The following is a 47,462-nucleotide window of genomic DNA, read 5'->3' as shown; positions in this document are numbered from 1 at the left end:
GGAGCGGCGGGCAGCGGCGGCGGAGCGGCGGGCAGCGGCGGCGGAGCGGCGGGCGGCGGCGGTGGAGCGGCGGCGGGTCAGAGGCGGCGGTTGGCGAGGCTCGGCAGTTCCTGCCGGATCGCGGCCAGCCGGTCGAGGTCGAGGTCGGCGAAGGTCACCCCGACGACGTCGGGCGCCTGGGCGACCACGGTTCCCCACGGGTCCACCACCATGCTGCGCCCGTAGCAGGTGCGCCCGGGATCGTGGTCGCCGATCTGCCCGGCGGCCACGACGTAGCACTGGTTCTCGATGGCGCGTGCCCGCAGCAGCACTTCCCAGTGGTCGCGGCCGGTGTGCGCCATGAACGCCGCCGGGACCAGCAGCACCTGAGCTTCGCCGTCGGCGGCCAGCCGCCGGTACAGCTCGGGGAAGCGCAGGTCGTAGCAGATGGACAGGCCGACGCGTACGCCCTCGACCGGGACGACGACCGTCTGGCCGCCGGCCGCCACCGCTGCTGATTCCTGATAGGACACTCGACCGGGGATCTCCACGTCGTAGAGGTGGATCTTCCGGTACGCCGCCGCGAGCGCGCCGGACCGGTCGAAGAGTAGCGACGTGTTGTACGTGTGCTCGGGGTCCGGGCCGGTCTCGTGGAACGATCCGGCCAGCACCCACAGGTTGAGGCGCTGCGCGAGATCGGCGAAGTGCTGGGCGTACTCCCCGTCGACGGGTTCCGGCTGCGGCAGTCCGGCGGCCGGGCCGAGGTAGTCGGTGTACTCCGGCAGCACGGCCAGGTCGGCGCCACCGGCGGCGGCGCGCTCCAGCAGTTCGGCGGCGAACTTGAGGTTGGCCGCACGGTCGGCCCGAGCGTTGAGCTGGCAGACGGCTACTCGCATCGGTCATTTCCCTTCCGAAGGGCGGATCGTCTCCGAAGGCCGGAACGTCTCCGAAGGCCGGAACGTCGACAGGCGCGAGACGGCGTCGGACAAGACCTCCGGCCGTTTGCAGAAAGCGAATCGCACGAGGCCCTGCCCGCTCGCCGGATCGTCGTAGAACACTTGCGTCGGGATCGCCACCACACCGCCCCGCTCCGCGAGGTCACGGCAGAGCGCGGCGCCGTCGGCGTACCCCCACGAGGCGGCGTCGGCCTGCAGGAAGTAGGTCCCCTGCGCCGGGTAGGTGCGTACCCCGGCGGCGGTCAGCCCGGACCGCAGCAGGTCGCGGCGTTCCTGGAGGCTCTTGGTCAGCTCGGCGACCCAGTCCAGCTCGTGCGTCAGTGCGTGGGCCACCGCCGCCTGGAACGGGGTGCCGCTGGCGAAGGTCATGAACTGCTTCGCCTTGCGTACCGCGCCGACCAGCTCCGCCGGGCCGAGCGCCCAGCCGATCTTCCAACCGGTGCAGCTGAACGTCTTGCCCGCCGAGGAGATCGTCACGGTCCGCTCGCGCATGCCCGGCAGACCGGCCAGCGGCACATGCTCCAGTCCGTCGTACGTCAGGTACTCATACACCTCGTCGGTCACCGCGATCAGGTCGCGCTCCACGCAGACCTGCGCGATCAGCTCCAGCTCCGCGCGCGAGAACACCTTGCCCGTCGGGTTGTGCGGGCTGTTCAAGACGATCATCTTGGTACGCCCAGAGACCGCACGGCGTAGGTCATCGGGGTCGAAGGCGAAACCGTCATTTGTCGGGCGCAGCGGAACGGCCCGATGCGTCGCCCCGGCCATGGCCACATTGGCCAGATAGCTGTCGTAGTAGGGCTCGAAGAGCACGACTTCGTCGCCGGGTTCGCACAGCGCGAGCAGCGTCGCCGCGACGGCCTCGGTCGCACCGGCGGTCGTCACGACCTCGGTCGCCGGGTCGTACGCCAGCCCGTAGCGGGCGAACCGGGCCTGGACGATCGCCTCCTTCAACGCGGGCAGCCCGTCGACCGGCGGGTACTGGTTGAGCCCGCCCGCGATCGCCGCCTGGGCCGCGGCCAGCATCCCGGCCGGCCCGTCGGTGTCCGGGAACCCCTGCCCGAGGTTGACCGCGCCGGTCCGCTGGGCCAGCGCCGTCATCTCGGAGAAGATCGTCGTCCCGATGCCGCGCAGCGCCGTGCGTACTCCGAAGGTCATCGGCTCAGTATCGGGGCTATCCGTCGGGGAGTCACTTGGGCGAGCCGCTAGGAGTGCGGTCAGTGAGGCGCAGCAAGGGCAGCGCGCGTCCGGTCGCCGAGGAGATCCGTTCGCCGATCCGGACCGCGCCCATCCGCAGGTAGAACGCCTCCGCCTGGGGATCGGCCTCGATCAGCAGCGAGCCGAACCCTTCCTCGGCCGCAGCAGCCGTCGCGCGGTCGAGCAGGACGCGGCCGACGCCGTGGCCGATCGCCCACGGGTCGACGAACAGCAGGTCTACCTCGCCCTCGGGCGGCTCACCGGTCACCGACACCACCCCGGCGATCCTGCCGTCCAGCTCGGCGACCAGGGTCCGGTGCGCCTCGACCTGGTGCTCGTGCAGGGTCAGCGCCGGTCGGCAGAGGTCCAGGAAGGCCTGGTCATACCCCCAGTACGCCTTCGACCGCAGCACCAGCTCGCTCAGCTCGGCGGCTTCGCCGGGATGGCCGCGCCGTACGGAGATCGTCATGAGCGCAACGTTACTCGGGGAAGTCCGCGGGCAGCGTCCACAGGGCTCGCGGGAGGACCAGGTTCCCGGCTGTGAACACCAGACACAGCATCGGCTGGTCGCCGGACATGGTCAGCGCGATCTTCGGCTTGCGGGCCTGGTTGAGCCCCTTGAGCCCGAACAGCGTCACCGGGCGGTCCGTCCGGGACCGGTCCGCCTCCGCCTGCCACGCCTCGTACGCGTTCGCGAACCGCCACGGCGCGGAGTCGGCCAGCTGCTCGTAGAGGCGGTTGACCCAGCGTTCGGCGTACTCGGCTCGGAAGGTGCGCGTCGGCGTCCCGGCGAGCAGCCGGGTCACCTGCTCGTCGGCGGTCACGCCGGTCATCTGCAGGGCGCGCCGCAAATCGCCGGCACGGAGCGCCTCCACCACCGGGCGTACGCGCTCCGGCTGCGACACCTGCCAGCGATTCCGGCGGCTGGTGCGGGCGTACGACCGGTTCCACAGCCAGGGGGTGAGATCCCAGCGGTGCTCCTGGTTGCCGCCGATGAGTTCGTCGACCGAGACGGTGAGCCCGTCGCCCACCCGCCGGGCGGTCAACCACGGGCCTCGTCGGTGCGACGGGGTGCCGCCGACCGGGGTCAATGCGACGACCGCCGAGCGGTGGAACCGGCCGTCGTGGGCGCGGGGGAAGTTGGCGCACAAGGCGCGCGCGTCCAGCCGGGCGGCGATCGGCTCGGCCGCCTCCGGCAGTGCCATGAGGCGTACCGGTGGGGCTTGCCGAGTCTTGAGCCGATCCGCCTGGGCCCGTTCGCGGCGGCGGGCCGCCTTGGCGTGTGGGCCGGGCGGCGTGGTGTGGAAGAGCGCGGGCCGGCGCCACCAGAGGATCAGCGCGTCGGCGGCCGCGCGCTCGCCGTCGAGCAGTTCGAAGACGACCACCGGCCGCGGGGCGGGCCCGGCCCCGTCGTCCTCCTCGGTGATCTGGAGTTCGAAGACCAGGGTGCCGGGGGAGCCCAGGTCGTAGCCCTCGCGGGCGTCGCGGCCCCAGCGGCCGTTCCAGTCGTGGTACTGATCCGGCACCGGGCGCGCCCGGACGACCGTGAGGGCGGCGTCCCAGGTCCCGTCGGGCGCGGCGCAGGTCAGCGCCACCACCGACGCCTCACCCGGGCGCTCCAGGCGACCCATCCGCACCGGTACGCCCGCCTCCAGGCACAGGCGCGCCACCGGTGCCAGCAGGGCACGCCGCTGCGCCGCCTGGGCCTCGCTCTCCGTAGGCATGCCGGGCATTGTGCCGTGCCTTGCCCGAGAAAGCGACCGGGCGAGGGTTTAACCTGGCCGGATGCCGGAACTCGTCTATCCTCCCGTGATCGCGCTGGCTCGGACCATGTTCACCCTGCTGGACATGCGGGTGCGGGTCGAGGGCGGTGAACACGTCCCGCGTACTGGCGGCGCGGTGATCGCCTGCAACCACATCAGTTACCTGGATTTCATCTTCTGCGGCTTCGGCGCGCGCCCGTCGAAGCGGCTCGTCCGCTTCATGGCCAAGCAGGAGATCTTCGCCCACCCGGTCGGCGGTCCGCTCATGCGCGGCATGAAACACATCCCGGTCGACCGTGAGGCCGGCATCGGCTCCTACAAGGCGGCGCTGGCCGCGCTCAAGGCGGGTGAGGTCGTCGGGATCTTCCCGGAGGCGACGATCAGCCAGTCGTTCACGGTGAAGGAGATCAAGAACGGCGCGGTACGCCTGGCCGCCGCGGCCGAGGTGCCGCTCATCCCGATGGCGCTGTGGGGTACGCAGCGGCTGTGGACCAAGGGTCGGCCGCGCACCCTGACGAAGCGGAACCTGCCCATCAGCGTGCTCATCGGCGAGCCGATGAGGCCTGCGCGCCGGGACAAGTCCGACGAGGTCACCGCGGCGCTGCGGGCGCGCATGGCCGGGCTGCTCGACCGGGCGCAGACGGAGTACCCCGAGAAGCCCGAGGCCCCGGGCGACGACTGGTGGCTGCCCGCCCACCTGGGCGGCGGCGCCCCGCTGCCGGATGAGGTGGAGTGACGGACGAGGCCGAAGTGACGGACGAGATCGAGTAACGGGTGCCCTGACAGGGACCTCTCAGCGGGGCAGGCTACGGTGGCGTAACCTACGCAACCGTAGCCTGATTTGAGGGAGCCCCGCGTGACTGCATCGCCCGACACCCTGACCCTGCTGCGGGAGCTGGAGCCGACGGTCGAGACCAATCTCAACCGGCATCTGGCGACGGCCAAGGAGTGGTTCCCGCACGAGTACGTGCCGTGGAGCGAGGGCAGCGACTTCGACGGCGTCCTCGGCGGCCAGGCCTGGGACCCGGAGCAGTCCCGGCTGCCCGAGGTCGCGCGTACCTCGCTGATCGTGAACCTGCTGACCGAGGACAACCTGCCCAGCTATCACCACGAGATCGCGACGACGTTCGGCCGCGACGGCGCGTGGGGCACCTGGGTGCACCGGTGGACCGCCGAGGAGGGCCGCCACGGCATCGCCATCCGGGACTACCTCCTCGCCACCCGGGCGGTCGACCCGGTCGCCCTGGAGCGCGCCCGGATGCAGCACATGGCGGGCGGCTTCACCAACGGCCACGACGGCGTGCTGTCCTCGATCGCGTACGTCTCCTTCCAGGAACTCGCCACCCGTGTCGCGCACCGCAACACCGGCAAGGTCAGCGGCGACCCGATCTGCGACCAGCTGCTCGCCAAGGTCGCCGCGGACGAGAACCTGCACATGCTCTTCTACCGGAATCTGCTGACGGCCGCCTTCGAGCTGGCCCCGGACGAGGCCATGCGCGCGGTGTGCGACGTCGTAAAGGACTTCCAGATGCCCGGTCACACCATCGAGAACTTCGGCCGCAAGTCGGTCCAGATCGCCATGGCCGGCATCTACGACCTGCGGATCCACCACGACGAGGTGGTCACGCCGATCCTCCGGCAGCTGCGCGTCCTCGAGCGCGACGGCTTCTCCGGCGAGGGCGAGAAGGCCCGGGAGGAACTCGTCGAGTTCATGACCGGGCTGGACACGGCGGCGAGCCGGTTCGAGGCGAAGCGGGAGGCGGCCCTCGCCCGAGTAAAGTCCCGCGCGTGACCGACGCTGACGTGATCGTGGTCGGGGCCGGGCTCGCCGGCCTCGTCGCCACCGCCGAACTCGCCGCCGCGGGCCGCCGCGTGATCCTGCTCGACCAGGAGCCCGAGGCGTCGCTGGGCGGGCAGGCCTTCTGGTCGTTCGGCGGGCTGTTCCTGGTGAACTCACCCGAGCAGCGCCGGATGGGCATCCGCGACTCGGCTCAGCTCGCGTTGCAGGACTGGCTCGGCAGCGCCGGCTTCGACCGCGAAGAGGACCACTGGCCGCGCCGGTGGGCCGAGGCGTACGTGGACTTCGCGGCGGGGGAGAAGCGCTCCTGGCTGCACGCGCAAGGCGTACGGTGGTTCCCCGTCGTCGGCTGGGCCGAGCGCGGCGGCTATCTCGCCGACGGCCACGGCAACTCCGTGCCCCGGTTCCACGTCACCTGGGGCACCGGGCCGGGCGTCCTCGAACCCTTCCTCCGCCGCGTACGCGAGGCGCAGCGCCGGGGCCTGGTCCGTATCGGCTTCCGGCACCGCGTCGACGAGCTGACCAGCACCGGCGGCACGATCGACGGCGTACGCGGAAGCGTCCTCGCGCCGAGTGACGCCGCCCGGGGCGAGTCGAGCTCGCGGGAGGTCACCGGCGACTTCGCGTTCACCGCGCAGGCCGTGATCGTCACGTCGGGCGGCATCGGCGGCAACCACGACCTGGTCCGGCAGAACTGGCCGGCTCGCCTCGGTACGCCGCCCAAGCGCATGCTGTCCGGCGTACCGGCCCATGTGGACGGACGACTGCTGGGGATCGCCGAGGACGCCGGGGCGAACCTGATCAACCGCGATCGGATGTGGCACTACACCGAGGGCATCGCGAACTGGGCGCCGGTCTGGCCGCAGCACGGCATCCGCATCCTGCCCGGCCCGTCGTCGCTCTGGCTGGACGCGACCGGTCACCGGCTGCCGGTGCCGCTGTTCCCGGGCTTCGACACGCTCGGGACGCTGGAGCACATCATGCGGACCGGGCACGAGTACACCTGGTTCATCCTGACCCAGAAGATCATCGAGAAGGAGTTCGCCCTCTCCGGCTCGGAGCAGAACCCCGATCTGACCGGCAAGAGCGTCAAGCAGGTGCTGCAGCGGGTGCTCCCGGGCGCGCCCGGTCCGGTGGAGGCGTTCAAGAAGCACGGCGCGGACTTCGCCGTGGCCGGCAGGCTCCCGGCGCTGGTCGAGCAGATGAACAGGCTCGCGGCCGAGATCGGCGGCCCCGCGTTGGCGTACGCCGACATCGAGCGCCAGGTCGTCGCGCGCGACCGGGAGATCCTGAACCCGTTCGCGAAGGACTTGCAGGTCACCGCGATTCGCGGGGCTCGGGCGTACCGGGGCGACAAGCTCGTCCGGGTGGCCTCGCCGCACCGTCTCCTGGATCCGAAGGCGGGTCCGCTGATCGCCGTACGCCTCAACATCCTCACCCGCAAGACGCTGGGCGGGCTGGAGACGGACCTGTCCGGCCGGGTCCTCCAGGCCGGCGGCGAGCCCCTCCCCGGCCTGTACGCGGCCGGCGAGGCAGCCGGCTTCGGCGGCGGCGGCATGCACGGCTACCGGTCGCTGGAGGGGACGTTCCTCGGCGGCTGCCTGTTCTCCGGCCGGGTGGCCGGGCGCGCGGCAGCCGCCGCCGTCAGCTGATCAGCCGACCGGGAACAGCAGGCACGACGAGGTCGCGTGGGCGACCAGCCGGCCGGCCTCGTCGGTCAGCGTCGCCTGGGCCAGCGCCGTCCGCCGTCCCTGCGACAGGACCGTGCCCTCGCAGGTGACCAGCCCGGATTCGACCGTCACCGGGCGCAGGTACTTCACAGTCAGGTCCATGCTCGTGTAGCCGATCCCGGCGGGCAGCGTGGAGTGGACGGCGCAGCCGGCGCCGGTGTCGAGCAGCGTCGAGATCACGCCCCCGTGCACCGTGCCGAGCGGGTTGTAGTGGAACTCCTGGGCCTTCATGGTCACCACGACCCGCCCGAATTCGGCGGTGAAGTCCTGCATGTCCAGCAGGCGCATGATCGGCGGGGGTGGCAGCTCGCCGTTGACCATGAGCTGGAGCACCTCCAGCCCGGTCAGCCCGGCCGGAGCCTGGGCGTACACGCCGGGGTCGTCCCACTCGAAGGTGCGGGTGCGCTTCTGCTGGGTCTGCGTCACCGCCGACTCGAACGCTCGAGCCGGGAGTGAGGACGAAGAGTCGGCCACCAGTTTCATAGCCCCAGGCTGGCAACGCTTGCTGAGTCTGTCAAGAAGACTTAGGTTGTCTCACATGAGGCCGGCGGCGTTGGAATGGTCCGTGGAGAACTGCACGGTCGGGCGCGCCATGGCCGTCCTGGGCGAGCGGTGGACCTTCGTCGTGCTGCGCGAGGTCTTCAACGGCGTGCGGCGGTTCGACGACATGCGGCGGCACACCGACATTCCCCGGCAGGTGCTCACCAACCGGCTCGCGACGCTGGTCGAGCAGGGGGTGCTGCGCCGTGAGCCCTACCGCGAGCCGGGCGAGCGGCTGCGCCACGAGTACCGGCTGACCGAGAAGGGCTTCGATCTCTATCCGGTCCTCGTCGCGGTCTGGGAATGGGGCGACCGTTATCTGGCCGACCCCGACGGCTCGCCCGTGACGGTCGCTCATCGCGACTGCGGCGCCACTGTCGGCGTACAACTCGTCTGTTCGGAGGGACACGTGCTGAAGTCGCCACGCGAGGCCGCGACGCGCCCGGGACCTGGCGCGCGACCGTTCGGAGCGCAAGCATGACGCATGAGGTCGTCAACCAGGCCCCGCCGCTGATCGGCCACGACGTGGCCGCGGACCCGGCGCTGCTGGAAGCACTGGTACGCGAGGGCGCGGAGTGGCACCTCGGCGACCTGCACGCGCTGGGCCGCCTGGCCGGGAGCGAGGAGGCGCAGCGGTGGGCCGACGAGGCCAACCGCTACTCGCCGGTGCTGCGCACCCACGACCGGTACGGGCATCGGATCGACGAGGTGGAGTTCCATCCGTCCTGGCACGAGCTGATGGGCGTGGCGGTCGAGCACGGGCTCGCGGGCGCGCCCTGGGCCGATCCGCGCCCGGGAGCGCACGTCGCCCGGGCGGCGGACATGCTGGTCTGGGGCACCGTCGAGCAGGGTCACATCTGCCCGATCTCGATGACGTACGCCGTGATCCCGGCCCTGCGGGCGCAACCCGACCTCGCCACGGTCTACGAGCCGCTGTTGACCTCGCGGGTCTACGACCCGGGTCTGCGCGCGCCCCTCGGGAAGGCCGGGCTGCTGGCGGGCATGGGGATGACCGAGAAGCAGGGCGGCTCCGACGTCCGCGCCAACTCCACGGTCGCCGTCCCGGAGACCGACGGGACGTGGCGGCTCACCGGGCACAAGTGGTTCACCAGCGCGCCGATGAACGACCTGTTCCTGGTGCTGGCCCAGGCCCCGGGCGGGCTGTCGTGCTTCCTCGTGCCACGGGTGCTGCCCGACGGGTCCCGCAACACGTTCCGCATCCAGCGGCTGAAGGACAAGCTCGGCAACCGCAGCAACGCGAGCAGCGAACCGGAGTTCGACGGCACCGTCGCGTGGCTCGTCGGGCCGGAGGGCCGGGGCGTGCGCACCATCATCGAGATGGTCACGATGACCCGGCTGGACTGCGGACTCGGCTCCGCCGCCGGGATGCGAGCCGCCCTGATGCAGGCGGTGCACCACACCCGGCATCGGTCGGCGTTCGGCGGGCTGCTGATCGACAAGCCGTTGATGCGTACGGTGCTGGCCGATCTGGCGCTGGAGTCCGAAGCGGCCACCTGTCTCATGATGCGGGTCGCGGGCGCGGTCGATCGCGCGTCGCACGGCGACTCCGGTGAGGCGGACTTCCAGCGGATCGCCACCGCGCTGGCCAAGTACTGGATCTGCAAGCGGCAGCCGATGATGGTCGCCGAGGCGCTGGAATGCCTGGGCGGCAACGGATACGTGGAGGAATCGGGGATGCCCCGGCTCTACCGGGAGGCTCCGCTCAACGGGATCTGGGAGGGGTCGGGCAACGTCACCGCGCTCGACGTCCTGCGGGCTTTGCGTACCTCGCCGTCGACTGTGGACGCGTTGGCCGCCGAGATCGCCCCGGCGCTGGGTGCCTCATCCTATCTGGACGTCGCCTGGGCCTCGGTGGCGAAGCTGCTCACCTCGCCGGACGAGGCGTCGGCCCGCCAGCTCGCCGAACGCGCCGCCCTGGTCCTGCAAGGCGCCCTGCTCGTCCGGTACGCCCCAGCCGCGGTCGCGGACGCCTTCTGTGCCGCGCGCCTCGGCGGCGAAGGCGGCTTGGCGTTCGGCACCCTTCCCGCCGGCGTGGACATCGACGGCATCCTCGCTCGCGTTCCTCCGCTGCCGTCGTCGGACTGATCAGTGCGCTGATCGGTCCTGGTCAAGCTGATCGGTCCTGGTCAAACAGCCTCGGTGACGCGGCGGTCATGGGCAGGCTGCGGTCGCAGCACGGCGCCGACGCCGTCGACGAGGTCAAGCGGACTCCTGTCGGTCCCGGCCGCGGTGACCATGAGCAGGTCGGCGTCGGCGGTGGCGGCCGCCCGGATCAGGGCGTCCTCGGCGAGCACCTGCCGGGCCGACGTCCCGTCGCCGGGCAGGTCGGCCTGGTCGTGGGCCAGTTGGCCGCTGGCCGGATCGAGCCAGAGCACCGTCCCCGCGAGGCCGATCGGGTCCAGCAGCAGCGTCTCGACCTGACTCAGGTTGAACGCCGCGAGGACGGGTGCGATGCCGATCACAGCGTCGCCGTCGTCGCCTTGAAGCCGGTGCAGTACGCCGTCCGCGTGCTGACGGGCGGTCTGCGCGACGACCTGGGCCGTCACGGCGTCCAGCGCGGTCGGATCGTCCTCAGGTCCCGGCGCGTCGACGTCGGTCAGCACGGTCTTGCTGCGCCAGCGGGGTGGCAGTTGCTGGATCAGGAGCCGTCCGGCCTCGGCGTCGCCCGCGACGATGATCACCTCCGGGCCCATCGTGTCGGCGAGCCCGGTCAGCTCCGCGGCCACGTCCTGCGCGTGGTCCAGGCGATCACTCCGCCCGCCGGAGACGATCTTCCGGATCGGCTGGATCTCACTGCCCGAGACGTCGATGCTGCTGCTGTCGGCCGACTCGATGCTCCCACTCGCGGGGTCGACGACCACGCGGAGCCAGCTGATCCGCTGCCCCCGCTGAGCCAGCAGCGGCGCGACGTGGGGCAGTACGCCGTACTCGGCGCTGTCGGCCGGCGGCGGAGCCGCCATCACCTCGGTGTGCACCAGATCGGGACCGGCCTGCACGCCGGGATCGTCGCGCACGCGCTCCCCGGCGTTGGCGAACACGGCCAGCCCGTGCTGACCGTTCTCCGGCGGCGTGACGCGTACGGCCTCCTCGACGGCGGCCACCATCGGCTCGGCCGCGCCCTGGCGGAGCAGCGCCTCCCGGAGCGCGCGCCAGCGCAGCCCGACGTCGGCCCGCCCGCGTTCGGCGCCCAGCGAGTCGTCCAGGTAGACGGTGGCCCACGGCCCCGGCGTGTCGTACAAGGGCCTCAGGAAGCGGAGATTCATGCCCTGCCGAGTACCCCGCCCCGGCTGGTCTATTCGAGCAGTTTCGCCCGAAGTCGCGCGATGTCGTCCGCGCTCAGCCCAGCCGCGGTGAGCAGCGCCTCGACCGACCCGTACGCCGCGTCCAGCTCACGCAGCGTCAACAGCATCGCCTCGGGTGGCGTCGAGACGTAATAGGGCACCGGAGGCTTCTCGGCGAACCCCGGCACATGCACGTTCGCCCAGGCCACGTAGGCCGGGTCGGCCAGCTCGGTCAGGGCGTACTCGTGGGCGACGGTCTCCTGGTCGACCCCGAGGAGGCGCAAGATCAGGGCGATGACGGTCCCGGTGCGGTCCTTGCCGGCGACGCAGTGGACGACCGGCGTCCCGGAGTCGGCCTGGGCGACCAGCGAGATCACTCCGGCGATGTCGGCCGCGCCGTGCTTGATCAGCTCGGCGTAGCGGTCGGCGAGGAACCGTGCGACGCCTCGTTCGGCGTCGTAGTCCTCGGCCCGCCAATAGGGATGGTCGAGGTGCCGGTGGTGGTACGCGGGCGCGGCCCAGTCCGGTGCACGGCCGCCCGCACTGACCTCCTCGTGCCGCCGGAGGTCGATCACGGAGTCGACGCCCAGCTGGGCGAACGCCGTGCGGTCGGCGTCGCAGAGCCGCGACAGGGTGTCCGAGCGGTATAGCGCCTTGGTGCGTACGCGACTGCCGTCGGCGGCGGGCAGCCCGCCCACCTCCCGGAAGTTGAAGACGGCCTGGAAGGGGATGAAACTGCCGGTCGCCTCGATCGTCACGTCCCCGAGAGTAGCGGTCGGGGGCGACAATCCCACAAGAGGTTTCGCCCACATGGCGAGACGACGTTTCCACTTCTTGGCGCGTAGTGGCATAGTCACGCTCGTGACGCAGTTCGCCCTCATTATTGGCGACTAGCGCGCCGGCCAAATACGCAGGCCAGCGCGCAGACCTCCCGCATCCGCGGGGGGTCGTTTTGTTTTGTGGGAGAGAAGGCGCGATGCAGGTATACGACACGACGCTGCGCGACGGCGCACAGCGCGAGGGCCTCACATACTCGGTCGCCGACAAACTGGCGGTGGCCAAGCTGCTGGACGAGTTCGGCGTGGGCTTCATCGAGGGCGGCTGGCCCGGCGCGATGCCGAAGGATGTCGAGTTCTTCCGGCGTGCGCGCGAGGAGCTGGAGTTCCAGCACGCGATCCTGGTCGCCTTCGGGATGACCCGCAAGGCAGGCGTGCACGTCGAAGACGATGCCCTGATCAAGGGCCTGATCGACGCCCAGACTCCGGCGGTCGCCCTCGTCGCCAAGTCCGATCTCCGGCATGTGCTGCGCGCGCTGCGTACGACGCCGGAGGAGAACCTCGCGATGGTGGCCGACAGCGTCGCGTACTTCGTGGCCAACGGCCGCCGCGTCTTCCTCGACTGCGAGCACTTCTTCGACGGCTTCCGGTACGACCCCGACTACACGACTTCCGTGGTCAAGGCCGGGCTCGAGGCCGGCGCCGAGATCGCGGTCATGTGCGACACCAACGGCGGGATGCTGCCCTCCCAGGTCTCCAAGGCCGTCGGCGAGGTCTGCGCCCGGCTCGGGGTGAGCCCGGACCGGCTCGGCATCCACACCCAGAACGACACCTCTTGCGCCGTGGCCAACACAGTCGCCGCGGTGGAGGCCGGCGTACGCCACTTCCAGGGCACCGCCAACGGCTACGGCGAGCGGCCCGGCAACGCCGACCTGTTCGCCTGCGTCGCCAACCTCCAGTTGAAGCTGGGCCTGCCCGTCCTACCGGACGGCTGCCTGGAACAGATGGTGCGCGTCTCGCACGCCATCGCCGAGATCGCCAACATCGCACCCGACACCCACCAGGCGTACACGGGCAGCGCGGCTTTCGCTCACAAGGCGGGGCTGCACGCGAGCGCGATCAAGCACGACCCGGCCCTCTACAACCACATAGACCCGGCCGTGGTCGGCAACGATATGAAGATCCTGGTCACGGAGATGGCCGGCCGGGCCAGCATCGAGCTCAAGAGCAAGGAACTCGGGCTCGATCTGGCCGGGCGGCCGGACGTCGCGACCAAGGTCACGGAGGAAGTCAAGCAGCGCGAGGCGGCCGGCTGGTCCTATGAGGCCGCCGACGCCAGCTTCGAGCTGCTCGTCCGGGATGCCCTCGGCGGCGGCCCCGCCCCGTTCACCCTCGAGTCCTACCGGGTCATCGTGGAGCACCGCGAGGACGGCGCCGTCGTCTCCGAGGCCACGGTGAAGGTACGCGTGAAGGGCGAACGGGTCATCGCCACCGCCGAGGGCAACGGCCCGGTCAACGCCCTGGACGAGGCGCTGCGGCAGGCCCTGACCCGGCACTACGCGTCGCTGGCGACCCTGGAGCTGGCCGACTACAAGGTCCGCATCCTGGAGGGCTCGCACGGCACGGGCGCGATCACCCGCGTCCTCGTGGAGACGGTGGACTCGCGGGGCGGCGACTGGACCACGGTCGGCGTCCACGAGAACGTCGTCGAGGCGAGCTGGCGGGCGCTCGTCGACGCGCTGACCTTCGGGCTGGTCCGCGTACCGGCCTGAGCAGTTCGGACTCCGATGGAGCCCGAGTGGTGGAACGGGCCGGGGGCGGCGACCGTCTATCGTGACGTGCAGCCCCCGGTCCACCCGGAATCATCGGAGTCGCCATGACGCAGCCACCACCGGAACCGCCGATCCGGCCTGAGTTCCGCGTGCCACCGATGCACCCGGTCCAGGCGCCGCCCGCGCTCGACGATCCGGCCGCCCGCAAGCGCCGGATGCGGCTCGGCATCATCGGCGCGGTCGTCGGCATCGGTATTCCGCTGCTCATCGTGGCCGTGGGCGTGGTCATCGCGCTGACCGCCTCGGGTACCGGGTCGGAGCGCTGGATCGGTCTGATGTTCGTGATGGCGGCCGGGCTGCTGCTCGTCGGGCCGGTCCAGATCGTCACCGGGATCGTGCTGACGGCGGTGCCGAACACCCGTCCGTTCGGGGTCGGCTTCCTGATCGGCTCGGCCATCGGCGTGATGGTCATGGCGGGCGCGTGCTTCGGCCCGATGCTGGGCAGCTCGTCGTTCTGATGCTGCGGCCGATCCTGTTCCACCTCGGGCCGTTCGGCGTACCGACCCACGACTTCTTCGTCGGGCTCGGCGTGACGGCCGCCCTCAGCTGGTTCCTGTGGCAGTTGCGCGGGCGGGAGCCGATCGACGAGCGGATCTGGGGCGTCATCGCCGGGGCGCTCGCGGGCGGGGCGCTGCTGTCCCGCCTCGGCACCTGGGCCCAGCACCTGGCGCCCAGCGCCAACGCCGGGCTGGCCGAGCAGTGGCTCTACGGCAGCCGGAGCATCCTGTCCGGACTCGTCGGGGCGTACGCCGGAGCGCTGATCGCCAAGCGGGTCACCAAGTTGAAGATCAGCACCGGCGACCTGTTCGCCGCCCCGGTCGCGCTGGCCATGGCGATCGGCCGGATCGGCTGCCTGCTCACCGAACTCCCGGGTACGCCGACCGGCGGATCCTGGGGCGTGACGCTGTCCGTCGCCGAGGCCGCGTCCATCCCGCGCGCGGTCGCCGGCGTGCCGTTGCACCCGTCGTTCGCGTACGAGATCGTCTTTCAGCTAGCCGCCTTCGTCGTGCTCCTGCGCAGCCGCGACCGGTTCGCCCAGCCCGGCGCGTTGTTCGCCGGCTACCTGCTCGCGTACGCCGCCTTCCGGTTCCTCGTGGAGTTCGTTCGCGGCAACGAGGTCGTCGCGCTGGGCCTGACCCGGCCGCAATGGTTCCTGCTGGCCTGCTCGCCGCTCGCCGTCTGGGCCGCCGTACGCCGAGTCCGCCGCGGCGGCTTCGCCCTCGCTCCCCGTGTCCTCCAGGATGGAGTCTCAGCATGACCGTCGGCATGTCACTGCGGGGCGACCGGATTCACCGGTACGTCAACGCGTTCTGCCCGCACTGCCACGCGACCGATCCCGAGCTGGCCCAGGTCCGGCGGTTGTCGGGCTGGCTGGCCGAACGCGACGGGCGGATCTGGCTCGAACGCGGCTGCCCGGAGCACGGCCTGGTGCGGACGCTCTACGACGAGAACCCCGAGATCCTGAGCTACCTGGAGGAGTGGACCGCGCCGACCAAGGCGCACGTGCCCGATCTGGCGGGGAACTTCGCGCCGGTGCCTTCGGCGTACCTGGACGGGTTGCCGGAGATGCAGACCCAGCACACCTGCATCCTGCTGGCCGACCTCACCGACCACTGCAACCTCAAGTGCCCGACTTGCTTCGCCGACTCGTCGCCGCAGATCAGCGGGGTCGTCCCGCTCGCCGATGTGTTGTCGAGTGTGGACACCCGGCTGTCGCGGGAGAACAACCGCATCGACGTGCTGATGCTGTCGGGCGGGGAGCCGACCCTCTACCCCCAGCTCGAAGAGCTGCTCGCCGAACTGATCGCCCGGCCGGTCACCCGCATCCTGATCAACACCAACGGCGTACGCCTGGCGCGGGAGCCGGAACTCGTGGCGCTGCTGGCCAAACACCGGGAGCGCGTCGAGGTCTACCTGCAGTACGACGGCCCGTCGGCGGCCACCAGCCGGCACCATCGGGGCGCCGATCTCACCCGGCTCAAGGAACAGGCGATCGACGCGCTGTCGGCGGCCGGCATCTTCACCACCCTGACGATGACCTGCGCCCTCGGTGTGAACGACGACGAGATCGGCGCGGTCGTCAAGCGCGCCCTCGACACGCCGTACATCGGCGGGGTCTCCATCCAGCCCCAGTTCGGTTCCGGCCGCTCGGCGCCGATCGACTCGCAGGACCGGTTGACGCACACCGGCGTACTCGCAAGATTGGAGCCGCAGACCGGCGGAATCGTCACGTGGCGCGATCTGACCGCACTGCCGTGCTCGCACCCGCACTGCTGTTCCGTCGGGTACCTGCTGAAGGACGATTCGAGCGAGTGGCAGTCGTTGACCGCGCTGATCGGGCATGAGCGGCTGAAGGCGTTCCTGGAGCTGTCGCCCGACCTCGTGGCGAACCGCATCGCGGACACCGAGCTGCCCGCGGTCATGCGCGGCGTGGTGAAGCAGTCGCTGCTGGACCTGCTCTCCGAGCAGTCGTCGCTGTCCCACCCGCGCGTCGGCGACCTGTGGAAGGACATCTGCGAGAACTGCGACCTGGGCATCTCGACCCTGCTCACGCTGGCCTCGTCGGCGCTGCCCGGCGGCCGGGACCGGCTCCGCAAGCTGCTGGCCGAACGGGTCAAGCGGATCACGATCAAGCCGTTCATGGACATCAACACGATGATCGAGGAACGGCTCACGCAGTGCTGCGTCCACGTCGCCACCCGCTCGTCGGCCGGCGCCGACCAGTGCGCGCCGTTCTGCGCGGTCCAGGCCTGGCCCGCGCTGTCGGCACAGCGACTGCCCCGCGCGATGCTGCCGGTGATCTCGTGAACCAGCAGCCCTACGACCCACTGCGACTGTGCGTGTACGCGACGATCGCGCTCCTGGGCTGGCTGCTCGGCCCGGTCGCGTTGGTGATCTTCGCCGGGATCGGCTTCGCGGGATACTGGCGGGCGCGGCGGGCCGGGCTCACGCGATCGAAGTGCTTCCTGCGGGATACGCGGCTCGTGCTGGCGTACCTCGGTGTGCTGACGCTCGCCGGGCTCGGCGGCATCGTCTGGTGGATCCTCTAGCGGCTTCTGTTCGTGATTCTTGCCGACCGGCGGTGATCGGCCCGGCTGGTATTTGACAGGTGGAAGAAGGCCGCAATGCAGGCAGCCACGCCCTACGAGCGATCGCACCTAGACTCGTACTGGGAGCTCCAGAGAAGCCCGAACTTCGAGATCCACAGCGTGGGTCTCGACGAAGGGCTGCACCCGGCAATCAGCGCGGAGCTCGGCGAGTACTACCTGGAGTGGCGCGACGTGGACCTGACGGGGGGCCTGATCTCCCATCAGCTGCGGTTCAGGCACTTCTGGTTCGCATGGGCGACTACCGGCGCGCTGCCCGAGGTCCACGGCGAGATCGATGTGCTTCCGCTGCTGGACGCGGTCGAGCAGGGTGACGGCCAGCCCATCATCGTCGAGCGCGAGTCGCATCGACGGTTCCACTCCCAGTTGCGGTGCATCGCCGGCTCCCGGGGCACCGGGAACGGCCATCTGACTCATCTACGCCTGCCACCGGACGGGGGCTCGGTGGAGATCTGGTTCGACGATCAGCTTGTTGACATCGACCCAGAGATCCGCGATCACCCCTCCACCTTTGTGAAGCTCGACCTCACCTACGGCGAATACATGGACGCCCTGCTCGCCACCAAGGGCGCTCGCGGCTGGGAGCTCCTGTTCGCCAACATCGATCTCACCCATCGCAGTCTTCAGACCACGGTGGCGAACCTGCGCAACATGCTCGAGGTTTTCCCTGCCCTGTTCCCTGACCACGACTACACACCTTTCCGGGAACGCCTGACGGCACGCCTGTAGCCGTCCGTCGTCGCGACGGCCCACCGTTCCTCGTATGCGGGCAAGCTGTACTCCTTATGCGTTTTCGCAGGTGGGACTGGGTTTTGTCGGCCGGCTTCTCTAGCATGGATCACATGTTCGAAGGCGGCGTTCCGGCGGATCTGGGTGAGCCGCTGCGGGACGCGTCGTCTCTGGATCTGTCGTCTTTGGATGGTGGGGCGCGGGTCGACGTGCTGTGCGCTGTCGCGCGTTCGGTGGCCCGCGAGCAGGCGCGGCTTCTGGAGGCCATGGCGTCGGTGGCGGCGACGTCGACCGGGATCGGCTTCGACGCCGACGAGGTCGCGTTCGCGCTGTGTCTGCCCCGGGTCGCTGCCCAGAGTCAGGTCGCGTTGGCGATCGATCTGATTCGCCGGCTGCCGCGTGTTCTGGATTCGCTGCGGGCCGGTCGGATCTGCTTCGCGCGGGCGAGGGTGTTCTCCGAGGTCCTTCAGCCGGTCGCCGACGACGGGCTGGCGCGGGACCTGGCGGACCGGTTCCTTCGTCCGGCAGAGAACTGGACGGCCTCGCAGTTGCGTAGTCGCCTGCGTAAGGCCGTGCTGGACGCGGATCCCGACGCGGCTCGGGTCCGCTACGAGCGGTCGATCGAGGAGCGGCGAGTGTCGCTGGTCGCCAACGACGACACGACCGCCAGCCTTGCGGGGATCTTCCTGCCACCGGTGAAGGCCGCTGCCGCCTTCGAACGGGTGGACGCGATCGCCCGGGGATTGAAGCGGGACGGCGAGGCGCGGACCTTGGAGCAGCTGCGCGCGGATGTGTTTTGCGACCTGCTCGCCGGGATCTCGCCCGCCTCTGGTCCGATCGTGCGGGCCGGGGCGGTCGAACTGGTCGTGCCGCTGACGACCCTCGCCGGGCTCTCGGACTCGCCCGGCGAGGTGGCGGGGTACGGGCCGGTCGTCGCCGACATCGCACGGCAGGTCGCCGCCGCACAGGCGGCGTTGGTCGAGCCGAACATCGCGGCGGCGGCTGGGGACGACGTCGCACCGCGGCCGCCGGTGCGCTGGCGGTACCGCGTCTACGACGATGATGGAACACTGCTGTACCACGGAACCACGCGCGCCCGGCCCACCGAGGCGGACAGCCCCGACCTGGCGAGAACGCAAAACGACGCACCCCGTGGCGAAGGCGGCCTCTTCGGCGAACGCGCGCTCAAGAACGAGGCGGGACTCGCGGGTGAGGGCGGACTCAAGACCGAGGCGGGACACGCGGGCGAGGGCGGACCCAAGAGCGAGACGGGACTCGGCGGCCACGACGGACTCGGGGGCGGAGCGGGACTCGGGGGCGAGGACGGACACGACGTTCAGCCGAAGGCCCACACCGGTGCCAGGACGCGCGACCGCCCAGCGAACCAGCGTCCTCGCCCGCCGATGCAGGACGACGAGACGACCCGCTTTCCGAACGCCGCCCTGCGCAAGTGGGTCAACGCCCGTGACGTCACCTGCCGCGCACCCGGCTGCACCGCACCGGCGCGTTCCTGCGACACCGACCACACGGTCGACCACGCGGCCGGCGGCCGGACTCGGCACGACAATCTGGGCTTGCTGTGCCGGCATCATCATCGGCTCAAGCACGAGGGCGGCTTCCGCGTCGACCAACCCGAGCCGGGCCGATTCCGCTGGACCAGCCCGAACGGCCGTTCCTACGAGGTACTCCCCGAACCGCCATAGCCAGCTGGGCGTACATCGGGAGGATGAGGTGGTCCCGCCGGAGTATCCGAAGTAGACACAGCGACGGACGACCGCTGGGGTGGTCCGCGCCTAGCGTCGCGGCATGACTCACCTCTCCCGCAGAAGCCTGATCCTGGGGAGCGCGGCCGTCGCCTCGGCGGCCCTGCTTCCGGCGACCGCTGCGTCGGCGACGTCCAGCCCGCTGCACCTGCTGCGCCCGACCGGCCCGTACGCGGTCGGCGCGACCGCCCGGTATGTGCGGGACACGTCGCGCCCTGATCCGTGGGTGCCGAGCGTGCCCGCCCGGGAACTCATGATCACCATCTGGTATCCGACGCATGACCGGCGGGGCAGCCGGTGGCAGTACATGACGGCGGAGGAGTCCCGGCTGTTCATCGAGGGCAAGCTGAACTTCGACCTGCCGAAGGACATTCTGAGCACGGTTCGGACGTTCGCGTACGCCGAGGCGAAGCCGATGGGCCGGCCCCGGAGCCTGCCGCTGGTGGTGCTCTCGCCGGGGTACACGCAGCCTCGCAATTCGCTGTCGGCCCTGGCCGAGGACCTGGCCAGCCACGGCTACGTCGTCGTGGCGATCGACCACACCTACGAGACCTATGCCGTGACCTTCCCGGACGGCCGGGTCGCCGGGTGCGACACCTGCGCGTTCGACGACGACCGGACGTTCTTCGCTCGCCTCTACGAGGTACGCGCCGCCGACGTCTCCTTCGTGCTCGACCAGCTTCTGGGTGCGCAGCCGGTGTGGTCGGGCGGCCACCTCATCGATCCGAGCCGGATCGGGATGTCGGGGCACTCGGCCGGCGGGGCGAGCGCGATTCCCGCGATTCTCGGCGACCGGCGGATCCGGGCCGGCATCAACATGGACGGCAGCTCCACGGGTTACACCCCGCCCGCGCCGGTGACCCGGCCGTTTCTGCTCCTCGGTACGCAGTCCTTCCACTCCCCGAACGGCCCGGACGCCTCGTGGCAGCTCGACTGGGACCTCATGGCGGGCTGGAAGCGGTGGATCACCGTGGCCGGGACGGAACACGCCTCCTTCAACGACCTGGCGCTCTTCGGCGAGCAACTCGGCATCGACTTCGGCGCCACGACGACCGGTACGCGGTCCACGCAGATCACCCGGCGGCTCAACCGGGCGATGTTCGACCGGCATCTGCGGCACCGGCCGGAGCCGTTGCTCGACCGGGCCGATCCGCGCTATCCCGAGATCACCGTCGCGGCGACCGGAGGCTAGCGGACTCCACGCCAGACCCACGGCGGACTCCATGAGCGCGTCGCAGGCGCGACACTGACGGGATGCGAAATCGCTCCGTCCTCCTCGACGCCGTCCGAGGCGCGCTGACGGGAGCCGCCGTGGTGGCCGGCGGTTATGTGGCCTATCTCTTCGGCGACTGGTACGCCCGTGGCACGAGCAACAACTATACGAACAGCGCCGACGCCCTTGGCGACTTCGCCGTCGCATTTCTGTTCGCGGCTTTCGTGTTGTGCCCGGCCGGGGCGTACCTCGCCGCATGGTTGTGCCACCTGCGTCGGCCACTGCTGATCGCCATCGGGGGCAATATCCTGAGTGTGGTCGCGATCGTCAGCGTGTTGAGCCGGAGCCCAAATCCAAGCCTGAGCCTCCGCCTCGTCGCGGAGATCGCGGTCCCGATCGTGATCTTCGCCATCCTCGGAGCGGCCTTCTCGACCCGTTCCACCCGAGAGGTCTCGGCCTCGCCGGCCGCGCCGCGCGGCTGAGCGGCTAAGGGATGCGGGAGGTCAGGCAGTAGACGCCGCCCGCCGGGTCCCGCATGACAGTCCACTTCGGACGCACGTCGAGCACCACCGCGCCCAGCGAGACGTGCCAGGCGACCGCGGCGGGGACGTCGGAGCAGGCCAGGTCCAGGTGCATCGCCGGACGGTCGGCGGCGCTGCCTAGCCGCTGCACGAGGATGCGGACGGGCAGCGACGGCGGCGGCACGACCCGGGAGAACTCGGGGAGGGTCGCCGCCTGCGACTCCCAGCCGGTGACCGCGGCCCAGAAGGCGTACTCGGTCTCGAAGCCGTCGGGGAGCGCGTCGACGCACATCTGATCGGCCCGGACGCGTACGCCTGACGGGCCGGTCACCGGGGCCGGCCGGGTCTGCTCCTCGTGCCACGGGACGGCGCAGAAGAAGTGACCGGCGGGGGAGCGCAGCACGGCCCAGTCGCCGTGGTCGGCCGTCATGGCGGCACCCGCATCGAGTGCGCTGGTGATGAAGGCGCGGACGTCGGTGACGGCGAAGTCGAGGTGCCCGCCGCCGGGTCCGCCCACTGCCTGCAGCTTCAGGAAGGCGTCGCCGGTCGCGGGCTGGAAGGTCGCGAACTCGCCGTTCTCGCCACGCCTCGGGGAGAGCGTCGTCTCCGTCGCCTGTGTCCAGAACTCGGCCGCCGTCTCGAACCGGTCGGCGGGACGGTCGAGGAACGCGTACGCCCAGCGGATCATCGCAGCGCCGCCCAGGCCTCGTCGAGCGACGGCGCGACGGTGACGGCCGCCAGGAGTGCGGGGCTGATCAGCGGCCGCGACCCCAGCCAGTCCACCAGCCCGGCGTAGAAGCCGTCCGCGTCGAGCAACACGAGCGGCTTGCTGTGCAGGCGCAGCTGCGGACCGGTGGTCCACACCTCGAACAGTTCGTCCAGGGTGCCCAGGCCGCCCGGCAGCGCCAGGAAGGCGTCAGCCTTGTCGATCATGATGGACTTCCGGGCGGCGAGATCCGGCGAGACGATCAGCTCGTCCACCTCCTGGCTCGCCCGTTCAAGGGCGACCAGGCCCTCAGGCATCACCCCGGTCACCGGTACGCCCGCGGCATGGGCCGCCTTCGCCAGCTCGCCCATCATGCCGAGACCGCCGCCGCCGTAGATCAGCGAATGGCCCTCGCGGGCGAGCCCGCGCCCGGTCTCGCGCGCCAGCTCGAAGAAGGAATCGGGGGCGTCGGGCTTACCCGAGCAGAAAACGCAGACGGCGGCCACGCGACCGATCCTAGACGGGGCCGCCGCCCTGCTTTCCGGCGATTTCCCGGCGATTTCCCGGCGATCACGTCTCCGGCGATCAAGGTCCAGAACCGGTCAGGCGCGTACGCGGAACGGGGCGACCGCCTCGCGCACATAGCCGACCGCGTCCCAGTCGTCGTCGCCATGCGCGATCGTGCTGAGCACCTCGCGCAGGTGCAGCACCCGCATGCGGTCCGCCCAGCCGTCGAGCAGCGGCGCGACCTCGGCGTACGCGGCGAAGAAGCGCTCCGACGACGGTGGTCGTGGGGAGCACCACATCATGCTGAGGTCGACCTCGGCCCAGGTGTAGGAGACGGCCGGGTCGACGACCGCGACGCCGCCGTCGGGCGTACCGAGGATGTTGCCCGGCCAGAGGTCACCGTGGGTGAGGCAGGCGGGTTGGGCCGGGATCAGCTCGGGCAGGCGTTCGCAGAGGCGCTCCAGGGCTCGCCGGTCCTCGGCCGTGAACTTCGTGATGTCCGGCAGCCAGCGGAGGATGCGGTGCTCGGCGAAGAACTCGTGCCCGTCGCTGTGCCACGTGTTGACCTGCCGCATTCGGCCCAGCCAGCCGTCGGCGGGCCAGCCGAATCGGCCGGCGACGGTCGAGGTGTGCATACGCGCGACCGCCCGGCCCAACTCCGCCCAGGCCTCGCCGGTGTCGGGGAACGCCGGGTACGGCGCGAGCACGAGCAGCTTGGGCGAGACGTGCAGCACGTCCGGCGTACGCAGACCGGCGTCGCGCAGCGCGGTGAGCCCGGCGGCCTCCACCTCGAAGACGTCCGGATCGTCCGCCCGCAGGGTTTTCGCGAAGACCTGCGTACCGCTGTGGAAGAGGGTGGCGACCCCGGCCTGTGCGATCACCCCGCCTCCGGCGGGCTGCACGGACTCCGCGTCGAACCCGGCTAACCGCAGGCGCCACCGCAGAAGCTCCGTCACGGCGCAAGAATAAGCGCGGCACCGCTAAGCTGCCGTCATGATCGATCCCGTCCGCCCGGCCGCCCTCGCCGCCGGTGACCTGGTAGCCCTGGTCTCGCCGTCCGGACCGGTCCGGTCCGTCCGCGCCGACGCCGCGGTCGGCGTGCTGACCGGATGGGAACTGCGGACCCGGCTGGGCCGGCACGCCCTGGCCCGCACCGGGTACCTCGCCGGCACGGACGAGCAGCGGCTGGCCGACCTCAACGACGCGTTCGCCGACCCCGAGGTGCGGGCCGTGCTCTGCCTCCGGGGTGGCTACGGCATGCAGCGCATCGTCGACGGGCTCGACCTCGACGCCGTCCGCGCCGATCCGAAGCTGGTCATGGGCTTCTCCGACATCACCGCGCTGCACCTGGCGCTGTGGCAGGGCGCCCGGCTGGCGACCGTCCACGGCCCGGTGGCCGCACAGCTGGACAAGGGCGCGCAGTCGCCGACGGCGCTGGGCGCGAAGACCGTCCTGATGTCGTCCGCCCCGGTGACGGTCAAGGCCGACGAGGCGGAGAGCACGTTCCGCGTACGCCGGGTGGGGCGCGCCGAGGGCGTGCTGATCGGCGGCAACCTCGCGATGCTGGCCAGCAGCGTCGGCACCCCGCACATGCCCGACCTGAGCGGGGCGATCCTGCTGGTCGAGGACGTCAACGAGCAGCCCTACCGGATCGACCGGATGCTGACCCAACTGCTGCGCTCGGGCGCGTTGGACGGGCTGGCGGGTGTCGCGATCGGACAGTTCACCGACTGCGACGCCGAGGGCGGCCCGGCTGCCGAGGAGGTGCTGGAGGAACGGCTCGCGCCGTTGGGCGTACCGCTCCTGGGCGGGCTGCCGATCGGGCACGGCGATCAGCACGTGGCGATCGGGGTCGGGGTGCCCGCGGTCCTGGACGCCGAGGCCGGCACGCTGCACGTCCAACCCGTAGGACGCCCGTAACGGGTGTGCGCGCCAGGGGGTCGTTAGTATAGGAAAGGAGTATGAGCCCCCGGATCGACCCCGACAAGAGCAAGTCCTGGTTACGGCGGGCGCTCCCGCTGGTTCGCGCGCATCGCGGGATGCTGTTCACCTCGCTCGGCCTGTCGCTGGTCGGCCTGCTGGTCCAGGTGCAGATTCCGGATGCGCTGCGGCGCGGGATCGACGACGCGCTGGTCGCGCGTACGTCTGATCTGAACATATATGTCTGGCTTGTCGCGGCGTTGGCGATCGCGCAAGGCGTGCTGAACTTCGGGGCGCGGAAGTATCTGCTGCGCACGGCGTACGAGATCGAGTACGACCTGCGGACCCTCATCTACTCGCACCTGGTCCGGCTGCCCTACGGCTTCTACGACCGTGTCCAGTCCGGCGAGCTGATGTCGCGGGCCGCCTCCGACGTGCGCGCGGTCCAGATGTATCTCGCGTTCGGCCCGTCGATCCTGGTCCAGTGCGGCATCGCGCTGGTCGCCTTCGGGCTGATGGTGTCGATCAACCCGCTGCTCGCGGTGGTCGCGATGGCGACCATGCCGCTCATCGCGCTGCTCGGCGTCTGGATGCGCAAGGCCATCTTCCCGGTGTCCTGGCTCATCCAGGCCCGGCTCGCCCGCGTCGCGACGATCGTGGACGAGAACACCCAAGGGGTACGCGTGGTGAAGGCGTTCGCGGCCGAACCCCGGCAGGTGCAGGCGCTCGCCGACGCCGCCGATCGGGTGCGGTGGGCGTACCGGCGCGACGCGCTGATCCGCAGCCGATGGGCGCCCACTCTGGAGAGCCTGCCCCGGCTCGGGCTCGCCCTCGTGCTGCTGTTCGGCGGCTGGATGGTCATCGACGGGCAGACCACGATCGGCACGATCGTCGCGTTCAACTCGTACGTCCTCATGCTCCAGCCACCCTTCCGGATGCTCGGCATGATGATCATGCTCGGGCAGCGGGCCGCCGCTTCGGCACAGCGCATCTACGAGATCCTCGACACCGAGTCGGAGATCGTCGAGGCGGACCGCCCGATCGACACCCGGCTGCGGGGCGAGCTGGAGTTCCGCGGCGTCGGCTTCGCGTACGCCGACGGCACGGTCGCGCTCGCGGACCTGGATCTGCGGGTCGCACCCGGGGAGACGGTGGCGCTCGTCGGCCGGACCGGTTCGGGCAAGTCGACCCTGGGCCGGCTGCTGGCCCGCTACTACGACGCGACGGCCGGGACGGTGCTCATCGACGGCCGCGACGTCCGTGAATACGCCCTGGCCGAGCTGCGCCGCCAGGTCGGCATCGTGCCGGAGGAGCCGTTCCTGTTCTCGGCCACGATCCGGGACAACATTGCGTTCGGCCGGCCCGACGCGGCCGACGAGGACGTGATCGCCGCCGCGCGGGCCGCCGGAGCGGACGAGTTCATCGGGCACCTGCCAGAGGCGTACGCGACCGTGGTCGGTGAGCGCGGCTACACGCTGTCCGGCGGCCAGCGGCAACGCGTCGCGATCGCACGGGCGCTGCTCATGAACCCGCCGGTGCTCGTGCTCGACGACGCGACGAGCGCCGTGGACGTCTCCGTCGAGCAGCGGATTCACAACGCGCTACGAGATTTGATGGTCGGGAGGACAACCTTGATCGTGGCGCATCGCCTCTCCACCATCGGGCTCGCCGATCGGGTGCTGCTCGTCGAGGACGGCCGCGTCGTCGCCGACGGCACCCATCGGGAGTTGCTCGACGACCCGCGGTACGCCGCGGTGCTGGCGAGCTACGACACCGCGACCGACACCGCGACTGACGTCGCGGATGAGACCGCGACCGAGGTCGCGAACGACGAGGTGACGACGGCATGACGATGTTCGGTGGCGGCTTCGGCGGGCCGGGCGCCGGCGGTGGAGGGGCGATGGGCGGCGCCGGGCGCGGCGGCCTCAACAAGTCGCCCGAGGGCCTGGCGTTCGCGGGCATCCCGCCCGAACTCCAGGCCGGGGTCGACCGGCTGGAGACGATCGAGAGCCGGCGGCCGCAGCCGTCCGAGCCGGTCGAGTTCCGGCAGGCGGTCGCCGGCGAGCGGCGGCTCACCCTGCCCGGCCTGCTGCTGGGCCGGTGGCGGCTGTTCGCCGTGGCCTGCGTCATGCTGCTCGGCGAGACGGTGCTGCTTCAGGCCGGTCCGCTGCTGGTGCAGGTCGGGATCGACCACGGCATCATGCGCGGCGATCTGCGTACGCTGCTGCTCGCGGCGGGCGCCTTCATCGGCTCGGTCGTGCTCTCCTGGGGCGCCTCGGTGGCGCGGATGCGGCAGACCGGGCGGCTGGCCGCTGACGCGGTCCGGGATCTGCGCGTACGCGTCTTCGCCCAGTTGCAGCGGATGTCGCTGGACTTCTTCACGACCGAGAAGGCGGGCGTGATCCTCACCCGGATGACGTCCGATGTGGAGGCTGTGCAGAACCTGCTTTCGGACGGCCTGGCCCAGTTCGTCATCCAGGGTCTGACCATGGTCGTGGTCACCGTCGTGCTGTTCTCCTACGACGTCGAGCTGGCCCTGATCACGTTGCTGCTGGTGGTGCCGCTGCTGACGGCCGCCTCGCTGTGGTTCCGGCGCGCCGCCGACGACGGGTACCGCCGCCAGCGCGACACCATCGCCGCGATGTACTCCGACCTGTCGGAGAGCATCTACGGCGTCCGGGTCGTCACGGCGTACCACCGGCAGGATCGCAACGTCGCCGACCACGAGGCGGTCGTCGGAAGGTATCGCGACGCCAACAACTTCACCGGCCACATCAACGCCGTCTACGGGCCGGGCACGTCCGTCATCGGGCTGCTGGGCATGGCCGCGCTGCTCCTGATCGGCGGGGAACGCGTACTGCGCGGCGAGATCAGCGTGGGGGAGCTGACCGCTTTCGTCCTCTACCTGAACGCGTTCTTCGCCCCCGTGCAGCAGCTCGTCCAGCTCTACACGAGCTACCAGCAGGGGCGGGCGGCCGTGGTGAAGCTGCGGGACCTGCTGTCGTCGCAGCCGACGGTGGCCGAGAAGCCGGACGCGGCGGCGCTGCCCCCGGTGCACGGCGAGATCCGGTTCGATCGGGTCACCTTCGGCTACCTGCCGGGCCGGCCGGTGCTGCGCGACGTCGACCTCGTGATCGCGCCCGGGGAGACGGTCGCCTGCGTCGGCCCGACCGGTGCGGGCAAGTCGACCCTGGCCAAGCTGGTCACGCGGTTCTACGACCCGGAGTCCGGGCAGATCCTCATCGACGGTCACGACCTGCGAGACGTCACACTGTCCTCGCTGCGCCGGCAGATCGGCGTCGTGCCGCAGGAGCCGTTCCTGTTCGCCGGGACGATCCGGGAGAACATCGCGTTCGCCCGGCCGGACGCGTCCGAGGCCGAGATCTGGGCCGCCGTCGACGCCGTCGGCCTGCGTGACCTCGTCGAGCGTACGCCGGACGGGCTGGACGCCCGGCTGCACGAGCGCGGTCAGAGCGTCTCGTCCGGCCAGCGCCAGTTGCTGGCCCTGGCCCGGGCGTTCCTCGCCGAACCCCGGGTGGTGGTGCTCGACGAGGCCACGTCCAACTTGGACCTTCAATCCGAGCTCCGGGTGGAACGAGCGCTCGACCGGCTGCTGGAGGGCCGGACCGCGCTGCTGATCGCGCACCGGCTCAGCACCGCCATGCGGGCCGACCGGATCGTGGTCGTCGACGAGCACGGGATCCTCGAGAGCGGCTCGCACACCGAGCTGCTGGCCCTCGACGGCCGGTACGCCCAGATGCACGCCACCTGGGCCGCCCATGCGTAAGGCGGGCATCGTCGCGGGCTGGGCCTTCGCCGTGGGGGTCGCCGCCTGGGCGGTGGTGCGGCTCTTCGGGCTCGACGGGTGGTACCCGGCGGTGCAGGTGGTGGCCTTCACGCCCTACGCCGTCCTGGTCGCTGCGCTGGGCGTACCCGTGCTTGCCTGGTGGAAGAAGTGGCCGGAAGCCGCGGTCGCCGCCGTGAGCGCCGTGGTGCTCGCGGCCTGTGTGCTCCCGCGGGCCGTGACCGACGGCGACGCGCTGGCCGGTGCGACCGGGCCGACCCTGCGGGTGGCGAGCGCGAACCTGCTGATCGGCGGGGCCGACCCGGCCGAGATCCTCCGGCGGGTACGCGAGGAGCAGGTGGACGTGCTGGCGGTGCAGGAGATGACGCCGGAGTGGCTCGCGGCGGCCGACGCCGCCGGGCTGGGCGACGTGCTGCCGCAGCGGTTCGTGGCGCCCGCGAGCCTGGCCGAGGGCTCGGCGGTCTTCTCGCGGCGGCCGCTGGCCGACGGCGGCTCGCACCTGATGGCCTTCGGCTGGTTCCAGCAGGTCCACGCGGTGATCACGGTCGACGGCGTGCCAGTAGTGCTGGAATCGGCGCATCCGGCCTCGCCGTACAACGCCGACGTGACCCCGGCCTGGCGATCGAACCTGCGCAAGGAGCCGCCCGCCACGCCGGACGGGTCGCTGCGGGTGCTGATGGGCGACTTCAACTCGACCCTCGACCACGGGCTGCTGCGTGACCTGATCGACAGTGGCTACCGGGACGCCGCCTCGGTGGTCGGCAAGGGGCTGGTCGGGACCTGGGGGCCGTACAACGGCGACCCCGTGCCGCCGGTGACCATCGATCACGTGCTGGCCGACCGGCGGATCGGCGTACGCGCCTTCGCGGCGTTCACCATCCCGGGCAGTGATCACCGGATGATCGTCGCCACCCTGGTCCTCCCGGGCACTCACTAGACTGGGCGGCGTGAGTGCCGCCCTGGTGATCGAGAACGACCCGACCGACGACGCCCGCCGACTGGGTGACTGGCTCACCGACGCGGGCCTGGCGCTGGACGTACGCCGAGTGCACGCCGGTGATCCGCTGCCCGAGGAGCCGACGGAGCATTCCGCGCTCGTGGTGCTGGGCGGATCGCAGGACGCCTACCCCGAGGGGAACACCGCGCCGTGGTTCCCGCAGCTGGAGGCGTTGCTGCGCAAGGCGGTGCGGCATCGCGTACCCACGCTGGCGATCTGCCTCGGCGGTCAGCTGCTCGCCCAGGCCCACGGCGGCACCGTCGAGCGGTCCGCGTCCGGCCCGGAGGTCGGCCCCGGCCTCGTCGCCCGGCGGGACGCCGCCGAGAAGGACCCGCTCTGGGCGCCGGTGCCGTTCGTCCCGGACGTCCTGCAGTACCACTACGACGAGATCACCGAGCTGCCGCTGGGCGCGACCCTGCTGGCGACCTCCAGCCGCTACCCGAACCAGGCCTTCCGGATCGGCGACCTGGCCTGGGGCACGCAGTTCCACATCGAGTGCGACACCGAGCAGTACGCGGGCTGGCTGGAGTCGACCCGGGCGAGCCTGACCGAGCTGGGTGTCGACGCCGACGAGCTGATCGAGCGGGCGGACGGGCTGATGGACGACCTCTTCGAGGTCTGGCAGCCGTTCGCCCGGCGGTTCGCCGACATCGCGCTCGGGCGGCTGGAGCCGCCGGTGAGCGCCCGCACGACGCTTCCGCTGCTCGGCTGATCCGCGATGGCGGCGGCGGGCATCGGGCGGCTGGCACGGTACGGCTTCACCGCGGTGCCGGGCCGGCCCGACCCGGTGGGACTGCTCGGCTCCCGCGGGATGAACCTCTGGGTGGCGGAGGAGCAGCGGCCGTACGACGAGGAGGCGGCGCTCATCCTCGACCAGCTGCGCCGGGTCGCCGACCCGAACCTGGCGCTGCGGCAGCTCGCCCGGCTGCACGAGCGGGACCCGGCCGTGGTCGAAGCCGTCGGCACCGACCACGACCTGCGCGATCGGCTGATCACGGTGCTGGGCGCGGCTGAGGCGCTCGGTGACCATCTCGCGGCCCGGCCGGGCGAATGGCGGTGTCTGACGCACACCATGCCCGCCCGCTTCGAGGTGCACGCCGGGATCGCCGACGTCGCGGCGCTGCGGCTGGCGTACCGGCGGGGGCTGTTGCGCGTGGCGGCGGCGGATCTGGCCGACCACGTCGACGTCGAGCAGACGATGGCCGAGTTGACCGCGCTCGCCGACGCCACCTTGCGGGTGGCGTACCGGCTGGCCGCGGCCCGGGTCACCGGGAATCCCCGGCTGGCCGTCATCGCCATGGGCAAGTGCGGCGGCACCGAGCTGAACTATGTGTCCGATGTGGACGTGATCTTCGTCGCCGCCGAGGACGAGGACCTGCCGGCCGCCACCGCCATCGCCGCCGGGCTGATGGAGATCTGCGGCCAGGTCGCCTGGCCGGTCGACGCCGCGCTGCGGCCCGAGGGCGGGCGCGGGCCGCTGGTGCGCACGCTGGCCAGTCATCTCGCGTACTACCAGCGCTGGGCGCGGACGTGGGAGTTCCAGGCGCTGCTCAAGGCACGGGCGGTCGCCGGGGAGGTGGCGCTCGGCCGGTCGTGGCTGGTCGCGTTGCAGCCGCTCATCTGGCACGCCGCCGAACGCCCTGAGGCGGTCGAGGACGTCCGCAAGATGCGGCGCCGCATCGTCGAGCAGATCCCCCGCAGCGAGATCGACCGCGAGATCAAGCGCGGTCCCGGCGGCCTGCGCGACATCGAGTTCGCCGTCCAGCTCCTCCAGCTCGTGCACGGCCGCGCCGACGACACGCTGCGCTCGCCCAACACGCTCACCGCGCTGCGCGCGCTCGTCGCCGGCGGCTACGTCGGGCGGCACGACGGCAAGGCCCTCGTGCTCGCGTACCGGTTCCTGCGAGAGGTGGAGCATCGGCTCCAGCTGCAGAAACTGCGCCGCACGCACACCGTCCCGGCCGCCGACGGGGGCGCCGGTTCCGCGGCTCTGGTCTGGCTCGCACACTCCATGGGGTACGCCGGAAGCGGCACCCGGACAGCGGAAGAGATGTTCCGGGCGGACTGGGTGGCGCATGCCGCCGAAGTCCGGCGACTGCACGCGAAGTTGTTCTTCCGGCCGCTGCTGACGGCGGTCGCGCAGGTCTCCGCCGACCATCTCGCGCTGCGGACGGCACAGGCCCGGGAGCGTCTGGTGGTCCTCGGGTACGCCGACCCGGCCGGAGCGCTGCGGCACATCGAGGCGTTGAGCGGGGGAGTGTCCCGGACGGCGGCGATCCAGCGCACCCTGCTGCCGGTGCTGCTGGAAGAGCTGGCCGACGCGCCCGACCCCGACGCCGGGCTGCTGGCGTACCGGCAGGTGTCGGAGAAGCTCGGCGCGACGCCCTGGTACCTGCGCCTGCTGCGGGACGAGGGCCCGGTGGCGCTGCGGCTGGCCCGGCTGCTGGGCACCTCGCGGTACGCCGTCGACCTGCTCGCCCGCGACCCCGAGGCGCTGCGCCTGATGGCGTCCGACGGCGAGTTGGCGCCTCGGGAAGGACGCGCCCTGGTCGAGGCGATGTCCTCGGCCGCCGGCCGCTACCGGGTGCCCCAGGAGGCCATTCGGGCCGTCCGCGCGGTACGCCGTCGCGAGCTGTTCCGGACGGCCTGCGCGGACCTGTTCCTGCGGCCGACCGAACTGGAGACCGGGCAGGCCCTCTCCGACGTCACCGACGCGACGCTGGCCGCCGCGTTGGAGGTCGCCCGAGCGGCTGCCGGAGCGCCGGAGGACTTCGAGTTCTCGATCATCGGCATGGGCCGCCTCGGCGGGTACGAGATGAGTTACCCGTCCGACGCCGACGTGCTGTTCGTCTACGAACCCGGTTCGGGCATGCGGGACGACGAGGCGCAGGGCACGGCGCTGGCCGTCGCGGAGAATCTGCGTACGCTGCTGGCCGCGCCGGCCCAGGATCCGCCGCTCGGGGTGGACGCCGACCTGCGCCCGGAGGGGCGGCAGGGGCCGCTGGTCCGGTCGTTCACGGCATACCAGCGCTACTACGCGAAGTGGAGCGCGATCTGGGAGGCGCAGGCGCTGCTGCGAGCGCGCCCGGTCGCCGGGTCCGAAGCCCTCGCCGCCCGGTTCGTCGAGCTGATCGAGCCGATCCGCTATCCCGAGGGCGGCCTGACCCGGGAACAGGTCGTCGAGATCCGGCGGATCAAGGCCCGGGTCGAGAACGAACGGCTGCCGCGCGCGGCCGACCCGCTGACCCACACCAAGCTCGGGCGCGGCGGGATCGCGGATGTCGAATGGACCGTCCAGCTCTGGCAACTGCGCCACGCGTACGAGGTGGAGAAGCTGAAGACGACGCGGACCCTGACCGCGCTCGCCGCCGCGACCGAGGCGGGCCTGGCGTCCGCCGCGGACGCGGAGATCCTGCGGACGGCCTGGAGTTTCGCGGCCCGAGTACGCAACGCGCTGACCCTGGTCCGCGGCCGAGCGGCCGACCAGCTGCCCCGGCACGGCCCGGAGCTGGAGGGCATCGCGCAGATCCTGGGCCAGGACGGCGAGCCGACCCTGGTGCTGGAGGAGTACCTGCGGGCGACCCGGCGGGCGCGGGCGGTCGTCGAACGGCTTTTCTTCGAGAACTGAAACTAGGCGGGGACCGGAGTCAGCTCGAACGGCACACACCGCGCCCCGAGCGCGATCCCGGTGTCGACCGACATCACCAGCCCGTCGGCGTAGACGACCGGGGAGTCGACCTCGGCCGGCGGGACCGCGAAGGTCTCGGGAATGGTCGAGTGGCCGTGCACGATCCGCCGCCCGCCGAGCCGGTCGAGCAGCTGACGGGCACGGCCGGGTCCGGTGGCCCGGTCGAGGAACTCGAAGCGCCGGAAGATCAGCCGCATCTGGACGCCGAAGGTCGCCGGATCGCGGTCGGCCATCATCTGCCGGACGGCCGCGTTGATCTCCTCGATGGTATCCCCGAACTCCAGGTACGCCGTCGTGTCCGCGTGGATCAGCAGGTTGTCGTCGACGAGGGCGACCGCTGGCAGCGCCGCCAGCCAGGCCAGCTGGGCGTCGGTGAGACCTTCGAGGTCGGTGCTCTGGCCGCCGTTGAGCGCCCAGGACTGGATGATCGTGCGCTCGGCGGTGATCGGCGCGTCCGGGATGTATCGCGACCCGTAGATCAGCAGGTCGTGGTTGCCCAGCACACAGCCCACCTCGCCGCCGGCCGCGGCCGCCTGCGGCTGAAGAGTCATGATCAAGTCGATGACGCCGATGCCGTCCGGCCCGCGATCGGTGAGGTCGCCGAGGAACCAGAGCCGGGCGTCGCCGCCCGCCCACGAGCCGCCCGCGTCGAGCAGGCCGGCCTCGCGGAGAGCCTCGGTGACCTGGGCGCGATGCCCATGGGTGTCGCCGATGACATAGAGCGCCACGGCGTCAGCTTATCCCTTCGGGCGATCTTGCGGCGTGAGGGTCAGGGTGTGCTCCGTGGCGGCGTCGATGGACGCCCGCGCGAAGCGGAACGGCAGCGTCTGACCAGTACGCCAGCGCTCGTACTGGTCGTCGTAGGTGGTGGCGAAGGCGTGCCCGGAGTTGCCGGTCAGCTGAATCCACCGCGAGTCGTCCAGGTTGGACATGTTGACGATCATTCGCATCGACGGGACCGCGTCGACCTCGTAGCCCTCGCCCGCGGTCCAGCCGGCCGCGTTGACGATCGAGTCGCCGCCGCTGACCCCGGTCTTCTCGTGGTTGAACAGCCACTCGATCGGGCCGATGCCGCTGGTGCCGAAGGTCGCGTGGGTCGCGGTGAGCGTGTGCATCGCCCCCCAGCGCCACTTCTTCGGGTCCTTGTCCTGGTCCTTGGTCAGTTCGGCGACCGCGTCCGCCTGCGCCTGGGCCAGGATCTGCTCGCGGGTCTCGTGCTCGGCCGTCGACTTGACGTCCCACCAGGCCGCGTCGGGCTGGTCGAGGAGGTGCCGGACCACCTCGAACCACCGGTCGCCGCCGTCGGCCGGATAGCCGTCCTCGCCGTAGCCCAGCTCGTCGAAGACCAGCCGGAGCAGGTTGCGCCACACGGCGTTGTAGTACGCCGCCGCGGCCGAGTCCTCCGGCTGCTGGTAGTCCCAGCCGTCGAGCAGTCGCACGGCCTGCTTCGCCGCGTCGGGCGCGGTCCGGGCCAGCCACGGGACGAGCGTCGGGGCGAACCCGTTGCGGTTGTCGAACTGCATCTTCTGGACGTCGTCCAGGGTGATCTTGCCGGCCTTCGCGGTCGCCTGGATCATGTCGTTGATCCGCTGCGACCGGTAGCCGTAGCTCCAGTCGCTGGTCAGGAAGTGCTCGTACTGCGGGCCGATGACGGCCTGGTTCGCCGTCGCGACGTACCCCTGCTTCGGGTTCAGGACGGTCGGCAGCTCGGCGAACGGCAGATACCCCGTCCAGTCGTACGCCGAGTCCCAGCCGGGCGCGGGCCAGCGGCCGTCGCCCTTGCCGCGTACCGGGATGCGGCCCGGCGACTGGTAGCCGATGTTGCCGTCGACGTCGGCGTAGACCATGTTCTGCGCGGGCACCTCGAACAGCGCGGCGGCCGCCCGGAACTCGGTCCAGTTGCCGGCCTTGTTCAGGGCGAACAGCGCGTCGGCGGTCCGGCCCGGGTCGAGCGCGGTCCAGCGCAGCGCGACGGCGTACCCGTCCTTGCTGAGCTTCTTGAGGTCGTCGCTGGCGTCGGACAGCAGCGGCCCGTGACCGGTCGAGCGGACGGTGATCGTCTTCTGCCCGCCGCCGGCGATCTTCAGCACCTCCTGCTGCGTGGTCAGCGGCTTGAGCTGCCCGTTCACCTCGTACTGATCGCCGGTGACCTTCTCGTAGTAGAGGTCGGTGACGTCCGGGTCGAGGTTGGTGAAGCCCCACGCGATCCGGGCGTTGTGCCCGATGACGACGCCGGGCACGCCGGAGAAGCTGAACCCGGCCACGTCCTGCGACTGGGCGTCACAGGCGCAGTGCAGCCCGATCTGGTACCAGATCCCGGGCTGCGACGGGCTCAGGTGGGGGTCGTTGGCGAGGATCGGCTTGCCGGTCGCGGTCAGGTCGCCGCTGATCACCCACGAGTTCGAGCCGATGCCAGGCCCGCCGTCGCCCATCAGCTGCGGCATCCGGTCCAGGCCGTCGGCCAGCTCCCGGAGCAGGTCGCCCTGCGCGCTCGTCGGCTTCACGGCCGGCTGCGCCGGGGGCGTCCCGGTCGTCTCGCCGCCGGAAACGATCGGAACATTTCGATCATAGGGGTACGCCGGATAGAGCTGTTCGATCTGCTCGACGCTCAGCCCCTCGGCGAGCAGGGCGGCCCGCCGGATCTCCGTCTCCATGTTGCCGCGCAGATCCCAGGCCATCGCCTTCAGCCAGGCGAGCGAGTCGATCGGGTCCCACTGCTCGATCTCGTAGCCGGAGTTCTGCAGGTTGAGCAGCGTGTACTCCAGGCTGATCTGGCCCGCCGAGTGGCCGGCGAGATAGGCGTTGACGCCCTCGGCGTACGCGGTGAGATTGGCGCGGGAGTCGGCCGAGATGAGGTCCCACTCCTGTTCGGCGACCCGCCGCCAGCCCATCGTCCGCAGGTACGCGTCGGTCTCGAGCTGGCTCTCGCCGAACAGCTCGGCGAGCCGGCCGCCGGTGACGTGCCGCCGGAAGTCCATCTCCCAGAACCGGTCCTGGGCGTGCACATAGCCCTGCGCCCGGTAGAGGTCGGCCGTCGTGGTCGCGTAGATCTGCGGAATGCCCTGGGCGTCCCGCTGAACGCGGACGTCGGCGGACAGGCCGGGCAGCGCGATCGTGCCGTCGAGCTGGGGCAGCGCCCGGCGGATGGACCAGACGAGGGTCCCCGCGCCGACGAGCCCGAGGACGATCACCACCGCGAGGGTCCACAGCGAGATCTTTCGGGTACGGCGCAGCCAAACGCGGGAACGGCTCATGTTTTCCGGCACGGCGTGCAGCATATTGGGCGGACCCGCTGGTCAGAAAAGGGGTTGCGACCACTGGTAGACCTTCGGGTATGAGTGCACTCCTCCGTCCGGCCAATGGCGCTGCCGACGCGGCCGCCTTCAACGCGCTGCGGCGCGTCGTCACCCCGTACCAGGTCTTCAGTGCCGAACGCATCCTGCACTTCTGGGCGGTCACCCCGGCGCGGGCGTACGCGAAGGTGCTCGTCGCCGAGGTCGATGGCCGGATCGTGGCAGCCGGGCGGGCCGGGTTCAAGACCTGGACCTCGGAGCAGGGAGCGGCCTCGCTCTTCGTCATGGTCCACCCCGACCACCGCCGCCAAGGCCTCGGCGCCCAGCTGTACGCCGCCCTGGAAGCACACGTCGCCGAGCACGACGCGCGCAAGATCCAGATCTGGGGCACCGACGACGAGGACGTGGCCGGCTTCCTGGAACGGCGGGGCTACGGGCGTACGGCGGAGCTGCGCTATTCCAAGCTCGACCTGACCGACGTCGCGAAGCTGCCGCCCGTGCCCGCCACGCCCGACGGCGTCGCCCTCGTGTCCGCCCGTGAGGCCGGCCCGGAGGCGCTCTACTCCGTCGATGCTGCGACAGTCGTCGACGAGCCGGGCGACACCGCGATGGACGCCGTCTCCTACGAAGACTGGTACGCCGAGATCTGGCAGAACCCGGCGACCGACCACGACAGCAGCGTCGTCGTCCTCGCCGACGGGGTCCCGGCCGCGTACACCCTGGTCGAGATGGACCGGGAGGGCGGCCGGATGTGGTCCGGCGGCACCGGGACGCTTCGGTCGCATCGCGGTCGCGGGCTGGCCAAGCTCGCCAAGGCCGACGCCGTACGCCGCGCCGCCGCAGCGGGGGTGACAGCCGCGTACGCCAGCAACGACGAGGTCAACCAGCCGATGCTGGCGGTCAACGAGTGGCTCGGCTATCAGCCCTGCGCGGTCCAGTACTCCTACGTGCGTACGCTCTGAGCGCGCAAAAAGGCCCCGGCGTCAGCCGGGGCCTTTTTGCTAGTACGACTTACACGTCGAAGTAGAGCTGGAACTCGTGCGGCGTCGGGCGCAGCCGGATCGGGTCGATCTCGGTGGAGCGCTTGTAGTCGATCCAGGTCTCGATGACGTCGCCGGTGAACACGCCGCCCGCCTGGAGGTACTCGTTGTCGGTCTCCAGGTTGGTCAGCACGTCGGCCAGCGAGCCGGGGACCTGCTGGACGCTCGCGGCCTCCTCCGGCGGGAGGTCGTAGAGGTCCTTGTCGATCGGCGCCGGCGGCTCGATCTTGTTCTTGACGCCGTCGAGGCCGGCCATCAGCATCGCCGAGAAGGCCAGGTACGGGTTGGACGACGGGTCGGGGCAGCGGAACTCGATGCGCTTGGCCTTCGCGTTGGTGCCGGTGACCGGGATACGCGTGCAGGCGGAGCGGTTGCGCTGCGAGTAGACCAGGTTGACCGGCGCCTCGTAGCCCGGCACCAGACGACGGTAGGAGTTCACCGACGGGTTGGTGAAGGCCAGCAGCGACGGCGCGTGGTGCAGCAGACCGCCGATGTACCAGCGGGCCAGGTCGGACAGGCCGGCGTAGCCGGTCTCGTCGTACATCAGGTTCTCGCCGCCGAGCCAGATGCTCTGGTGGGTGTGCATGCCGGAGCCGTTGTCGCCGAACAGCGGCTTGGGCATGAACGTCGCGGTCTTGCCGGCGTGCCAGGCGGTGTTCTTCACGACGTACTTGAACAGCTGCATCTGGTCGCCCGCCGCGAGCAGCGTGGCGAACCGGTAGTTGATCTCGGCCTGGCCGGCGGTGCCCACCTCGTGGTGCGCGCGCTCGACGGTGAAGCCGAGGTCGGCCAGGTTGGTGACCATCAGGTCACGCAGGTCGGCGTAATGGTCGGTCGGCGCCACCGGGAAGTAGCCGCCCTTGTAGCCGGGCTTGTAACCACGGTTCGCGCCGCCGTCGGCCTCGGCCGCCGCGCCGGTGTTCCACGCGCCCTCGATCGAGTCGATGTGGTAGAACGCCTGGTTGGCCTGGGTCGAGTAGCGGATCGAGTCGAAGATGTAGAACTCCGCCTCGGCACCGAAGTAGGCCGTGTCCGCGAAGCCGCTGCCCGCCAGGTAGGCCTCGGCCTTCTTGGCGATGTTGCGCGGGTCCCGGGAGTACGCCTCACGAGTGAACGGGTCGTGGATGAAGAAGTTCAGCGCGAGGGTCTTCTGGATCCGGAACGGGTCGATGAAGGCCGTCGTCACGTCGGGCAGGAGCAGCATGTCCGACTCGTGGATGGCCTGGAAGCCGCGGATCGACGATCCGTCGAAGGCGAGACCTTCGGTGAAGGCGCTCTCGTCGAAGGACTCCGCCGGAACGGTGAAGAACTGCATCACGCCGGGCAGGTCACAGAAACGGACGTCAACGAACTTGACGTCCTCGTCCTTGAGGTACCGAAGGAGTTCCTCGGGGTTGGCGAACAACACGTCCTCCTGGCAATGGCTCTAGATCGGTGCGCTCGCGGTCACTGGTCAAGGCGTTCGTCGACTTGCGCAGGTGGCCGTTGGCTGGTCGCGACGGTACGGAGGCGGCGTTGCCCAGCCGTGTCGGCTTTGTTTCGGCCGTGTTACATGGCACGTGCGCTGCGCCACCGTGCGTTCACCAAAGCCTAGGCGAGTACGCTGACGTCCGTGACCGAGACCTCGCAAGAAGCCGTTCCGACGCTCTTCCGCCGGTTCGTGGCGCTCTTCGTCGACTGGCTGCTGTGCTTGCTGGTCTCCGGCTTCTTCGTACCGGATCTGCGTACCGCCACCTGGGAACCGGTCGCGGTGCTGATTCTGGAGTACGCCTTCTTCCTCGGCCTGTTCGGCCAGACCCCCGGCATGCGGCTGGCCCGCATCCGCTGCGTCAGCATCGACGGCGGTACGCGGATCGGCGTACCGCGGGCGGCGTTGCGGGGCCTGCTGCTGGCTCTCGTCGTCCCCGCGCTGATCATGGATCCCGAGCGCCGGGGCGTCCACGACCGTCTCGCACGCAGTGTGATAACGCCTGCCTGAGCGGCCAGAGATCGAAGCCGTTAGGCTGCGATCTTGTGACATACCCCCCTCAGCCACAAAATCCCCAGAATCCGCCGCCCTACGGCCAGCCCGCGCAGCCGTACGGCGCGCCGCAGCAGCCCCAGCCGCAGTACGGGCAGTCCCAGCCGCAGTACGGGCAGTCCCAGCCGCAGTACGAGCAGCCCCAGTACGGGCAGTCCCAGCCGCAGTATGGGCAGCCGCAGTATGGGCAGCCGCAATACGGCGCGCCGGGGCAACAGTTCCCGCCGCCCGGCTCGCAGTGGGAGCCGCAGACCCCGCCGCCGTCGGGCACCAACGGCTTCGCCGTGGCGTCGCTGATCTTCGGCATCCTCGGCGGCATCCTGTTCGCCGTCATCTTCGGCTTCGTCGCCCTCAGCCAGATCAAGAAGCGCAACCAGAAGGGCCGGGGCATGGCGATCGCCGGTCTGGTGCTCTCCGTGGTGTGGCTGCTGGCCTGCGGCGCGGGCGTCGCGATCAGCGCGCTGAACCAGCCCGACCGCGACGCCGACGGCACGGTGACCGAGGAGGGCACGGTCAGCTCGGTCGAGCTCAAGCTCGGCGACTGCCTCAAGAAGCTGCCCGCCGAGGGCGTCGTGAAGGCCGTCGACGTGGTGCCCTGCTCGCAGGCGCACGGCGCCGAGGTGTACGCCGTGTTCAACCTGAGCGGCTCGACCTACCCGGGCAGCGACACCGTGATCAAGCAGTCCGAGGACGGCTGCACTGAGCGGGTCGACGCGCTGAGCGCCGAGGCGCAGAAGGACGACACCCTGGAGGTCTACTACCTCTACCCGCACACGTCGCTGGTCTGGAACAGCGGCGACCACTCGGTCTCGTGCCTGGTGGGCAGCGAGACCAAGCAGTACACCGGAAGCCTGCGGAAATAGTCCGCGGTGGACTGTCCGCCGGTACCTATGGTCAGCGGCCGCGCATCTGGCGCATGGCGCCCTTCGGGGGGCGGAACTCCTTCGGGAGTCCGCCCTTCGGCATCTGCGGCCGCGCCGTGAGCGCCGTCAGCGCCCGGTCCAAGGAGTTGATCTCCTTGCCGGAGAGGTTCTTCGGCAGCCGCAGCACGTGCGTACGCAGCTTGCGGATGGAGACCTGGCCCTCGTCGTTGCCGATGATGATGTCGTAGAGCGGGGTCTGGCCGATGACCTTGCCCAGCCGCCGCTTCTGCTCACCGAGCATCGGCTTGACCCGCTGCGGCTCGCCTTCGCCGATGAGCACCACGCCGGCCGGGCCGAGCACCAGGTGCACGAAGTCGTTGTTCACGGTGAACGCGAGCGGCTGCTCCTTGGTACGCCAGTTGCCGCGCAGCGACGACAGGATCTGGGTGGCCGCGCCGGGCTGGCCCTCGATCGCGTTCATCATCGCCGTGTTGCTGCGCAGATTGAGCACGACCAGGACGGCGAGGAGCGTCACGAGGACGCCCATCGGGATCCAGATCCAGCTGCTCGTCAGACCGACGACGAGCACCGTCACGGCGATCGGAATGAGCACGGCGGCCACCACAAGCGGAACGAACCATTTGTCCTGCTTTGCGGTGAACTTGAACACCATGCCGATCTGCTTCAGCCGTCCGCCGAAGGAGACCTTTTCCTCTGAGGGTTTCGCCATGACCTGAAGTCTAATCAGCTTCAGGCGGCGGCGAGCTTGCGGGCGTCCAGGGCCTGGCGGTAGAGCCGGCCGGCGCGGTACGACGAGCGCACCAGCGGCCCGGACATGACCCCGGCGAAGCCGATCTCCTCGGCCTCGGCCTTCAGCTCGATGAACTCCTCCGGCTTCACCCAGCGGTCGATCGGGTGGTGCCGCGGCGTCGGGCGCAGGTACTGGGTGATCGTGATCAGCTCGCAGCCGGCCTCGTGGAGGTCGCGCAGCGCCTGGGAGACCTCGGCGCGCTCCTCGCCCATGCCCAGGATCAGGTTGGACTTGGTGACCAGGCCGGCCTCACGGGCCCGGGTGATCACGTCGAGCGACCGCTCATAGCGGAACGCCGGGCGGATGCGCTTGAAGATCCGGGGAACCGTCTCCAGGTTGTGCGCCAGCACCTCGGGCCGGCTGCCGAAGACCTCGGCCAGCTGGGCCGGCTCGGCGTTGAAGTCGGGGATCAGCAGCTCGACACCGCAGCCCGGGACGAGCGCGTGGATCTGCCGGACCGTCTCGGCGTACAGCCAGGCGCCGCCGTCGGGCAGGTCGTCGCGGGCGACACCGGTCACGGTGGCGTACTTGAGCTCCATCGAGGCGACCGACTCGGCCACCCGCCGCGGCTCGTCGGCGTCGAACTCGGCCGGCTTGCCGGTGTCGATCTGGCAGAAGTCACAGCGCCGGGTGCACTGGTCGCCGCCGATGAGGAAGGTCGCCTCCCGGTCCTCCCAGCACTCGTAGATGTTGGGACAGCCGGCTTCCTGGCAGACGGTGTGCAGCCCCTCGCGCTGGACGAGGCCGCGCAGCTGGGTGAACTCGGGGCCCATCTTCGCTTTGACCTTGATCCAGTCGGGCTTGCGCTCGATCGGGGTCTCAGCGTTTCGGGCCTCGATACGCAGCATGCGCCGGCCCTCGGGAGCAACCATGGTCACGAGGCAAAGACTACGCTCACTGGCCGCCCCCGGGCAGTCGAGGTAAGCACCGCCACAACCCGGTTGCGGCGTCTCTTCCATCACGTTTACCCTGTTCGGCAACAGCGACGACGGGCCGAGTCACCGGTTGACGCCCGGGTGGACCGGTTCTGAGCTGCGGGGAAGAGGGCGCGTCAGCGCCGGTAGACCCCCGCCGGGATGATCTCCGTCAATCTGATCGAGAGGCCGCTCACCCCGAGCGGCGAAGGTGTGGTGGTACCGCGAGGCTTCCCGCTCGCCCGCACCTCCCTGGGGATCGCGTTGCGATTGATCGAGGAGGTTCACACCATGCAACGCATCCTGTCCGCTGAGCTCGCCCTGCACGTCGGCGAGCAAGTGACGATCGCCGGCTGGATTCACCGCCGCCGAATGCTCAAGTCCGTCGCCTTCCTCATCCTCCGGGACCGCTCCGGGTTCGCCCAGGTCGTGACGACCTCGGCCGAGCTGGAGGCGCTCAGCGAGGAGACGGTGGTCCGCGTGACCGGCACCGTGACCGCGAACGAGGTCGCCCCCGGTGGAGTGGAACTCACCGGCCCGACCATCGAGGTGCTGTCCGACGAGGTCGAGGCCCTGCCGGTGGAGCTGTTCCGGCCCAGCCTCAACGTCACCCTGCCGACGCTGCTCGACCACGCGCCGCTGACGCTGCGGCATCCGGCCCGGCGCCCGCTGTTCGACCTGCGGGCGGCCGTGATCCGCGGCTTCCGGTCGACCCTGGACGGGCTCGGCTTCACCGAGGTGCACAGCCCGAAGATCGTCGGCATCGCCACCGAGTCCGGCTCCAACGTGTTCGAGCTGGACTACTTCGGGCGCAAGGCGTACCTGGCGCAGTCTCCGCAGCTCTACAAGCAGACGCTGGTCGGGGTGTTCGAGCGCGTCTACGAGATCGGCCAGGCGTTCCGGGCCGAACCGAGCGACACCGCCCGGCACCTGGCCGAATACGTCTCGCTCGACGCCGAACTGGGCTTCATCGAGAACCAGCGCGACGTCATGGCGGTGCTGCGCGACGTGGTCGCCGGGATGATCGCCGAGGCCAAGGCGGTGCCGTCGGTCGCCGGAGCCGGGTTCGACCTGCCGGAGGTTCCGGCGGAGATCCCGATCCTGCACTTCAGCGAGGCGCTGAAGATCGCGGGTGCGTCACCGGACGAGGAGGACCTCGCCCCGGCGCACGAGCGGGCGGTCGGGGAGTGGGGTCTGCGTGAGCACGGTTCGGACTTCGTCTACGTCGAGGGCTACCCGACGCTGAAGCGTGCCTTCTACACGCATCCGGAACCGGGCCGGGAACCCTACTCGCGGGCGTTCGACCTGATCTTCCGGGGCATCGAGATGGTCTCCGGCAGCCAGCGCCTGCACCGGTACGCCGACTACGTCTCGACGCTGACCGAACGCGGTGCGGAGCTCGGCCCGTACGAGTCGTTCCTGGAGGTCTTCAAGCTCGGGATGCCGCCGCACGGCGGGTTCGCGATCGGGCTGGAGCGGTTCGTCGCGCAGTTGACCGGGATCGCCAACATCCGCGAGGTGACCTACTTCCCGCGCGACCTCCACCGGGTCACGCCCTGAGCCCGGCCTTCCCCTGCTGCGGGCCTACTCCTGCAGCAGGGGGAGGTTGCGCTCGACGATCGGCAGCACCTCGGCGACGGTCACGTCGCGGCCCAGCTCCTGGCTGAGCGAGGTGACCCCGGCGTCGCGGATGCCGCACGCCACGATGCGGTCGTACCAGCTCATGTCGGGGTCGCAGTTGAGCGAGAAGCCGTGCTGCGTCACCGAGCGAGCCACCCGGATGCCGATGGCGGCGATCTTCCGATCCGGGCCTCGGTGGTCTTCGCGTACCCAGACGCCGGGCCGGCCCTTGACGCGTTCGGTCGCCACGCCCAGTTCGGCGCAGACCGTGATGAGCAGCCGCTCGACGCGGCGGACGAACGCCACCACGTCCATCGCGTGGCCGCTGACGGCCGGGGCGAGCCGCATGATCGGATAGCCCACGATCTGACCAGGTCCGTGCCAGGTGATCTGGCCGCCCCGGTCCACGTCGATCACCGGGGTGCCGTCGAACGGCCGTTCCCAGGGCTGGGTCAGCTTGCCGGCCGTGTAGACCGGCGGGTGCTCCAGCAGCAGCACGGTGTCGGGTCGGGTGCCCTCGACCACCTTCTGGTGCAGCTCGCGCTGCAAGTCCCAGGCCGCCAGGTAGTCGATCTCGCCGAGCCGCTGGACCGCGATGGCGGCCGGGCCGGCGACGGTGGACGGTTCAGTCGTCGTCACGCTCCCAGCGTATGCCGACGCGGACCCAGCGCTAGCCGCTGTGCCACGGCTCACGGCGTCAGACCTGCCAGAGCCAGACGTCGTCGACCCGCTGCGGCTCGCCGAGCAGGCGCTTCATGACCTCCAGCAGGGCGGGCTGATGCGTCTCCCAGTGCGCGCCCTGGACGTCGTCGGCGAGGACCACCGCCTCGGCGCCCCAGTACTTCAGGTCCTCCCGGAACCGGGTGCGCTCGGAGTCGGTGATCGGCGGTGCGTACCCGGTCTTCGTCACGTCTTCGAGCAGGGTCTGGGCGTACGTGGGGATGGGGCCGATGCGCCCGGTGCCGTCGGGGCCGCCCGGCCCGAGGAAGAAGCCGGCCGGGATGCGGAAGACCGGACCCCGGTCACCGGCCGACCGGGCGAGCGCGTCGGCCTGCCAGCGCTGACCGTCCGGCACGAGGTCGTTGGCGATCGGCACCGAGACCAGCACACCGCGGTCGCTCACGTATCGCTCCCACGCGCCGGAGCTGATGAAGTGCGGCACCGGCGGCCGTTCGCGTACCAATAGGGGAGTGGGAACGAGCGGCAGCAAGGCCGCGACCAGCCCCGCGACCCAGACCCACCGTGGGCCTGGCAGCACCCGGAGACGGCTCACCAGCAGCGCGAGCAGCGCGCCGACGACCGGCGAGACGACCAGGGCCAGCCGTGACGGCAGCGCCGCGTTGAACACCGGCAGCTTCACGAGCAGCGCGGCCGGCATCGGAATCGGGGTCAGCGAGCCCCACCAGCGCAGTTGCGGGCCAAGGGAGAGCACCGCGAAGACCACTCCGGTGACCGCGAGCGCCCGCACGATCGCGCGGTCGGACACCCGGCGCAGCACCAGGTACGCGGCGATGCTGAGCAGCAGCAACGGCAGTCCGAAGAAGGAGTTCTCCTCGGTCGGATTGGGCGCCAGGTTGAGGTTGAGCCCGAGCGCGCCGGCCAGCGATCGGACCGGCCACGTCCCGTACGCCGCCAGGTCCTCACTGTGGATCTTGGCGTCGAAGCCGGTGCCGTGGAAGCCGTAGGGACCGGCGAAGTGCAGCCACAGCGGATACGCGAGCAGTACGCCGGACACCCCGGCGGCGACGGCCAGCCCCTTCAGCACCGGCGCGGCCATCGAACGCACCTGCGCACGTTCGGTGACGGCCCAGACGGCGACGAAGATCACCCCGGCGAGCGCCGCGAAGAAGAGCTGCTCGGCCGCGATCGAGAAGCAGGCCGCGATGAGCAGCCCGAGGATGATGCCGTCCCGGATCCAGCGCCGGTTCCGGCCCAGCCGCACGACCGTGCCGATCATGAGCGGCACCAGCCATTGCGCGGTCCAGTTGAGGTGGGCGTTCGCATGGGAGACCAGGGCGGGGGCGAAGCCGCAGAAGATGCCCCCGACAGCCGCGCCGAGCGCGGTCGCGCTGGGCAGATAGCGGCGGAACAGCCAGAACCAGCAGTACGCCGTCGCGGCGAGGTTCAGCGTCAGGATCACGCTGAAGGTGACGGCCGGGCCGAGCCAGATCGTCAGCGGCGCGAAGACCACCGCGTACGCCGTGATCGAGGTGTTGACCGCGAGGTTGACCCCGTCGGGCGCGTTGAGCCAGGTCGTCAGCAGCGGGTTCTCCCCGTGCGTGAGCGCGTGCGCGCCGAGGCCCAGCAGCCACTCGAACAGCGCCTGGTCGCCGGAGTTGACGCCGATCGCCCGATGCGTCGGGCCCGCCCACAGCCCGCTCGTCAGGTAGACCGCCAAGGCCAGCGAGATCACCGCGACGGCGAGGTCGGGCTTCCTCGACAGTCGCGTCTGCGAAGGGGGCGGTGCCATAGCGGGAGGGTTCTCGACCTGCGTACGCGCCACCGGAGAACTTTAGCAATGACCCGAGTGTCGCCCTCGACAGGCTAAATGAAAACGACTACCACTATCAGTATGAAGACGGCATTCGTCGGCAAAGGCGGGTCGGGCAAGACCACGCTGGCCGCACTCCTGTCCCGGCATCTGGCCCAGCGCGGCAGTCCGCTGCTGGCCGTGGACGCCGACATCAACCAGCACCTGGCGGCCGCTTTGGGCGCGCCCGAAGACGAGGCGGTCATGCTGCCCGCCCTGGGCGACCAGCTCCCGGCGATCAAGGAGTACCTGCGCGGGACGAACCCACGGATCTCCTCGGCGGCGGCCATGGTCAAGACGACGCCACCCGGGACGGGCTCTCGGCTGATCACGATCACCGGCGACAACCCGATCTACGACGCCGCCGTCCGCGAGGTCGGCGGGGTCCGGCTGGCGGTCACCGGCCCGTTCGCGACCGAGGACCTCGGCGTCGCCTGCTACCACTCGAAGGTCGGCGCGGTCGAACTGCTCCTGAACCACCTGGTCGACGGCCCAGGGGAGTACGCCGTGGTGGACATGACGGCCGGCGCGGACAGTTTCGCCTCCGGCCTGTTCACCCGGTTCGACGCCACCTTCCTCGTCTGCGAGCCGACCGTACGCAGCGTCGGCGTCTACCGGCAGTACGTCGGCTACGCCCGTGAATTCGGCGTACGCGTGCACGTGGTCGGCAACAAGGTCGACGACGACTCCGACGTGGACTTCCTGCGGGAGCACGTCGGCGACGACCTGCTGACCTGGTTCAGGCGATCGGCGTACGTGAAGGCGGCCGAACGCGGCGTCGCCCGGCCGCTCGCCGAGCTGGAACCGGCCAACGCCGCCGCGCTCGACCGGCTCCGGACCGCCCTCGACGGCTGCGTCCAGGACTGGGCCCGCTACACCGCCCAAGCCGTCGAGTTCCACCTGCGCAACGCCCAGGCCTGGGGCAACGCCAAGACCGGCGAAGACCTCGGCGCGCAGATCGATCCCACCTTCGTGCTCGGGCCGCAGGCGCTCGAGCCCTTCGGAAAGGAAGTACGCAATGTCCCTTGATGTGCCGACCGCGTTGCTGGAGCGGGCCGAGGCCGGAGCGGTCGACGACGCCGAGTTCGTCGACTGCGTCCGCCAGTCCCTCCCGTACGCCTGGTCCGTCGTGAGCGCCGCCGCCGAAGACCTCGCGGCCGACCCGGCCGCCGAGTTCGGCCAGCACGAGGTCCCGCCGCCGAGCGAGGCCGAGCGCGGCCAGCTGCTGCGCGCCCTGGCCAGCGACGCGATCCGGGGCGGCCTCGACCGCCACTTCGGCGTCACGTTCGCCTTCCAGAACTGCCATCGGGTGGCGGCGTTCCGGCCATCGGCCGTCGGCGGCGCGACCTACCAGGCCTTCGTCTCGCCTCGCGGCCAACTGCTGAACCAGTCGCCCGCTCTCCGCGACTGCTGACGCGCTGACGCGCTGACGCGCTGACGCGCTGACGCGCTGGCCGCGCGTGCGCTCGCCTACCCGACGACCACGGCCGACGGGACGTTCGGCGGCATCGCCATCTCGCCGGGCTTCACCGCGACCTGGTC

Annotated in this window: 43 protein-coding genes; 26 read left to right on the top strand and 17 right to left on the bottom strand. The window is 70.7% G+C overall.

Annotation, left to right across the window (positions count from 1 at the left end; translation table 11 throughout):
- Positions 1-77: 77 nt before the first annotated feature.
- The 4 genes from AB0M47_RS24205 to AB0M47_RS24190 are packed head-to-tail and all read right to left on the bottom strand — an operon-like array spanning position 78 to position 3,856.
- Positions 78-875: a carbon-nitrogen hydrolase family protein gene (locus tag AB0M47_RS24205; RefSeq protein WP_363417817.1), complete on the bottom strand. Its 798-nt coding sequence runs from the start codon at positions 873-875 to the stop codon at positions 78-80.
- A gap of 3 nt (positions 876-878) precedes the next feature.
- Positions 879-2,093 (bottom strand): pyridoxal phosphate-dependent aminotransferase, encoded by a 1,215-nt coding sequence (locus tag AB0M47_RS24200; RefSeq protein ID WP_363417814.1) that lies wholly within the window; start codon positions 2,091-2,093, stop codon positions 879-881.
- Between the two features lie 31 nt (positions 2,094-2,124).
- The gene (locus AB0M47_RS24195; RefSeq protein ID WP_363417811.1) at positions 2,125-2,601 is read right to left on the bottom strand and encodes a GNAT family N-acetyltransferase; all 477 of its coding nucleotides are present in this window, start codon (positions 2,599-2,601) and stop codon (positions 2,125-2,127) included.
- Between the two features lie 10 nt (positions 2,602-2,611).
- On the bottom strand, positions 2,612-3,856 hold the full coding sequence (locus AB0M47_RS24190) for a hypothetical protein (protein ID WP_363417809.1): 1,245 nt from the start codon (positions 3,854-3,856) through the stop codon (positions 2,612-2,614).
- A gap of 61 nt (positions 3,857-3,917) precedes the next feature.
- Between AB0M47_RS24190 and AB0M47_RS24185 the strand changes: the two genes are divergently transcribed.
- From AB0M47_RS24185 to AB0M47_RS24175, 3 genes are all read left to right on the top strand, one after another.
- A complete protein-coding gene (locus AB0M47_RS24185) occupies positions 3,918-4,631 on the top strand; it encodes a lysophospholipid acyltransferase family protein (RefSeq protein WP_363417806.1) in 714 nt (237 codons plus the stop codon).
- Positions 4,632-4,751: 120 nt separating this feature from the next.
- Entirely contained in the window at positions 4,752-5,687 is a 936-nt protein-coding gene (locus AB0M47_RS24180) for an acyl-ACP desaturase (RefSeq protein ID WP_363417803.1), read from the top strand.
- On the top strand, positions 5,684-7,345 hold the full coding sequence (locus AB0M47_RS24175; protein WP_363417800.1) for an FAD-binding dehydrogenase: 1,662 nt from the start codon (positions 5,684-5,686) through the stop codon (positions 7,343-7,345). Before AB0M47_RS24180 ends, AB0M47_RS24175 begins: the two co-directional genes overlap by 4 nt.
- Here the strand turns inward: AB0M47_RS24175 and AB0M47_RS24170 are convergent, their stop codons facing one another.
- Complete coding sequence (locus AB0M47_RS24170) at positions 7,346-7,849, bottom strand: PaaI family thioesterase (protein WP_363417823.1); 504 nt, start codon at positions 7,847-7,849, stop codon at positions 7,346-7,348.
- A gap of 112 nt (positions 7,850-7,961) precedes the next feature.
- Between AB0M47_RS24170 and AB0M47_RS24165 the strand changes: the two genes are divergently transcribed.
- Positions 7,962-8,444, top strand: a complete 483-nt coding sequence (locus AB0M47_RS24165) for a helix-turn-helix domain-containing protein (RefSeq protein WP_253761429.1) — start codon at positions 7,962-7,964, stop codon at positions 8,442-8,444.
- Positions 8,441-10,069 (top strand): acyl-CoA dehydrogenase family protein, encoded by a 1,629-nt coding sequence (locus tag AB0M47_RS24160; protein ID WP_363417797.1) that lies wholly within the window; start codon positions 8,441-8,443, stop codon positions 10,067-10,069. The genes AB0M47_RS24165 and AB0M47_RS24160 overlap by 4 nt, the downstream gene beginning before the upstream one ends.
- Before the next feature lie 41 nt (positions 10,070-10,110).
- Here AB0M47_RS24160 and AB0M47_RS24155 read toward each other — a convergent pair whose 3' ends face one another.
- Together AB0M47_RS24155 and AB0M47_RS24150 are read right to left on the bottom strand one after the other, a co-directional pair.
- Complete coding sequence (locus tag AB0M47_RS24155; RefSeq protein WP_363417794.1) at positions 10,111-11,247, bottom strand: hypothetical protein; 1,137 nt, start codon at positions 11,245-11,247, stop codon at positions 10,111-10,113.
- A gap of 29 nt (positions 11,248-11,276) precedes the next feature.
- Positions 11,277-12,023: a tyrosine-protein phosphatase gene (locus AB0M47_RS24150; protein WP_363417791.1), complete on the bottom strand. Its 747-nt coding sequence runs from the start codon at positions 12,021-12,023 to the stop codon at positions 11,277-11,279.
- Between the two features lie 218 nt (positions 12,024-12,241).
- On the opposite strand from AB0M47_RS24150, the gene cimA reads away from it, so the two are divergent.
- The 9 genes from cimA to AB0M47_RS24105 all read left to right on the top strand — a co-directional run bounded on the left by cimA (position 12,242) and on the right by AB0M47_RS24105 (position 21,167).
- Complete coding sequence (gene cimA / locus AB0M47_RS24145; protein ID WP_363417788.1) at positions 12,242-13,813, top strand: citramalate synthase; 1,572 nt, start codon at positions 12,242-12,244, stop codon at positions 13,811-13,813.
- A gap of 104 nt (positions 13,814-13,917) precedes the next feature.
- Positions 13,918-14,331 (top strand): hypothetical protein, encoded by a 414-nt coding sequence (locus AB0M47_RS24140; protein ID WP_363417785.1) that lies wholly within the window; start codon positions 13,918-13,920, stop codon positions 14,329-14,331.
- Positions 14,295-15,131, top strand: coding sequence for a prolipoprotein diacylglyceryl transferase family protein (locus tag AB0M47_RS24135; RefSeq protein WP_363417782.1), 837 nt, complete (start codon positions 14,295-14,297; stop codon positions 15,129-15,131). Before AB0M47_RS24140 ends, AB0M47_RS24135 begins: the two co-directional genes overlap by 37 nt.
- A complete protein-coding gene (locus tag AB0M47_RS24130; RefSeq protein ID WP_363417779.1) occupies positions 15,128-16,681 on the top strand; it encodes a radical SAM protein in 1,554 nt (517 codons plus the stop codon). Before AB0M47_RS24135 ends, AB0M47_RS24130 begins: the two co-directional genes overlap by 4 nt.
- A complete protein-coding gene (locus AB0M47_RS24125; protein ID WP_253761437.1) occupies positions 16,678-16,923 on the top strand; it encodes a hypothetical protein in 246 nt (81 codons plus the stop codon). Before AB0M47_RS24130 ends, AB0M47_RS24125 begins: the two co-directional genes overlap by 4 nt.
- A gap of 75 nt (positions 16,924-16,998) precedes the next feature.
- Positions 16,999-17,709 (top strand): hypothetical protein, encoded by a 711-nt coding sequence (locus AB0M47_RS24120; RefSeq protein ID WP_363417776.1) that lies wholly within the window; start codon positions 16,999-17,001, stop codon positions 17,707-17,709.
- Positions 17,710-17,822: 113 nt separating this feature from the next.
- Positions 17,823-19,412 (top strand): DUF222 domain-containing protein, encoded by a 1,590-nt coding sequence (locus tag AB0M47_RS24115; protein ID WP_363417773.1) that lies wholly within the window; start codon positions 17,823-17,825, stop codon positions 19,410-19,412.
- 103 nt (positions 19,413-19,515) lie between these two features.
- On the top strand, positions 19,516-20,664 hold the full coding sequence (locus AB0M47_RS24110; RefSeq protein WP_363417770.1) for a hypothetical protein: 1,149 nt from the start codon (positions 19,516-19,518) through the stop codon (positions 20,662-20,664).
- Positions 20,665-20,726: 62 nt separating this feature from the next.
- On the top strand, positions 20,727-21,167 hold the full coding sequence (locus tag AB0M47_RS24105; RefSeq protein ID WP_363417768.1) for a hypothetical protein: 441 nt from the start codon (positions 20,727-20,729) through the stop codon (positions 21,165-21,167).
- Between the two features lie 4 nt (positions 21,168-21,171).
- Here the strand turns inward: AB0M47_RS24105 and AB0M47_RS24100 are convergent, their stop codons facing one another.
- The 3 genes from AB0M47_RS24100 to AB0M47_RS24090 all read right to left on the bottom strand — a co-directional run bounded on the left by AB0M47_RS24100 (position 21,172) and on the right by AB0M47_RS24090 (position 23,375).
- Positions 21,172-21,894, bottom strand: coding sequence for a VOC family protein (locus tag AB0M47_RS24100; RefSeq protein ID WP_363417765.1), 723 nt, complete (start codon positions 21,892-21,894; stop codon positions 21,172-21,174).
- Positions 21,891-22,418 carry a TIGR00730 family Rossman fold protein gene (locus tag AB0M47_RS24095; protein ID WP_363417762.1) on the bottom strand — a complete coding sequence of 176 codons (528 nt, stop codon included), beginning with the start codon at positions 22,416-22,418 and terminating at the stop codon, positions 21,891-21,893. Before AB0M47_RS24095 ends, AB0M47_RS24100 begins: the two co-directional genes overlap by 4 nt.
- Before the next feature lie 96 nt (positions 22,419-22,514).
- Positions 22,515-23,375, bottom strand: coding sequence for a fructosamine kinase family protein (locus AB0M47_RS24090; RefSeq protein WP_363417760.1), 861 nt, complete (start codon positions 23,373-23,375; stop codon positions 22,515-22,517).
- A gap of 37 nt (positions 23,376-23,412) precedes the next feature.
- Here AB0M47_RS24090 and AB0M47_RS24085 point away from each other — a divergent pair, with 37 nt between their 5' ends.
- Genes AB0M47_RS24085 through AB0M47_RS24060 form a run of 6 tightly spaced genes read left to right on the top strand, consistent with a single transcriptional unit; the run spans position 23,413 to position 32,769 of the window.
- Positions 23,413-24,339 (top strand): LD-carboxypeptidase, encoded by a 927-nt coding sequence (locus tag AB0M47_RS24085; protein ID WP_363417758.1) that lies wholly within the window; start codon positions 23,413-23,415, stop codon positions 24,337-24,339.
- 41 nt (positions 24,340-24,380) lie between these two features.
- Positions 24,381-26,189 (top strand): ABC transporter ATP-binding protein, encoded by a 1,809-nt coding sequence (locus AB0M47_RS24080; protein WP_363417755.1) that lies wholly within the window; start codon positions 24,381-24,383, stop codon positions 26,187-26,189.
- A complete protein-coding gene (locus AB0M47_RS24075; protein ID WP_363417752.1) occupies positions 26,186-28,126 on the top strand; it encodes an ABC transporter ATP-binding protein in 1,941 nt (646 codons plus the stop codon). The genes AB0M47_RS24080 and AB0M47_RS24075 overlap by 4 nt, the downstream gene beginning before the upstream one ends.
- The gene (locus tag AB0M47_RS24070; protein ID WP_363417749.1) at positions 28,119-29,081 is read left to right on the top strand and encodes an endonuclease/exonuclease/phosphatase family protein; all 963 of its coding nucleotides are present in this window, start codon (positions 28,119-28,121) and stop codon (positions 29,079-29,081) included. The genes AB0M47_RS24075 and AB0M47_RS24070 overlap by 8 nt, the downstream gene beginning before the upstream one ends.
- 10 nt (positions 29,082-29,091) lie before the next feature.
- The gene (locus AB0M47_RS24065; RefSeq protein ID WP_363417746.1) at positions 29,092-29,853 is read left to right on the top strand and encodes a type 1 glutamine amidotransferase; all 762 of its coding nucleotides are present in this window, start codon (positions 29,092-29,094) and stop codon (positions 29,851-29,853) included.
- Positions 29,854-29,859: 6 nt separating this feature from the next.
- The gene (locus tag AB0M47_RS24060) at positions 29,860-32,769 is read left to right on the top strand and encodes a bifunctional [glutamine synthetase] adenylyltransferase/[glutamine synthetase]-adenylyl-L-tyrosine phosphorylase (RefSeq protein WP_363417743.1); all 2,910 of its coding nucleotides are present in this window, start codon (positions 29,860-29,862) and stop codon (positions 32,767-32,769) included.
- Between the two features lie 2 nt (positions 32,770-32,771).
- Here the strand turns inward: AB0M47_RS24060 and AB0M47_RS24055 are convergent, their stop codons facing one another.
- Together AB0M47_RS24055 and AB0M47_RS24050 are read right to left on the bottom strand one after the other, a co-directional pair.
- Entirely contained in the window at positions 32,772-33,557 is a 786-nt protein-coding gene (locus AB0M47_RS24055) for a metallophosphoesterase (protein ID WP_363417740.1), read from the bottom strand.
- Between the two features lie 9 nt (positions 33,558-33,566).
- Positions 33,567-36,083, bottom strand: a complete 2,517-nt coding sequence (locus AB0M47_RS24050) for a penicillin acylase family protein (RefSeq protein ID WP_363417820.1) — start codon at positions 36,081-36,083, stop codon at positions 33,567-33,569.
- Positions 36,084-36,163: 80 nt separating this feature from the next.
- On the opposite strand from AB0M47_RS24050, the gene AB0M47_RS24045 reads away from it, so the two are divergent.
- On the top strand, positions 36,164-37,084 hold the full coding sequence (locus AB0M47_RS24045) for a GNAT family N-acetyltransferase (protein ID WP_363417737.1): 921 nt from the start codon (positions 36,164-36,166) through the stop codon (positions 37,082-37,084).
- Positions 37,085-37,133: 49 nt separating this feature from the next.
- Here AB0M47_RS24045 and glnA read toward each other — a convergent pair whose 3' ends face one another.
- Entirely contained in the window at positions 37,134-38,567 is a 1,434-nt protein-coding gene (glnA, locus tag AB0M47_RS24040) for a type I glutamate--ammonia ligase (protein WP_363417734.1), read from the bottom strand.
- Positions 38,568-38,774: 207 nt separating this feature from the next.
- On the opposite strand from glnA, the gene AB0M47_RS24035 reads away from it, so the two are divergent.
- Positions 38,775-39,140 carry an RDD family protein gene (locus AB0M47_RS24035; protein ID WP_253761454.1) on the top strand — a complete coding sequence of 122 codons (366 nt, stop codon included), beginning with the start codon at positions 38,775-38,777 and terminating at the stop codon, positions 39,138-39,140.
- A gap of 35 nt (positions 39,141-39,175) precedes the next feature.
- On the top strand, positions 39,176-40,045 hold the full coding sequence (locus tag AB0M47_RS24030; protein WP_363417731.1) for a DUF4190 domain-containing protein: 870 nt from the start codon (positions 39,176-39,178) through the stop codon (positions 40,043-40,045).
- A gap of 31 nt (positions 40,046-40,076) precedes the next feature.
- On the opposite strand, the gene AB0M47_RS24025 is transcribed toward AB0M47_RS24030, so the two are convergent.
- Positions 40,077-40,775 carry a DUF4191 domain-containing protein gene (locus tag AB0M47_RS24025; RefSeq protein WP_253761456.1) on the bottom strand — a complete coding sequence of 233 codons (699 nt, stop codon included), beginning with the start codon at positions 40,773-40,775 and terminating at the stop codon, positions 40,077-40,079.
- A gap of 20 nt (positions 40,776-40,795) precedes the next feature.
- Positions 40,796-41,728, bottom strand: a complete 933-nt coding sequence (gene lipA / locus AB0M47_RS24020; RefSeq protein ID WP_253763874.1) for a lipoyl synthase — start codon at positions 41,726-41,728, stop codon at positions 40,796-40,798.
- Positions 41,729-42,061: 333 nt separating this feature from the next.
- Here lipA and aspS point away from each other — a divergent pair, with 333 nt between their 5' ends.
- Positions 42,062-43,330 (top strand): aspartate--tRNA(Asn) ligase, encoded by a 1,269-nt coding sequence (gene aspS / locus AB0M47_RS24015; protein ID WP_363417728.1) that lies wholly within the window; start codon positions 42,062-42,064, stop codon positions 43,328-43,330.
- Positions 43,331-43,354: 24 nt separating this feature from the next.
- On the opposite strand, the gene lipB is transcribed toward aspS, so the two are convergent.
- On the bottom strand, positions 43,355-44,029 hold the full coding sequence (gene lipB / locus AB0M47_RS24010) for a lipoyl(octanoyl) transferase LipB (RefSeq protein WP_363417725.1): 675 nt from the start codon (positions 44,027-44,029) through the stop codon (positions 43,355-43,357).
- A 58-nt stretch (positions 44,030-44,087) separates the two neighbouring features.
- Positions 44,088-45,860 (bottom strand): DUF2079 domain-containing protein, encoded by a 1,773-nt coding sequence (locus AB0M47_RS24005; protein ID WP_363417722.1) that lies wholly within the window; start codon positions 45,858-45,860, stop codon positions 44,088-44,090.
- Between the two features lie 102 nt (positions 45,861-45,962).
- Between AB0M47_RS24005 and AB0M47_RS24000 the strand changes: the two genes are divergently transcribed.
- Entirely contained in the window at positions 45,963-46,949 is a 987-nt protein-coding gene (locus AB0M47_RS24000; RefSeq protein WP_363417719.1) for an AAA family ATPase, read from the top strand.
- The gene (locus AB0M47_RS23995) at positions 46,939-47,334 is read left to right on the top strand and encodes an SCO5389 family protein (RefSeq protein WP_363417716.1); all 396 of its coding nucleotides are present in this window, start codon (positions 46,939-46,941) and stop codon (positions 47,332-47,334) included. Before AB0M47_RS24000 ends, AB0M47_RS23995 begins: the two co-directional genes overlap by 11 nt.
- Positions 47,335-47,462: the final 128 nt, after the last annotated feature.

This window comes from Hamadaea sp. NPDC051192, from assembly GCF_040682475.1.
GTDB lineage: Bacteria > Actinomycetota > Actinomycetes > Mycobacteriales > Micromonosporaceae > Hamadaea > Hamadaea flava.
The sequence above is the reverse complement of the archived record's forward strand: the minus strand, read 5'-3'. Positions and strand labels throughout refer to the sequence as shown.

Excerpts from the sequence above, each read along its gene's own strand:
- AB0M47_RS24205 (WP_363417817.1), bottom strand. The coding sequence starts at position 875 with ATGCGAGTAGCCGTCTGCCAGCTCAACGCTCGGGCCGACCGTGCGGCC.
- AB0M47_RS24200 (WP_363417814.1), bottom strand. The coding sequence starts at position 2,093 with ATGACCTTCGGAGTACGCACGGCGCTGCGCGGCATCGGGACGACGATC.
- AB0M47_RS24195 (WP_363417811.1), bottom strand. The coding sequence starts at position 2,601 with ATGACGATCTCCGTACGGCGCGGCCATCCCGGCGAAGCCGCCGAGCTG.
- AB0M47_RS24190 (WP_363417809.1), bottom strand. The coding sequence starts at position 3,856 with ATGCCTACGGAGAGCGAGGCCCAGGCGGCGCAGCGGCGTGCCCTGCTG.
- AB0M47_RS24185 (WP_363417806.1), top strand. The coding sequence starts at position 3,918 with ATGCCGGAACTCGTCTATCCTCCCGTGATCGCGCTGGCTCGGACCATG.
- AB0M47_RS24165 (WP_253761429.1), top strand. The coding sequence starts at position 7,962 with ATGAGGCCGGCGGCGTTGGAATGGTCCGTGGAGAACTGCACGGTCGGG.
- AB0M47_RS24160 (WP_363417797.1), top strand. The coding sequence starts at position 8,441 with ATGACGCATGAGGTCGTCAACCAGGCCCCGCCGCTGATCGGCCACGAC.
- AB0M47_RS24155 (WP_363417794.1), bottom strand. The coding sequence starts at position 11,247 with ATGAATCTCCGCTTCCTGAGGCCCTTGTACGACACGCCGGGGCCGTGG.
- cimA (WP_363417788.1), top strand. The coding sequence starts at position 12,242 with ATGCAGGTATACGACACGACGCTGCGCGACGGCGCACAGCGCGAGGGC.
- AB0M47_RS24140 (WP_363417785.1), top strand. The coding sequence starts at position 13,918 with ATGACGCAGCCACCACCGGAACCGCCGATCCGGCCTGAGTTCCGCGTG.
- AB0M47_RS24130 (WP_363417779.1), top strand. The coding sequence starts at position 15,128 with ATGACCGTCGGCATGTCACTGCGGGGCGACCGGATTCACCGGTACGTC.
- AB0M47_RS24120 (WP_363417776.1), top strand. The coding sequence starts at position 16,999 with ATGCAGGCAGCCACGCCCTACGAGCGATCGCACCTAGACTCGTACTGG.
- AB0M47_RS24115 (WP_363417773.1), top strand. The coding sequence starts at position 17,823 with ATGTTCGAAGGCGGCGTTCCGGCGGATCTGGGTGAGCCGCTGCGGGAC.
- AB0M47_RS24110 (WP_363417770.1), top strand. The coding sequence starts at position 19,516 with ATGACTCACCTCTCCCGCAGAAGCCTGATCCTGGGGAGCGCGGCCGTC.
- AB0M47_RS24105 (WP_363417768.1), top strand. The coding sequence starts at position 20,727 with ATGCGAAATCGCTCCGTCCTCCTCGACGCCGTCCGAGGCGCGCTGACG.
- AB0M47_RS24100 (WP_363417765.1), bottom strand. The coding sequence starts at position 21,894 with ATGATCCGCTGGGCGTACGCGTTCCTCGACCGTCCCGCCGACCGGTTC.
- AB0M47_RS24085 (WP_363417758.1), top strand. The coding sequence starts at position 23,413 with ATGATCGATCCCGTCCGCCCGGCCGCCCTCGCCGCCGGTGACCTGGTA.
- AB0M47_RS24080 (WP_363417755.1), top strand. The coding sequence starts at position 24,381 with ATGAGCCCCCGGATCGACCCCGACAAGAGCAAGTCCTGGTTACGGCGG.
- AB0M47_RS24075 (WP_363417752.1), top strand. The coding sequence starts at position 26,186 with ATGACGATGTTCGGTGGCGGCTTCGGCGGGCCGGGCGCCGGCGGTGGA.
- AB0M47_RS24070 (WP_363417749.1), top strand. The coding sequence starts at position 28,119 with ATGCGTAAGGCGGGCATCGTCGCGGGCTGGGCCTTCGCCGTGGGGGTC.
- AB0M47_RS24060 (WP_363417743.1), top strand. The coding sequence starts at position 29,860 with ATGGCGGCGGCGGGCATCGGGCGGCTGGCACGGTACGGCTTCACCGCG.
- AB0M47_RS24050 (WP_363417820.1), bottom strand. The coding sequence starts at position 36,083 with ATGAGCCGTTCCCGCGTTTGGCTGCGCCGTACCCGAAAGATCTCGCTG.
- AB0M47_RS24045 (WP_363417737.1), top strand. The coding sequence starts at position 36,164 with ATGAGTGCACTCCTCCGTCCGGCCAATGGCGCTGCCGACGCGGCCGCC.
- AB0M47_RS24025 (WP_253761456.1), bottom strand. The coding sequence starts at position 40,775 with ATGGCGAAACCCTCAGAGGAAAAGGTCTCCTTCGGCGGACGGCTGAAG.
- lipA (WP_253763874.1), bottom strand. The coding sequence starts at position 41,728 with ATGGTTGCTCCCGAGGGCCGGCGCATGCTGCGTATCGAGGCCCGAAAC.
- aspS (WP_363417728.1), top strand. The coding sequence starts at position 42,062 with ATGCAACGCATCCTGTCCGCTGAGCTCGCCCTGCACGTCGGCGAGCAA.
- AB0M47_RS24005 (WP_363417722.1), bottom strand. The coding sequence starts at position 45,860 with ATGGCACCGCCCCCTTCGCAGACGCGACTGTCGAGGAAGCCCGACCTC.
- AB0M47_RS24000 (WP_363417719.1), top strand. The coding sequence starts at position 45,963 with ATGAAGACGGCATTCGTCGGCAAAGGCGGGTCGGGCAAGACCACGCTG.
- AB0M47_RS23995 (WP_363417716.1), top strand. The coding sequence starts at position 46,939 with ATGTCCCTTGATGTGCCGACCGCGTTGCTGGAGCGGGCCGAGGCCGGA.